Source organism: Shewanella sp. NKUCC05_KAH, assembly GCF_019345585.1.
Taxonomy (GTDB): domain Bacteria; phylum Pseudomonadota; class Gammaproteobacteria; order Enterobacterales; family Shewanellaceae; genus Shewanella; species Shewanella oncorhynchi.
In genome coordinates this window covers 1-57671 of record NZ_JAHKQZ010000008.1, presented here as the reverse complement: position 1 = coordinate 57671, position 57671 = coordinate 1, and the positions used below count along the sequence as shown (strand labels likewise).

General features: G+C 45.3%; 41 protein-coding genes, 1 rRNA gene and 1 pseudogene (1 of these 43 running past the window's edge). 25 read left to right on the top strand and 18 right to left on the bottom strand.

Features of this window, described 5'->3' with window-relative positions:
• Together KO533_RS09175 and sohB are read left to right on the top strand one after the other, a co-directional pair.
• Nucleotides 1-368, top strand: partial view of a VolA/Pla-1 family phospholipase gene (locus KO533_RS09175; protein ID WP_219253793.1) — the 3' end only. 2116 nt of this gene lie to the left of the window's left edge; the window shows 368 of its 2484 coding nt (coding positions 2117-2484); its start codon lies beyond the left edge, outside the window; the stop codon is at nucleotides 366-368.
• 111 nt (nucleotides 369-479) lie between these two features.
• Nucleotides 480-1496 carry a protease SohB gene (gene sohB / locus KO533_RS09170; protein ID WP_219253791.1) on the top strand — a complete coding sequence of 339 codons (1017 nt, stop codon included), beginning with the start codon at nucleotides 480-482 and terminating at the stop codon, nucleotides 1494-1496.
• 87 nt (nucleotides 1497-1583) lie between these two features.
• Here the strand turns inward: sohB and KO533_RS09165 are convergent, their stop codons facing one another.
• Together KO533_RS09165 and KO533_RS09160 are read right to left on the bottom strand one after the other, a co-directional pair.
• A complete protein-coding gene (locus KO533_RS09165; RefSeq protein WP_028760986.1) occupies nucleotides 1584-2651 on the bottom strand; it encodes a DUF3083 family protein in 1068 nt (355 codons plus the stop codon).
• Between the two features lie 145 nt (nucleotides 2652-2796).
• Nucleotides 2797-3396, bottom strand: coding sequence for an arylesterase (locus KO533_RS09160; RefSeq protein ID WP_028760985.1), 600 nt, complete (start codon nucleotides 3394-3396; stop codon nucleotides 2797-2799).
• Between the two features lie 52 nt (nucleotides 3397-3448).
• Here KO533_RS09160 and KO533_RS09155 point away from each other — a divergent pair, with 52 nt between their 5' ends.
• The 3 genes from KO533_RS09155 (at nucleotide 3449) to lepB (ending at nucleotide 7601) form a co-directional block, all read left to right on the top strand.
• Nucleotides 3449-4177, top strand: a complete 729-nt coding sequence (locus KO533_RS09155) for an ABC transporter ATP-binding protein (protein ID WP_028760984.1) — start codon at nucleotides 3449-3451, stop codon at nucleotides 4175-4177.
• Nucleotides 4178-4179: 2 nt separating this feature from the next.
• Nucleotides 4180-6675, top strand: a complete 2496-nt coding sequence (locus tag KO533_RS09150) for an FtsX-like permease family protein (protein WP_219253789.1) — start codon at nucleotides 4180-4182, stop codon at nucleotides 6673-6675.
• A gap of 266 nt (nucleotides 6676-6941) precedes the next feature.
• A complete protein-coding gene (gene lepB / locus KO533_RS09145) occupies nucleotides 6942-7601 on the top strand; it encodes a signal peptidase I (protein WP_219253787.1) in 660 nt (219 codons plus the stop codon).
• A gap of 75 nt (nucleotides 7602-7676) precedes the next feature.
• Here the strand turns inward: lepB and gltS are convergent, their stop codons facing one another.
• The 3 genes from gltS to folX all read right to left on the bottom strand — a co-directional run bounded on the left by gltS (nucleotide 7677) and on the right by folX (nucleotide 10776).
• Nucleotides 7677-8900 (bottom strand): sodium/glutamate symporter, encoded by a 1224-nt coding sequence (gltS, locus tag KO533_RS09140; protein WP_219253785.1) that lies wholly within the window; start codon nucleotides 8898-8900, stop codon nucleotides 7677-7679.
• Between the two features lie 532 nt (nucleotides 8901-9432).
• Nucleotides 9433-10326 carry a TIGR01777 family oxidoreductase gene (locus KO533_RS09135; RefSeq protein WP_219253783.1) on the bottom strand — a complete coding sequence of 298 codons (894 nt, stop codon included), beginning with the start codon at nucleotides 10324-10326 and terminating at the stop codon, nucleotides 9433-9435.
• Between the two features lie 87 nt (nucleotides 10327-10413).
• Nucleotides 10414-10776, bottom strand: coding sequence for a dihydroneopterin triphosphate 2'-epimerase (gene folX, locus KO533_RS09130; protein WP_105252131.1), 363 nt, complete (start codon nucleotides 10774-10776; stop codon nucleotides 10414-10416).
• Between the two features lie 98 nt (nucleotides 10777-10874).
• Between folX and KO533_RS09125 the strand changes: the two genes are divergently transcribed.
• Both KO533_RS09125 and KO533_RS09120 read left to right on the top strand, forming a co-directional pair.
• Complete coding sequence (locus KO533_RS09125; RefSeq protein WP_028760979.1) at nucleotides 10875-11984, top strand: AI-2E family transporter; 1110 nt, start codon at nucleotides 10875-10877, stop codon at nucleotides 11982-11984.
• Nucleotides 11985-11990: 6 nt separating this feature from the next.
• On the top strand, nucleotides 11991-12908 hold the full coding sequence (locus KO533_RS09120; RefSeq protein ID WP_219253781.1) for a class I SAM-dependent methyltransferase: 918 nt from the start codon (nucleotides 11991-11993) through the stop codon (nucleotides 12906-12908).
• A gap of 818 nt (nucleotides 12909-13726) precedes the next feature.
• On the opposite strand, the gene KO533_RS09115 is transcribed toward KO533_RS09120, so the two are convergent.
• The 3 genes from KO533_RS09115 to ackA all read right to left on the bottom strand — a co-directional run bounded on the left by KO533_RS09115 (nucleotide 13727) and on the right by ackA (nucleotide 18104).
• Complete coding sequence (locus KO533_RS09115; protein WP_219253779.1) at nucleotides 13727-14161, bottom strand: hypothetical protein; 435 nt, start codon at nucleotides 14159-14161, stop codon at nucleotides 13727-13729.
• Between the two features lie 478 nt (nucleotides 14162-14639).
• Nucleotides 14640-16793, bottom strand: a complete 2154-nt coding sequence (gene pta / locus KO533_RS09110; protein WP_219253778.1) for a phosphate acetyltransferase — start codon at nucleotides 16791-16793, stop codon at nucleotides 14640-14642.
• 111 nt (nucleotides 16794-16904) lie between these two features.
• Nucleotides 16905-18104, bottom strand: coding sequence for an acetate kinase (gene ackA / locus KO533_RS09105; RefSeq protein WP_105252134.1), 1200 nt, complete (start codon nucleotides 18102-18104; stop codon nucleotides 16905-16907).
• A gap of 141 nt (nucleotides 18105-18245) precedes the next feature.
• Between ackA and yfbV the strand changes: the two genes are divergently transcribed.
• The gene (gene yfbV, locus KO533_RS09100; protein ID WP_081729091.1) at nucleotides 18246-18689 is read left to right on the top strand and encodes a terminus macrodomain insulation protein YfbV; all 444 of its coding nucleotides are present in this window, start codon (nucleotides 18246-18248) and stop codon (nucleotides 18687-18689) included.
• Nucleotides 18690-18733: 44 nt separating this feature from the next.
• On the opposite strand, the gene pflA is transcribed toward yfbV, so the two are convergent.
• Nucleotides 18734-19474, bottom strand: a complete 741-nt coding sequence (gene pflA, locus KO533_RS09095; RefSeq protein WP_105252135.1) for a pyruvate formate lyase 1-activating protein — start codon at nucleotides 19472-19474, stop codon at nucleotides 18734-18736.
• A 63-nt stretch (nucleotides 19475-19537) separates the two neighbouring features.
• Nucleotides 19538-21820: a formate C-acetyltransferase gene (pflB, locus tag KO533_RS09090; protein ID WP_028760972.1), complete on the bottom strand. Its 2283-nt coding sequence runs from the start codon at nucleotides 21818-21820 to the stop codon at nucleotides 19538-19540.
• Between the two features lie 1206 nt (nucleotides 21821-23026).
• Between pflB and focA the strand changes: the two genes are divergently transcribed.
• The gene (focA, locus tag KO533_RS09085; RefSeq protein WP_219253777.1) at nucleotides 23027-24022 is read left to right on the top strand and encodes a formate transporter FocA; all 996 of its coding nucleotides are present in this window, start codon (nucleotides 23027-23029) and stop codon (nucleotides 24020-24022) included.
• A 154-nt stretch (nucleotides 24023-24176) separates the two neighbouring features.
• Here the strand turns inward: focA and KO533_RS09080 are convergent, their stop codons facing one another.
• The 4 genes from KO533_RS09080 to cysK all read right to left on the bottom strand — a co-directional run bounded on the left by KO533_RS09080 (nucleotide 24177) and on the right by cysK (nucleotide 30980).
• A complete protein-coding gene (locus tag KO533_RS09080) occupies nucleotides 24177-26891 on the bottom strand; it encodes a TonB-dependent receptor (protein WP_173244149.1) in 2715 nt (904 codons plus the stop codon).
• A 693-nt stretch (nucleotides 26892-27584) separates the two neighbouring features.
• Nucleotides 27585-28583 carry a TDT family transporter gene (locus KO533_RS09075; RefSeq protein WP_168824158.1) on the bottom strand — a complete coding sequence of 333 codons (999 nt, stop codon included), beginning with the start codon at nucleotides 28581-28583 and terminating at the stop codon, nucleotides 27585-27587.
• Between the two features lie 152 nt (nucleotides 28584-28735).
• Nucleotides 28736-29809 carry a methyltransferase gene (locus KO533_RS09070; RefSeq protein ID WP_219253776.1) on the bottom strand — a complete coding sequence of 358 codons (1074 nt, stop codon included), beginning with the start codon at nucleotides 29807-29809 and terminating at the stop codon, nucleotides 28736-28738.
• A 202-nt stretch (nucleotides 29810-30011) separates the two neighbouring features.
• A complete protein-coding gene (gene cysK / locus KO533_RS09065) occupies nucleotides 30012-30980 on the bottom strand; it encodes a cysteine synthase A (RefSeq protein WP_113940761.1) in 969 nt (322 codons plus the stop codon).
• 250 nt (nucleotides 30981-31230) lie between these two features.
• On the opposite strand from cysK, the gene KO533_RS09060 reads away from it, so the two are divergent.
• Together KO533_RS09060 and KO533_RS09055 are read left to right on the top strand one after the other, a co-directional pair.
• Nucleotides 31231-32433, top strand: a complete 1203-nt coding sequence (locus KO533_RS09060) for an RDD family protein (protein WP_219253775.1) — start codon at nucleotides 31231-31233, stop codon at nucleotides 32431-32433.
• Nucleotides 32430-33551, top strand: coding sequence for a beta-ketoacyl-ACP synthase III (locus KO533_RS09055; RefSeq protein ID WP_219253774.1), 1122 nt, complete (start codon nucleotides 32430-32432; stop codon nucleotides 33549-33551). Before KO533_RS09060 ends, KO533_RS09055 begins: the two co-directional genes overlap by 4 nt.
• 100 nt (nucleotides 33552-33651) lie before the next feature.
• Here KO533_RS09055 and KO533_RS09050 read toward each other — a convergent pair whose 3' ends face one another.
• Both KO533_RS09050 and cysZ read right to left on the bottom strand, forming a co-directional pair.
• Nucleotides 33652-36060 (bottom strand): DUF5916 domain-containing protein, encoded by a 2409-nt coding sequence (locus KO533_RS09050; RefSeq protein WP_251073400.1) that lies wholly within the window; start codon nucleotides 36058-36060, stop codon nucleotides 33652-33654.
• A gap of 176 nt (nucleotides 36061-36236) precedes the next feature.
• Entirely contained in the window at nucleotides 36237-37016 is a 780-nt protein-coding gene (cysZ, locus tag KO533_RS09045; protein WP_131523549.1) for a sulfate transporter CysZ, read from the bottom strand.
• A gap of 197 nt (nucleotides 37017-37213) precedes the next feature.
• Between cysZ and KO533_RS09040 the strand changes: the two genes are divergently transcribed.
• The 12 genes and pseudogenes from KO533_RS09040 (at nucleotide 37214) to KO533_RS08985 (ending at nucleotide 53880) form a co-directional block, all read left to right on the top strand.
• Complete coding sequence (locus KO533_RS09040) at nucleotides 37214-40630, top strand: chromosome segregation protein SMC (protein ID WP_219253770.1); 3417 nt, start codon at nucleotides 37214-37216, stop codon at nucleotides 40628-40630.
• Nucleotides 40631-40653: 23 nt separating this feature from the next.
• Nucleotides 40654-41727 carry a cell division protein ZipA gene (gene zipA, locus KO533_RS09035; protein WP_105252151.1) on the top strand — a complete coding sequence of 358 codons (1074 nt, stop codon included), beginning with the start codon at nucleotides 40654-40656 and terminating at the stop codon, nucleotides 41725-41727.
• Between the two features lie 103 nt (nucleotides 41728-41830).
• Nucleotides 41831-43888 (top strand): NAD-dependent DNA ligase LigA, encoded by a 2058-nt coding sequence (gene ligA, locus KO533_RS09030; protein WP_105252152.1) that lies wholly within the window; start codon nucleotides 41831-41833, stop codon nucleotides 43886-43888.
• 246 nt (nucleotides 43889-44134) lie between these two features.
• Entirely contained in the window at nucleotides 44135-44620 is a 486-nt protein-coding gene (locus tag KO533_RS09025) for a DUF2919 domain-containing protein (protein ID WP_131523553.1), read from the top strand.
• Between the two features lie 222 nt (nucleotides 44621-44842).
• Entirely contained in the window at nucleotides 44843-46048 is a 1206-nt protein-coding gene (locus KO533_RS09020) for an HD-GYP domain-containing protein (protein WP_219253769.1), read from the top strand.
• 56 nt (nucleotides 46049-46104) lie between these two features.
• On the top strand, nucleotides 46105-46968 hold the full coding sequence (locus KO533_RS09015) for an NAD(P)-binding domain-containing protein (protein WP_198572821.1): 864 nt from the start codon (nucleotides 46105-46107) through the stop codon (nucleotides 46966-46968).
• Between the two features lie 121 nt (nucleotides 46969-47089).
• Nucleotides 47090-47710: a thiol:disulfide interchange protein DsbA/DsbL gene (locus KO533_RS09010; protein ID WP_219253767.1), complete on the top strand. Its 621-nt coding sequence runs from the start codon at nucleotides 47090-47092 to the stop codon at nucleotides 47708-47710.
• 632 nt (nucleotides 47711-48342) lie between these two features.
• The gene (locus KO533_RS09005; protein ID WP_006082142.1) at nucleotides 48343-48609 is read left to right on the top strand and encodes a DUF4212 domain-containing protein; all 267 of its coding nucleotides are present in this window, start codon (nucleotides 48343-48345) and stop codon (nucleotides 48607-48609) included.
• A gap of 11 nt (nucleotides 48610-48620) precedes the next feature.
• Entirely contained in the window at nucleotides 48621-50357 is a 1737-nt protein-coding gene (locus KO533_RS09000) for a sodium:solute symporter family protein (protein ID WP_105252157.1), read from the top strand.
• 200 nt (nucleotides 50358-50557) lie between these two features.
• Complete coding sequence (locus KO533_RS08995; RefSeq protein ID WP_168824135.1) at nucleotides 50558-52405, top strand: DUF294 nucleotidyltransferase-like domain-containing protein; 1848 nt, start codon at nucleotides 50558-50560, stop codon at nucleotides 52403-52405.
• 1 nt (nucleotide 52406) lies between these two features.
• Complete coding sequence (locus KO533_RS08990; protein WP_219253765.1) at nucleotides 52407-53093, top strand: exonuclease domain-containing protein; 687 nt, start codon at nucleotides 52407-52409, stop codon at nucleotides 53091-53093.
• A gap of 203 nt (nucleotides 53094-53296) precedes the next feature.
• Nucleotides 53297-53880 (top strand): annotated as a pseudogene (locus KO533_RS08985) (lecithin retinol acyltransferase family protein).
• Nucleotides 53881-53967: 87 nt separating this feature from the next.
• Here KO533_RS08985 and KO533_RS08980 read toward each other — a convergent pair.
• The gene (locus KO533_RS08980; protein ID WP_028760951.1) at nucleotides 53968-55035 is read right to left on the bottom strand and encodes a ketoacyl-ACP synthase III; all 1068 of its coding nucleotides are present in this window, start codon (nucleotides 55033-55035) and stop codon (nucleotides 53968-53970) included.
• A gap of 91 nt (nucleotides 55036-55126) precedes the next feature.
• The gene (locus tag KO533_RS08975; protein ID WP_028760950.1) at nucleotides 55127-55798 is read right to left on the bottom strand and encodes a GntR family transcriptional regulator; all 672 of its coding nucleotides are present in this window, start codon (nucleotides 55796-55798) and stop codon (nucleotides 55127-55129) included.
• 469 nt (nucleotides 55799-56267) lie between these two features.
• Here KO533_RS08975 and gmhB point away from each other — a divergent pair, with 469 nt between their 5' ends.
• Both gmhB and KO533_RS08965 read left to right on the top strand, forming a co-directional pair.
• Nucleotides 56268-56816, top strand: coding sequence for a D-glycero-beta-D-manno-heptose 1,7-bisphosphate 7-phosphatase (gene gmhB / locus KO533_RS08970; RefSeq protein ID WP_219253763.1), 549 nt, complete (start codon nucleotides 56268-56270; stop codon nucleotides 56814-56816).
• Between the two features lie 655 nt (nucleotides 56817-57471).
• Nucleotides 57472-57671, top strand: a 16S ribosomal RNA gene (locus tag KO533_RS08965); the annotation flags it as partial.

The window sequence follows — 57671 nt, the reverse complement described above, 5'->3', positions numbered from 1 at the left end:
TGTTAAAAGCGACTGGCTTACCTGTGCACTTAATTGAAGTGGCGGGTGATGGTAACGGTAACTTAGCAGACCAAGTGCTGCCTAATCGCGTCGATAACTTCCTATTATCGGGCACTGAGCCGCTGATCGCTGCCATCGGGCTACCTTGTGCCGATAGCACGAGCAAAGGTCATGGCGTTGTACGCTTCGCTAAAGGTCACCACAGTTCGATTGTTGATCCTAAAGAAAAGGAATCAACGGATGGTATGGCCGCGGCTGCCACGGTTGAAATGCAGACTCAAGTGGCAACCTATGCAGCTACTGCAGGTAAGGGCGATGCGACGATTTTAGTGACAAACAGTGAGGTCATTGCAACTTGTCCTAACTAATCTTGCCTTAATCGGAAAAACCCAGCCTTTGCTGGGTTTTTTTATGGGCCTTTAGGCTGTTAGAATAGCGCGCAATTGACTGAATGATGTAACGCCCTAACGGAGAACACTTTGGAATTTTTATACGAGTATGGAATGTTTTTGGCGAAAGCCGTCACAATAGTGGTCGCAATCGTTGCCGTTGTTATTGTGGTGTTGGCTTCCACTGTAAAACACAAGTCAGATAAGGGCGAGCTGAGGATCACTAACTTGTCTGAAGAGTTAGAAGAACTTAAGCATGGCTTAAAAGAAGAACTTCTGTCAAAGAAACAATTCAAAGCCTATGAAAAGCAATTAAAAGCTGACGAAAAGGCAAAAGACAAGGCCGCAGATGAAGCCTGCACGGGCAAAGTGTTCGTGATTGATTTTAAGGGCAGTATCGATGCCGCTGAGGTCGCATCACTGCGTGAAGAAATCAGTGCAATTATCGCTATCGCAGAAAAAGGCGATGAAGTGGTTGTCAATGTAGAGAGTGGCGGTGGTATGGTGCATGGTTATGGTTTAGCCTCCAGCCAGTTAGATCGCTTACGTCAAGCAGATATTCCATTGACTGTCTGTGTTGATAAAGTCGCCGCCAGTGGTGGCTATATGATGGCTTGTGTAGCGAATAAAATTTATGCTGCACCTTTTGCCATTGTCGGTTCTATTGGTGTTGTTGCTCAACTGCCTAACTTTAATCGCCTGCTGAAAAAGCATGAAATTGATTATGAGCAACATACGGCCGGTAATTTTAAGCGCACCTTGACAGTATTTGGTGAAAACTCCGATGAGGGAAGACAGAAGTTTCAAGAAGAACTCGAAGAAACCCACGTCTTATTTAAAGCGTTTGTTGGTAAGTATCGCCCTGAGTTGGATTTAGTGAAAGTCGCTACTGGCGAGCATTGGTACGGTCAGCAAGCTATTGAATTAGGTTTAGTTGATGCGATTTCGACCAGCGATGATGTGATAATGTCACTCGCCACAGAGCGTACTGTGTACAAGATACGTTATCAGGTGAGAAAGAAACTTGCCGATAAAATTGCCCACGGTGCTTCTTTGTCTGTGAACGCTATTTTCAATCGCCTCATAGAAAAAAATCGTCCTATGTAATTCTGTCTATTGGTGAATAAAAGTAAAAACGCCTGCATTTGCAGGCGTTTTCATTTGCTTAGCTTTCGCGGCTAATACCGAAGTGGGTTAGATTTGATAGCTGATATGTTGATGGAAGCGTACGATGAGATCTTCACGCTCCGGATCGACACCTATGTCCGCAGCAAAGGCCTTCAGGGCTGTTTCAACATTGTTCATAAAGCGACCGAAACCCGAATCGTCACAGTCCTTAGTACCTGCCACTATGGTAAAGTGCGCGGCTTCGACTAAGTTATCGGCATCCCAGCGACGGATAACTTGTTGCTCAGTCGCATTAGGATCGAACCCTATCATTTGTACTTCGGCTTTGCTGTCGAGCTTTTCAAACTTACTGTTACGCACAAGCGGTGTTAAGCCGTTCGCTATCATAGCAAGGCGTGTCAGCTGTCTATTAGCTGCCGCTTTGAGGAAGCAGTCTTCAAGATGCTGATATAAAGGCGTAAAGTCAGTGGCTGAGTCAGGTAATAAACCCTGTTTGAGTTTGCGACTCAGCGGCAAGCTCACCGTCACATAGGTAAGAGAGCTAACGTTTTCTGGTAACTCACATTTTCTGGCTTTATATCTTGGGCCGATGGCGCGCAGTTTATAACCATAGGTTTCTTTATAGCCCTTAGCTTTTGCGAACAGATCATAGGATAAATGCTGATGGTCGCGGACCTTAACCTTAAGATCGCTTATTGGCATTAAGGGCATTAATTCAGTGAGCAACTCACGCACCTTGATATGGAAACTGGCGGAATTACTGCGAATATCGTCACCTGTGGCGAGAAACACAATGCGCAGTTTGCGGGCGCGATAGTTTTCTTGCGAGAATAAGTTTTGGGCTTCGTGGTAGGCTGGATTATAAAAAAATAGAATTTGTTCAGTGGTTTGGAAGCAATATGCTTCGGTATGGTAACGCACTACTGGCAGTTTATCGTTAGTGATCACGTGAACATTACGGAGATCGTGTTGTTCTGCCAAATTAAATATCAAACGGCTTAACGTTTGATAACAGCTTTGATAATCGGGATATTGATTGAGTAGCTCATCCGTCACCTTGATTTCGGCTGTGATGTATTGATTTGTACGGGCTTCCTTGGGTATGTACACTTTTTGCTGATGGCTAAGGGACATATTGACTCCTTGTTTGAGTTAACCATTTGCTAACACGAATTTTACTGTTTATCTATAGGGTTAATCTTGCGTTAGAACACGTTTTTATCCGTTGAGTATGAGTTTAGCTAAGTAAGCGGTTCGTTAGCTTAAAATAGCAGCTATTTTATTGGGTTAACGCATTTTCTATCCATGGTTGCATCCAAGCCGCAATCTGAGCTTGTGCCTTTTCGTTGGGATGAATGCCATCCCTTTGCATTAATTCTGGATGGGGCGCGATATCCTGCATAAAGAAGGGGATCAACACTATATCCTGGGTTTTAGATATGTCTTGATACACTTGGGTGAACTTTTGGGTATAGCGAGGGCCATAGTTAGGCGGTACCATGATCTCGGTCAGCAGCACTTTTGCGCCGCTATCTTTGGCTAGGGTAATGATTTGGATTAGATTATTTTCGAGTTGCGTTGGGGGGAATCCACGTAAACCATCATTACCTCCTAGCTCAACGACCACAAGATCGGGAGCAACAGAATCGAGCAAGGCGGGTAATCGGCGTAGGCCGCCCGCTGTGGTTTCGCCGCTCACTGAGCCATTGGTAAACTGATGTTCGGGCAGATTTTTTTGCAGTAGTGCTACCCAGCCTGACTGTTCTGCCATGCCGTAGCTAGCGCCTAAGCTATCGCCGAGGATCAGTATCTTTGCCGCGTGAGCGGGCGTGACCATGAGTACACTCAGTAGGATGAATGCCCCTAGGGTCTTCGCCATTGATTTTAATCTTAGCGATTGATACCAGAACGATTTATATAAGAAGGATCCTATGTCTAACGTCATCTTAAAAAACAGTGCCATTAATGTTGTTAACCTCGAAAAATCAGTGATTACTCAGGAAGGAACGCTCACTATCCTCAAGGGCATTAACTTAGATGTCAAGCAAGGTGAGAGTGTGGCTATTCTCGGCCCATCAGGTTCAGGCAAATCCACCTTATTGGGATTGCTTGCGGCGCTTGATACGCCTACGTCGGGGGAGATTTGGCTCGATGGTGTGGCATTATCACCACTGAATGAAGAGCAAAAAGCTGCACTGCGTAAACAGAAGGTCAGCTTTATTTTTCAATCCTTTATGTTAGTAGATACCTTAACTGCGCTTGAGAACGTCATGTTACCCGCCGAGCTTGCTGGCGTGAGCAATGCCAAGGAAAAAGCGCAGGCCATGTTGGTGCGGGTTGGTTTATCCCATCGCTTGACCCATTTACCCAAACAGCTTTCGGGTGGTGAACAGCAAAGGGTGGCGATTGCCCGCGCTTTTATCTGTGAGCCTACAGTTTTGTTTGCCGATGAACCAACTGGCAATTTAGACAGCGTCAACGGCCATAAGATTGCCGATATGTTGTTTGAGCTTAATCAAGAAAGCCATACAACCTTAGTCCTTGTTACCCATGATCTGCTGCTGGCCAAGCGGTGTGAGCGTCAACTGGTGATGGATAACGGCCATTTACAGGAAGATATCACTCAAACAGAACTGCTAGCTGATGTTAAGGAGGCTTAATAATGGAGTTAAGTCTGGCATGGCGCCTGTTTAAACGCGAGTTACAGCAGGGACAATTGTTACTGATTATCCTCGCTATTACGCTCGCGGTTTTGTCTGTGAGTGGCTTGGCGCGGGTGAGTGAACGTCTGCAAGTGGCAATTAGTGGTCAAGCGTCACAGTTTATTGCTGCCGACCGTATTATCGATTCGCCGGTTAAAATTGATGCGGCGATTTTATCCAAAGCCGAAGCGCTTGGGCTTAAGCATGTGACTAACATGCAATTTAATTCCATGGTCTATTCGGGAGATAAGTTTCAGTTAGTCACAGTACGCGCCGTAGAGTCGGGTTACCCGCTTAAGGGCGATATTGAACTCACCAGTGGTAAAACCAAGGCGTTACCTCAAGCGGGCGAAATCTGGTTTGAGACTCGCTTAGGCGGACTTTTGGGTTATCCCAAATCCATCGAACTAGGTAACAGTGAATTTGTGCTCAGCAATGAGATCAGTCGCTTGCCCGACGCGGGCTTTAATCCTTTTGCTTCATCGCCCGTGGTATTGATGCGCATGGAAGATGTCGCCAAAACGGGAGTGATTCAACCGGGCAGCCGCGTGACTTATCTGTATCAATTTGCTGGCGATGAAGCTTCGCTTACGGCCTTTGAGCAAAGTGTTAAACCGCTTTTGAATAGCACCCAGCGTTGGGTCGATGTGCAATCCGGTGACTCGCCGATAGCGGGAGCGGTTAAGCGAGCGGAGCGCTTCTTACTGCTGGCAAGTTTGATGGGCATTGCATTGGCCTGCGCGGCGATAGGTATTGCCGCCCAGCGTTATTGTCAGCGCCATTACGATGTGGTGGCCATGCTGAAAACCTTTGGCGCCTCGGCAAAGCAAATTCGTCTGTTGTTTGGTACTCATTTATTGTTGGTAACGCTACTGGGAATTGGTCTAGGTCTTATTGGGGGAGGGTTACTCGATTTTGGGATCAGTTATCTATTGCCACCCGAAATTGCGGCCTATTCACCGCCACTCACACGGCCATTACTACTCGGCATCAGCACAGGGCTTATCAGCGCCTTTATGTTTTCGGCTTATCCATTGATGCGTTTACTGGCTATTCCGCCACTGCGGGTGTTGCAGCGCCAGTTAGAAGGCTTACAGCTTGGTATGTGGCTGCATTTGCTACTGAGTCTAGGGGCTATGGCGCTATTGGGCTATTTGTATTCCCAAAGTTGGACTTTGACTCTGACTGTGGTCGCGGCTGTGCTATTGCTGGCTGCGCTATTAAGTCTGCTTGGATTTGTGATGATACGAGCAGGACACAGTGTTGGTATGAAGACTACCAATCCTTTGCAATTAGCGCTGGCGGGGCTAAGGCGTCGTGCGCGGCAAAATGCGGTGCAATTGGTTGGCTTTAGCGCTGCACTGGTACTGTTATTGACTATTTTGGCGTTAAGACAAGATTTACTTAACGAATGGCAAAAACAGTTGCCCGAAAATGCGCCTAATTATTTCCTTGTCAATATTGCGCCTGATGATGCAAAGCCCTTGAATGATTTCATGACGGCGAAGGGGATAGTGGCGACAGACATTTATCCGGTGATCCGTGGCCGATTAACTCAAATTAACGGTGAAGCGCTGATTTCGAATGAACAGTCAGAAGCGGGTGAAAAGGGAAGAGTGGGCATTTCGCGCGAGTTAAACCTAACGTGGCGCAATACACTGCCTGCTAACAACGAACTGTTAGAGGGGCATTTTAATCAAGCCGCCGATGAAGTGTCGGTGGAGTCCGGCGTGGCGGAGCGTCTGGGTATTGGTCTTGGCGATAAGCTGACTTACGTGATTGATAATCAAGAGCTCACAGTTAAAGTTGCCAGTATTCGTGCCGTGCATTGGGAAACACTGCAACCGAACTTCTTTATGATTTTCACCCAAGAAGCGCTCGCGCCTTTTGCGTATACCTCGATGGCGAGTTTTTATCTGAATGATCAGGCGACTAACGATAAGACTATTAATGCTGATGGTACGCCTAAGGATGCAGTGATCCTTGCGCTTATTCAGCAATTTCCGACGATATCTATCATAGATGTTGGCGCTATGGTGGGGCAGTTGCGGCAGATAATTGAGCAAGTGTCGCTGTCGTTGTCTTTAGTGCTGGCCTTAGTGTTATTAGCCAGTGCCTTAGTCTTGATTGCACAGACTGAGGCTGGCATGGCAACTCGGCAACGTGAACTGGCGGTGTTACGTACCTTTGGTGCTTCAGGATGGTTATTGCGCAGTGCAACGGGTTTAGAGTTCGCCTTACTTGGCGGTATTGCGGGTGTGTTAGCCGTAATTGTGGCCGAATTTGCGTTATATCTACTTAAGACGCAAGTATTTGAACTTAATGTATACATGCACTGGCCTTGGTGGGGTATTGCCCCTGTTTCTGGAGCCTTAATCGTCGCCTTACTAGGGGTTTGGCGTTGTCGACAATTGCTCAGCCAATCTTGCTCTGAGCTATTAAAGGCTGGGAGCTAGGGCGGTTTGTGAACTCTGTTGATGGGCTAAAACATAAAGCTTATTAAGACAACAAGCTGAGCCAACATTAAAAGCACTGATGCGACATAAGCTCAGTGCTTTTTTGTTATGGGGTTGATTCTGCTGCACTTGAATTGAATATGCTTTTTACATCGGCTTACAAATTGATCTGTGCTTAAGCAGGTAGCAACAGAACTTAGTGCAACGCAATGGGTCTATCTAACTGAGAACAGCGACTAGCTTATATATGCCATAGAGGGAATATTATGTTCAAAGGAATAACAAAACTGCTTAAGGATAATCGCTCCTTTTTTCTGTTTATCAGTTTAATGCTAGTGTTCAGGAGCGCGGTAGCCGATTGGAATACTGTGCCATCGGGTTCTATGCTGCCGACTATCGTCGAGGGTGATCGCATTCTTGTTAATAAGATGGCTTATGATCTTAGGGTGCCATTTACGCATATCGCATTAGTTAAACTGGCAGATCCTGTTCGCGGCGATATCGTGGTATTTGACTCGAAAAAGGCCGATAAAAAACTGATTAAGCGGGTAATAGCTGTGCCAGGCGATACTGTGATGATGCAGGATAATCGCTTGTATTTAAACGGTGAACTGCTCAGCTACACATCCCAAGCATTGAGTGCTTATGCTCCCGCTGATGTGACAGAAATGCAGGAAAATTTACTTGGTATGGTCCACAGTATTCGCCTTAACCCTGTACCCTCAAGGCTTGCCAATTTTGGACCTGTCACAGTGCCAGATGCGCATTATTTAGCCCTGGGTGATAATCGTGATAACAGCGCTGACTCTCGGGTTATTGGCTTCGTGCCCCGTGATGAGATTGTTGGCCGTTCAAGTTCAGTCGTTTTCTCCCTTGATTATGATTATTACCTGCCTCGGCCTGAACGCTTAATGCGTGAATTCTAGTCTTAACTATTTTGAACCATGAAATAGGGCGCCAAAGTCGGCGCCCTATTTTTTAAGTGATTGAGTTATAAACAACTACTTCATAAAGCTCAGATAGCCCTGTAAGACAATTAAGTTAACTATGTCGATAAAGAAGGCTCCGACGATAGGTACTACCATAAAGGCTTGGGGTGATGGCCCTGTGCGTGAGACGAGCGCGCCCATATTCATTACTGCTGTTGGGGTTGCACCCATACCAAAGCCGCAGTGGCCACCGGTGATCACCGCAGCATCGTAATTACTGCCCATGACTTTGAACGTCACGAAATAGGCAAAAATGGCCAATACTGCGGTTTGTACCAGTAAAATCACCAGTAGCGGGATCGCTAAATCAAAAATTTCCCATAACTTTAAAGTCATTAAGGCCATTGAGAGGAAGAGTGACAGCGCGACAGTCCCTATCACATCGATACTTTCGGTATGGGGTTTGTAACCGCGGGTGAGTTCTGTGAGATTAGCGATGAGCACGCCAAGAAAAAGAGCATATACAAAGTCGGGCATCTTTAGCCATGCAATACCCGATTGGCTGATCCACAGCGTGAGCAATTTTGATCCTGCAACACACAACAACAGCACAAACAGAGTTTCTAATATGGTTTTGGCGGTGACTTGGTCTTCTTCTAAGTGATCATAAGTGACTAAATGCGGATGTTCACTGTGATGCTTGCGGCCAACCCCATAGCGAGAAACGAGATTATATTTACCGATTAATCGCTGCGCGACGGGGCCACCGATGATCCCACCCATGATCAAACCAAAGGTTGCCGCGGCCATAGCAAACTCTAAGGTGTTGATACCGTAGCGCTCAGCAAAGGTTTGTGACCAAGCGACGCCGGTACCATGGCCGCCCGACAGGGTAATTGATCCTGCGATAAGTCCCATGATGGGATCGAGCCCCAATAGGCTGGCTAAACTGACGCCGACGGCATTTTGAATCACAATATACACTGAGGCCACACCTAAAAAGATGAAGACTTTTTTACCACCGCTGAGCAATAGCTTGTAGTTTGCCGAGAGACCAATGGTGCTAAAAAACATCAGCATTAAGGTATTTTGCAGTGATAGGCTGAAGTCGAGACTGATATTTTGAAAGTGAAGAAATGTGACTCCCGCGGCGACAACAAGGCCACCCACTATGGGTTCGGGGATATTATATTGCCTGAAGACACGTACATGGCGATTGATAGAGTGGCCGATAAACAGCACGAAAATGGCAATTAAAAATGATTCTAGCTCGCCAATCATATAGGTCATGTGCATGAAAATTCCTTACAAACTGTCTTAGTGCGGGCGTTTCATTGGGCACAATGTCCAATGAGAAGTAACCCATCTTGTTATTAAGTACCTGCTAATGCTGGATGTTAAGCGCTTGATGTCGAGGACAGATCAGTGTCAATCCGATAAAAAATTTAAAGGACGAGTAGGCGCGAGTGTGTATCGTTTTATGGTATACAGACCAAGAACAGCAGATTAAATAGCCTGTTCCTGAGCATAAATAACTGTCTATTTATGAGGTGTTGCTGAGTCTATCTGTGGTCAAGGCTGAGGCGGTTAATGCGTGCCTCCTATGACCGAATGGAGGCGAGTTTAGCAGAAAATGGACGGATTGTCGCTAAATCATAATATAAATCATGATGTTACATTCTTGTTTTTCTAGTGTTGCTAAAATAATGGCAAGATTGACGTTACAATATACCTAGCTGTTGAGCGGATTTGAGTACTAAGATCCGCCTGCATCAGCCACTGATTTTATCAGCATATTAAAGCTGAGTTTAGGCTCTAGCGTGCTAGCCTATTTGGCTAACACGTTTGTTAAGGCGTTATCGAGATCACTGAATTGAAACTGAAAACCCGCTTCGAGGGCACGTTTGGGGTAAACAAATTGCCCTTCCGTCAGCAGCTCCGACATTTCGCCCATCGCTAAGCGTAATGCAAGCGGTGGGGTCGTGATTAACGCTGGGCGATTAAGTGCTTTTCCGAGCGCTTTGGTAAACACGGCGTTACTCACTGGATTGGGTGCTGTGGCATTAAATATGCCTTTACAGTGTTGTTGAGTGAGTAAAAAATCAATAAGGGAAATGAGATCCTGCACATGGATCCAGCTCATACCTTGGCGTCCATGGCCAATTGGGCCACCTAGTCCGAGTTTAAATGGCGGTAACATTTTCTCTAAGGCACCACCTTTACCTAGCACGATACCAATACGGATAATGCAGACTCGTGTGTACTCTGAGGTTGCATTTAGCGCCTCTTGCTCCCATTTTCGACAGATGTCATGGCTAAACTCAACATGGGCACCACTAGACTCATCGAGTAATTTATCATCGTGCCGCCCGTAATAACCGACTGCCGAACCACTCACCATGATCTGAGGAGGAGTGCTACTCTGCTGTATTAGCTGAGTTAATCTTGCCGTAATATCCCAGCGACTATCACAAATGCGTTGCTTCTGGTTTTTACTCCAACGTTTAGCGACTATGGGTTCACCCGCAAGATTTACAATGGCATCAATGTGATTTAAGTTGCTTAGCGCATCGAGACTCTCGAGGTAATGGTGCTGATTGCCGAGCACTTTTTGTGTTTGTTGCACTGAGCGAGTTAATAACGTCAGTTGATGATATGGCGCCAGTCGTTCGACTAATTGGCGGCCAATAAAGCCGCTTGCGCCGGTGATCAGTATATTCATGGAACCTCTCTTAATTGGTTAAGCTCTGCGGATATATACCAAAATGCGGTGTGCAACGATCACTTAGTCGGGGTATTTTTAGCCAGATTATTTTTGATAACATAACTCCATTGAGACTGAATCGGCAAAGCGTAGTGCATGGGGTTTGTCGATTTCGACACTGGCAAATTCAACCCAAGGATGCTCACTGGCGATGGCCAGCGTTTGGCTGGTGAGATTTTCGAGTAATGAGAAACGGTTATTCTCAATCAGTTCAATGATCTTTTTAGTGATAGTGCGGTAATTGAGCGCATCCTCGACATTGTCACTGTTGCGGGCACGTTCGGCACAATAATGGATCACGACATTAATGATCACGTCTTGGCGATTTTGGATTTCATCGTCTTTAATGCCAATAAAAGTACGAAGTCTTAAGTTTTTAATGCGTATAATCGCGGTTTCTGGTTTCATAATGACAAATGGCTATCTTAAGCTAAAGTTTCTGAGGTTAAGTGGTTTCAAGGGTTAGCCTAACAATTTTATCTAAGATCAAGAAGGATTTTTAATAAATGACTCGACCTAATGCGCCCTCTGCTGCTTATCGTGGCTTTGCGGTTATGGCCTTTGTAGTGATTATTTTGGCAGGGATTAAGGCGGCGAGCCCGATTGTGGTGCCGTTTGTGCTGTCCAGTTTTCTTGCGGTGATTTGTAATCCTGCAATCGGTTTGATGACAAAGTTCCGTGTGCCTAAATGGCTGGCAGTGATCCTCTTGATGGGTTTTATTGTTTTGATGGGCCTATGGTTAGCCTCGGTCGTCGGCAGTTCTGTCAATGAGTTTTCTAAACAATTGCCCCAATATCGCGATCAGCTGGTGGAGCAGTTTTCGTGGATTATCCATAAATTACAGGCATTAAATATTCAGATTTCGAAGGATCAGGTATTAGCCTATTTTGACCCTGGCATGGCCTTGTCCATGACCACAAATATGCTATCGGGTGTCGGCAATGTGATGGCGAATTTATTTCTGATCATCCTCACTATCGTCTTTATGCTGTTTGAAGCTCAGTCGCTGCCAAAGAAATTGCATCTGGCATTGGACGATCCTGATATGCGCTTAAAGCAGATTGACCGCTTTTTACAATCTGTGAATCAGTACATGGTGATCAAGACTTTAGTGAGTTTGGCTACTGGGATCATCGTCGGTGTGGGATTGACCTTCATTGGCGTGGATTACGCCATGTTATGGGCGGTGATTGCTTTCCTGTTTAATTACATTCCCAATATTGGTTCTATCATTGCCGCCATTCCAGCGGTGTTGTTGGCCTTTATTCAGCTTGGCCCTGCGGCTGCGGGGGGGACTGCACTTTTGTACGTGGGTGCCAACATGGTGATGGGCAATATCATTGAGCCTAAATTTATGGGGCGCGGCCTGGGGTTATCGACCTTAGTGGTATTTTTATCATTAATTTTCTGGGGCTGGTTATTAGGTTCTGTGGGCATGTTGCTGTCAGTGCCATTGACTATGGTGGTTAAAATTGCCCTCGAATCGAGTAAGAGTGGTAATTGGTTAGCCATTTTATTATCGGACGATATTGAAGATAAGTTCTTGGCCAGTAACACGGAAAATTCAATTCCCAATGGCGATGAAGCCAATACAAGTGCAACTGAGAGTAAGTAGTAGAAGATGCAAAGTTTTATACAAGCGCTAGCGACAATTGAGTTAGGTGATGATGCGGTGCGGTTATTCCACGGCCGCGGTGGGCATTACGTGGGTTGTGAGCACCTATGTTTAGATTGGTTTGCACCCGTACTATTGCTGACCAGCTTTACTCCCTTGGAGGATACGGATTTAACCCTCTGCCAACAGGCGATTGCAGCGCGCTGGCAAGCTATTAGGCCAGATAGCCAATTGAATTTAGTCTACCAATACCGTAGTGCGGGGGAGACGTTTACCCAATTATTGCAAGGTGAAGTGCCTGAGCCGCATATCGTTAGCGAAAATGGCGCACGGTTTCAGGTGCACCTAATGCGCGGACAAAACCACGGACTCTTCCTCGATATGGCTAATGGTCGCGAGTGGGTTAGAGCAAACGCCCGTTATAAAAAGGTGCTTAATTTGTTCGCTTATACCTGTGGTTTCTCGGTCGCGGCATTACAAGGGGGCGCCGATGAAGTTGTGAATATGGACATGAGCAAAGGCGCATTAGGCATAGGTAAGCAGAACCATTTGCTGAATGGCTTTAGCGCGGGAGCCCGTTTTTTAGGCCATGATATTTTTAAATCTTGGGGCAAACTGAAAAAGCTCGGTCCCTACGACATTGTTGTTGCCGATCCACCGAGCAATCAAAAGGGCAGTTTTGTCGCGACTAAGGATTATGTGCGTTTAATTAGGCGTTTACCTGAGTTGCTTGCCGAGAATGGCGAAGTATTACTGTGTCTAAATGCACCTGAACTCGATACCGCTTTCCTGCGTCAACAGGTAGCGGAAGCAGCACCTGCACTCGAATACATAGAGCGCTTAGCCAATCCGCTAGCCTTTATGGATGTGTCGGAAGAGAAGTCACTTAAGGTGCTTCGCTACCGCTTATCGGCTCAAGCCTAGGCCTGATTTAGCTTAACTGGCCAGTATTAACTGGCCTTTTTTGTCGGCTTAGGTTGAGTGTTTAGCTTTCTACACTGTCGCTTATTACTCAGCACTTATTATTCAGTAGCTTAATCGCTCAGATAGCAGTAGCTTAATCGCTCTGATAGCTGCGATCGCCCATAGGCTTCAATCACTTTACTGACTTGATGTTGGTCTAAGTGTTTGAGGGCGAAATTTCACCATAAAGCCTGCCCTGAACATCTAATGGCATTCCCTAGATTCATTTTATGTAAGCGATTTCTGTTAATCGCTTTTGTGTATAAAGCGAATGATGAAATGGCGTCAGCATGGCCTCAACACCCTCGTAGAAAGTGAAAGTCTTTCATGCCGAATCACTGATTGTGAGCTATTTAAATGATAACTAGCCTTAAATGCCATGTTTGGCGATACAAAACTGAAAGTTTTCTGTAATTGTGGCTTTTGCTTTGTTATACTCCCGCCCACGGAATGTATCCCTTTCCTCATAGGCAAAATGTCAGCATAGAATGGCAAGCCTCTGCGACCTTACCCAATCAAGCAGGAGTTGTTATGGAAGTTCATGAATACGAAAATGCTTATTATCAAGTGAAAGATGATGTACTAACGTCTTTACCTGCTGAAAGCGAAGAAGAAGTGATCCAGGCTTAATCGATAACGATTAAACTGACGGTACTTATGAGTCGGAAATAACAGAACAAGCACAAAAAATAGCAACCTTAGGGTTGCTATTTTTTTGGCTGAAAGTAATCAGGATGATTGTATGACAAGGTATGCGCGGTGAAGGCAAGAAAGGGGGGTTAACCGTTAACTTTGCGCTTTTCTGGCAGAAGTTCGACGATAATCCATTGGCTACCAATTTTGTGTAGGCGTATGGTCCTGTCATCAATCCATGGTTGCCCACCTTTAAGACCTTTCATTTTGACCACAACAATGACGTCTTTGGTAAATTTGCGGAAGAAGTCGATATCGATATCATCAATTTCCATTTCAACATTGGTCATAGATAGGCCGAGCATATTACGCTGTACGGCTGCGGCAATGTGGTAATGGGTGAGCACTTGTTTAATGGGATCGTCGACGTATTGCTTGGCTTGTTCAACATTACGATCAACATAAATCGCTTGAAAAAAGCCTAAGCTCACTTCTTCCGGTGATAACTGGCGCTGCTCTTGCGTTGAGGGCTCGCCACAACCGAAGAGAAACAGGAGGGAGAAAAAAAATAGAGTTCGCATAAGTTTTAGTTATTGGAATTTGTTCCGAGTATCGCGATTTTAGCTGTAATGTACAAGTCTTGTCGTGATTCGCTGTCTATTGTGAAAAGCATTGACTCAAACCTCATGTGTGTGGCATATAGTTAGGAGTCATATAAAAAGGTTATCCACAGAAACTGTGGAAAACTATGTTGAAGACTTCAGTGATACTTTGTAAGTCACTGATATTGTCTTGCTTTATTTGCTGGTTAAAAAGTGACGCTTTTCTGCTTTCCATTATGTTCCACTTCTACTTGTGGATATTTTTCGCAATTTGCCGAGCTTATTCACACTGCATAATTTGATATTTCTCGTTTTTTCTTCATCTTTTGCAATTTCGACTTATCCATTAAGCGATTCTTGCGATCAACGGTATGGTTTACGCTAAATTTGAGCATAAAAAAAGCACCGGTAATAACCAGTGCTTTTTTGTGCGTAACGCTATGCAGATTTAATGCTGTTAGCCTTTAGCTGCGTCGTTCTGTGCGGCTTGAATTGCCGTTAGTGCGATAGTGTAGACGATGTCATCGACTAACGCGCCGCGAGACAAGTCGTTCACAGGTTTGCGCATACCTTGCAGCATAGGACCAATACTGATCAGATCGGCGCTTCGCTGTACGGCCTTGTAAGTCGTGTTGCCTGTATTAAGGTCTGGGAACACGAAAACAGTAGCTTGACCAGCGACAGGGCTATTAGGTGCCTTAGAGCGTGCAACGTTTGGCATAACCGCCGCATCGTATTGCAATGGACCATCAATAATCAGATCTGGGCGTTTTTCTTTGGCAATACGGGTTGCTTCACGCACTTTATCCACATCTGAACCTGTACCTGAGTTGCCAGTTGAGTAGCTGATCATTGCCACTCTTGGCTCGATACCGAAGGCTTTTGCTGATTCTGCCGATTGGATGGCGATATCAGCTAACTGCTCAGCATTAGGATCTGGGTTAATCGCACAATCACCGTAAACAAGCACTTGATCCGGCATCAGCATAAAGAAGATGGATGAAACTAAGCTTGAGCCCGGTGCCGTTTTGATCAATTGCAGTGGTGGGCGAATGGTATTGGCTGTGGTGTTAACCGCACCAGAAACGATACCGTCGACTTCGTTTTGCGCCAACATCATAGTGCCGAGCACCATGTTGTCTTCTAACTGTTCACGGGCAACGACTTCAGTTAAGCCTTTGCTGCGACGCAGTTCCAACATAGGTTCTACGTAACGGTCGCGCACCTCTTCTGGATCGATAATGATCACGCCTTCGCCAAGCACCACATCTTGCTGTGCGGCGATACGCAGGATTTCATCTTTTTTGCCTAAAAGTACACAGCGAGCAATACCGCGTTCGGCACAAATGGCCGCCGCTTTAATGGTACGCGGCTCATCACCTTCTGGCAGCACCACAGTCTTGTGGGCGGCACGCGCCAATTCCGTGAGTTTGTAACGGAAAGCCGGTGGTGACAGGCGATGCTCACGGGGTGAGTTTTTAGTCACGCTTTCAATCCACGTTTGATCGATGTGGCTGGCCACATAATCCTGCACCAGATCGATACGAACCGCGTCATCGACGGGTACTTCATGGTCGAAACGTTGAATGTTGAGCGAGGTTTGCCAAGTGTTACTGTCGATCAAGAACACAGGTAAACCAGTTTCAAAGGCCTGTTCACACAGCTTAAGGATTTCCGGCTCTGGCTCGTAGCTACCAGTTAATAACAGGGCACCAATTTTCACGCCGTTCATGGCCGCAAGACAGGCTGATACGATCACATCTGAGCGGTCGCCTGAGGTTACAAGCAAGGAGTCAGTCTTGATATGAGTGACCATGTTCGGGATACTGCGGGCACAAAAGGTTACTTTACGCAGGCGGCGGGTATGCATTTCACCAGCATTCAGAATGCGTGCACTTAAATGTTTTGCTAAATCCGAAGCACGAGGAGCGACAAGATCAAGATTGTAGGGCACGCTGCCTAAGATACGCAGTGGGCTCTTACCCGGCAGTTGGAACATGCTGGCCGCATCTGAGCGTTGAACATCTTGGTGATCAAAGACTTCAGATAGATCAGGGCGCGCGCGACCTTCGTCGTCAACGGGGGCACCAATCTTGTTGATCACAGCACCAATCAGGCGTTTGTTCTTTTTTCCGCCCCAAGAGTTATAGGCGATTTCGAGGCGATTCATTAGCCCTGTGGCCGTATCACTGCCTGGTGTGGCAATAAAAATCACGTCGGCATCCATAGCTTTAGCGATGGCATAGTTCACATCATCGGCGAAGGGATGATTACGCGTTGGCACTAGACCTTCGACAATTAAGGTCTCTGTGTTGCTAGCGCAATCGGCCGCACGGGCAATGATTTGCTCCATTAAGACGTCGATTTGATCGGCGCGAATTAAGGCTTCGGCATGGGCCATGTCGAAGGGCTCTAAGGGATTTACTGTTGGCGATTTGCTCAGAATAGTGGTTGAGCGTTCTGGGCCATTATCGTTTGGACGAAGCTGAGAAATAGGCTTAAAGAACTGAACCTTAACCCCGTGGCGCTCCAGTGCGCGCACCATCCCAAGGCTTAAGGAGGTCAGGCCGACTCCGGTACCTATGGGGATTAACATAATATTACGAGACATAAAAACCTCTAGTTTCGATGGTTTTTGGCAGAATAGTTTCTGCAAATTTGCTTGTGAGTACGGCTACGTAAGGTATAAAGCCGTTTGGGTGAGCAAACGGCTTAGGTCTTTTTATTTGTTGATAAGTTTAATGGAATCTTCGGCGATAACCCATTCTTCGTTCGTTGGGATCACCATGGCAATCGTGCCTTTATCTTGGGTGATGATACCTTTCTTACCGAAACGCGCCGCTTTGTTGCGCTCACTATCGACATGGAAATTGAATATTTCCAGCATGTTGAGCACTTTTTCACGGATTAAATCTGAGTTTTCACCAATACCACCGGTGAAGACGACTGCATCTAAACGGCCCAGTGGCACAGTGTAAGAGGCGATGTACTTGGCTAAGCGGTAGCAGAAGATTTCTAAGGCTAAGGTCGCGCCTTTATGGCCCTCGGCGTAACCTTCTTCGATGCCACGGCAATCGTTGGTCAGCTCGGAAATACCCAGCAGACCACTTTGCTTGTTCATCAGGTTATTCACTTCTTCTAAGGTGTAACCCAGTTGATGAACTAAGTGGTAGATGATTGAAGGGTCAATGTCGCCACAACGTGTGCCCATGACCAAACCTTCTAATGGGGTTAAGCCCATAGAAGTGTCGACACTTTTGCCGCCTTTGATGGCGGTGACTGACGCGCCGTTGCCTAAGTGAGCACAGATAACATTCGTTTCTTCGATGGGCTTGTTGAGCATTTTTGCCGCTTCACGGCTAACGAATAAATGACTCGTGCCATGCATACCATAACGACGAATACCGTGTTCACGGTATAACTTGTAAGGCAGGGCGTAGACATAAGCTCTGTCTGGCATGCTTTGGTGGAAAGCGGTATCAAATACAGCAACCTGTGGCAATTTAGGGAAAGAGGCCATTGCCGCGCGGATGCCGATAAGGTGAGCAGGATTGTGCAGTGGGGCTAATGAAGCACAGTCTTCGATGCCTTTGATCACGCTCTCATCGATGATCACTGAGCGAGTGAATTTCTCACCACCGTGAACGATACGATGGCCAACGGCTTGAATTTTTGCTGCTAATTCAGGTTGTTCCGCAAGAATTTTATTAACAATGTATTCAACTGCTTCACGGTGAGCCGTAAATGCACCTAAGGCTGCTTCATGTTTTTCGCCGTTGATTTTCCATTTAATGCGAGAGTCTTCTAAACCAAAACATTCGGCTAAGCCAGAAATTTGGTCGTCACCTGTTTGCGCGTCAATGACGGCAAATTTGAGAGAAGAGCTACCGCAATTGAGAACTAAAACCAGTTTATTTGACATGTGTAAACCCTTTGCCATTGTGTTTAATATAACGATTCAAAATAATGAGGAACTGCGGTGTTTTTACCATATCAGTCTTGGGGCGATTCGCCAGATTGTGCTATGGTAAGAGCAGTATTCCATTGTAGTTGGTGTCTAAGATTGAGCATTAAGATCCTCAAAACCTTAGGTGATGGTCATCAGTATATGAAGACTTGGCCTATGGTTAGACAACTGGGTTTTTATTTTCCTGAGTATCGGGTCGTCCGAGCAACTCAGCTCGCCATACTGGTGATGCCAGTGCTGGCGATTTTTGTGAGTATGAGCCAGCTGTATATTCACGGTTGGGCATTTCTGCCCCAAGCTGTCACGCTCGGTTTATTTTTCATCAGCTTACCGTTACAGGGGCTGCTGTGGTTAGGCTGGCGAGCTCGCCATCCATTACCGTTAACGCTGTTCGACTGGATTAACCAGTTGAGTGCGAAGTTGTCATCCATGGGTATCAATTGCCACACGTTAGGCGCTAAGGCCTGTTACCTCGATATGGCACTGATTTTAAAAATAGCCTTTGAGCGTCTAGATGCCAGTTATTGGGAAGAACTTTAGGCCGTTGCCGCGGTTATCCCTTTTGGCTCTTTTGTTACTGTGGATTAATAAATCGCGTTAATCCCTTGCTGGACAAATACCGCTTTGATCTTTTCCATGGTTTCTCGACTCGGGGGGGATATCCCATCGAGTTGATAGCTTTCGCCCATGGCTTCCCACTTATGTTTACCTAATTCGTGATAGGGTAGTAACTCTACCTTTTCAATGTTTTTCATGGGCTTGATAAACTCGGCCAGTTGTAATGCCGATGCTTCATCGTCGGTAAATCCGCCCACTACGACATAACGTATCCACGTCGCTTGATTACGCTCTGCCAAATACTGCGCAAACTGTAATGTTCTATGGTTGCTGACTTTAGTTAACTCAATATGTTTTTCATCGTCCATGTGCTTGATGTCGAGCAGGACCAAGTCAGTGTGGTCGAGCAACTCATCAATCACTGGCGTGTACTTACGTACAAAACCATTGGTATCTAAACAGGTATGAATACCTTCTTGCTGACAAGCCGTGAATAATTCGGCGACAAATTCGGCCTGTAAAATGGCTTCACCACCACTGGCCGTAACACCACCATTGCTGGCATCGAGAAAAGGCCGATAGCTGATGATTTGACTCATTAACTCATCGACCAGAACTTCTTTTCCACCATCAAGATCCCAAGTGTCACGGTTGTGGCAATATTGGCAGCGCATTAAACAGCCCTGCATAAAGGTGATAAACCGTATGCCGGGACCATCTACTGTGCCAAAGGATTCCACCGAGTGGATCCGACCGATAACTGCCATTGTGACTCCTGTTAAAATAAGTGAGGCTGTAGCACAGTGTACTACAGCCTTGACTAATTTAGCTTACAGACCTTTTGTGAATGTACGCGTGATCACATCTTGTTGCTGCTCTGGCGTCAGTGAGTTGAAGCGCACTGCATAGCCAGAAACACGGATGGTCAGCTGTGGATACTTGTCTGGATGCTTAACGGCATCTTCGAGCATCTCGCGGTTCATCACGTTGACGTTCAAGTGTTGGCCACCTTCTTTTTTGTCATTGTGGTCGAAGTATCCGTCCATCAATGCTGCTAAGTTGGTACGGCGAGCATCATCATCTTTACCCAGCGCATTTGGCACGATTGAGAAGGTATAAGAGATACCGTCTTGAGCGTGGGCAAATGGGAGTTTTGCCACTGAGGTTAAAGAAGCGATTGCGCCTTTTTCATCACGGCCATGCATAGGGTTTGCACCCGGTGCAAATGGCGCACCTGAACGACGACCATCGGGGGTGTTACCGGTTTTCTTACCATAAACCACGTTTGAGGTGATAGTCAGAATTGACTGCGTTGGGATCGCATTGCGATACATTTTACGGTCGCGAATTTTCGCCATAAAACGTTCAACTAAGTCACAGGCAATATCATCTACACGTGGGTCGTTGTTACCAAATTTTGGATAGTCACCGCTGATATCGAAATCAACTGCTATGCCGTTTTCATCACGCACTGGTTTTACTGTGGCGTATTTGATGGCAGACAGTGAGTCGGCTGCGATAGATAAACCCGCAATACCACATGCCATAGTGCGACGTACGTCTCTGTCGTGCAGCGCCATAAGCGCGGCTTCGTAAGAGTACTTATCGTGCATGTAGTGGATTGAGTTCAGTGCAGTGACATATTGAGTCGCTAACCAATCCATTAAACCGTCTAAGCGATTCATCACATCATCAAAGTTGAGCACTTCGTCTGTGATCATGTCTGCTTTAGGGGCAATTTGGATTTTCAGTTTTTCGTCTACGCCGCCGTTAATCGCATACAGCATGGTTTTCGCTAAGTTAGCGCGAGCACCGAAGAACTGCATGTGTTTACCCACAACCATAGGGCTCACACAACAGGCGATTGCATAGTCGTCTGATTGGAAATCTGGACGCATTAAGTCATCGTTTTCGTATTGGATTGAGCTAGTGTCGATAGACACTTTGGCGCAATATTTTTTGAAACCGATTGGCAGTTTATCTGACCATAATACTGTGATGTTTGGCTCTGGACTTGGACCCATAGTGTAAAGGGTGTTCAAGAAACGGAAGCTTGATTTCGTCACTAACGTACGGCCATCTAAGCCCATACCGCCGATTGACTCCGTTGCCCAAATTGGGTCGCCTGAGAACAATTCGTCGTATTCAGGGGTACGTAGGAAACGCACCATACGCAATTTCATCACGAAATGGTCAACCATTTCCTGAGCTTGTTGCTCAGTTAAGGTGCCATTTTTCAGATCACGTTCAATATAGATGTCGAGGAATGAAGAGGTACGACCTAATGACATGGCAGCGCCATTTTGGCTCTTCACTGCAGCTAAATAGCCGAAGTAAGTCCATTGGATCGCTTCTTGTGCATTGGTCGCTGGACGAGAAATATCGAAGCCATACTTGGCAGCCATTTTCTTCATTTGGCCTAATGCACGGTGTTGCTCGGCAATTTCTTCACGTAATTGGATAACGTTAGATAACTCTTCACCCGCTTCGAACTGCGCTTGCAGTGAGCTAAATTGGGCAAACTTATCTTTCATCAGGTAATCGATACCGTAAAGTGCCACACGGCGATAGTCACCAATGATACGGCCACGGCCATAAGCATCGGGTAAGCCCGTTAAAATACCTGATTTACGACAGGCCATTATTTCGGGGGTGTAAACATCGAACACACCTTGGTTATGGGTTTTGCGCAGTTCTGAATAAACGTATTTAACATCTTCATCCAGTACACGATCGTAGGCGGCGCATGAGCTTTCCACCATACGAATACCACCGTTAGGCAACATAGCGCGTTTTAGCGGCGCGTCTGTTTGTAAGCCAACGATAGTTTCTAATTCTTTGTTGATGTAGCCAGCGTCGTGGGAAGTGATGGTTGAAACCATCTTAGTGTCGAAATCAACAGGCGCGTGGGTACGGTTTTCCTGTTTGATGCCTTCCATGACTTTATCCCACAATTTTGTGGTCGCTTCGGTGGCACCGGCGAGGAAGGACTCGTCGCCTTCAAAAGGCGCGTAGTTTTGTTGGATAAAGTCACGTACATTGACTTCAGATTTCCAATCGCCAGGAGTAAAGCCTTCCCATGCGTTGGCAAACAGTTCAGTTTTGTCGGTCATCGTACTAATACCTTCTGGTTGAGATAAAAGGTTATTGGCGATCAGCGTTAAGCAATGCTGAGTATAAGCCAATAGCTAATTCCTGAAATAAAGCTCCCTTCATGATGACGCCCTATGATGGGAACTGGATTTTGAAGCGCTCGTCACTCCAAAAGTCTGTCTATTGATACCCGATAAGATGACAAATATTCGCTTACTTTGATTATCGGCTACTGATAAATCTTTATAATTGGTAAGACCAATTGTCCATAAGCATATTAACATAGGTCTGTCGCTATCGCATCTTAAACGGCTTGGTTTATGCTCTGTTAATCCCAAATTTGCTAGCTAGGTAGCATTTTTTTACCACAATAGGGAATACGGCACGCTTTTTAACTTGGTGTGACATCTGAACCCCATTATCTCTTAAATCAGCCTGCCTATATTGTTCCCATTTACTGTCCACCTTTAGCGAGGATAAATCTATCCTCGTATAGGCTGATTTTGATTGGTGGGAGTCACGGCTCGATAATGGGAGCTGTCACAGTAGGCGCAGTGGTTATGATATTAAAAATAAGTTTGATGTTAGCTATTTGTATTAATTTATTTTTCTTTGCTAACTTAGTGTCGATTTAGGAGACGGCATGTCATAACGCCATCAAATAAAGCATGCAATGCTTAAATCATTCAGGAAGGGTTAAAGAGTGGTTAAATACAGTCGTTTGCTATGATGCAGGCAACTTGTTACTTGCTGTTGGACTAAACTGTAAATGCTAAAGTATCGGTTCAATTTAATGAATACCGAGATACACGCATCAAGCTATTGGTCATTTAATGTGTCATTGCTGAGGTTTGCTTGAATCTATAGCGCATTAATTTAAGCGTTAGTTCGCTAAATATGAGATGGAAACGTGCAGGATATGCATTGTATACCATCTTAATTAAGCCACATTCTCGCGATGAAAATCGGGTTGACATGGTAAGACCAATTAACCTTTTGTGTTTTTGGCTTCAAAGTTTTCACATTTTGGGTGTGAATAGCATCACGCTTTAGCAATATCTGCTTCACAGCATAAGCGCGTTGTATGATACAAAGCGAGACTTTAGTGAATCATCATTTAAGCAAATCATTATCTCGGTTTTGATTCGTGTTATCTGCGCAATGGCGCTGCTGGAGATACCTATGCTACGCGTTCAAGTTTGTTTATCTGAAGTTGGAGTTATGCAATGAAAAGCCCAAATCCATCGTCATCAGTTCCAACTGTGACAAACAGCGCACATGAAGCGCCACAGGTTTCAGCTCATTTTAGTTGTTACAATCAGGCTGAAATTTACGGGACAAGCAAAGTGGTTAAAGCACCTTGGCAGTCCTTTGGTTTAGCCGTGTTTGCTGGCGCATTTATCGCTTTAGCCTTTGTTTTTTATTTAACCGTAACTACTGGCGCAGGCGATGCGTCTTGGGGTTTAGTTCGTTTCGTTGGCGGAATAGCCTTTAGTTTAGGTTTAATTTTAGTGGTTGTTTGCGGTGGAGAACTGTTCACCAGTTCTGTGCTCAGTACCGTCGCCTGGGCACAAAAACAGGTCACTGGCGCTGAATTACTCAAATGTTGGTGCCGCGTATATGCCGGCAATTTTGTCGGCGCTATGTTGATGGTTTGCTTGATCACTGCCGCAGGTATGTATGATCTCGATGGTGGTAACTGGGGATTAAATGCCCTTAAAGTGGCACAGCACAAACTGCACCATACTTGGTTCCAAGCCTTTAGTTTAGGCATTTTATGTAACATGTTGGTGTGTTTAGGTGTGTGGATGACCTTTGCTAGTCGTGATGTACTGACGAAATCGTTACTGTTAATTTTACCTGTGGCTATGTTCGTCAGTAGTGGCTTTGAACACAGTATCGCTAACCTGTTTATGGTGCCTATGGGCATGATGATCCAATCAATCGCCAGCCCAGAGTTCTTCGTGTCTTTAGGGGTTACTCAAGCACAATTTGCCGATTTAACCGTGGCAAACTTTATATTCAATAATTTAATACCTGTAACCTTAGGCAATATTGTCGGTGGCGGTGTGATTGTTGGTTTAGGTTATTGGTGGATAGAGCAGGGTAAAGTCACCTTGGCTGAATCACACAAAGCTCATCATGAACACTTTTCTGCACCACATTCACATACTGAAAAACCTCAGCATCAGAGTGAGATTAAGCTGACTAAACATTCTTAAAACGTCTTTAATTATCAGTCTGAAGGGTAAGTGCCCAGCAGGTAGCTGGGCATTTTTTTATGTCGGTTTTCTATGATGTGTAAATGATGAAGTAAATAAAAACGGCATCCGAAGATGCCGTTTTTTGATTAGGTTCTAACTAATCAACACCATATTAGAATTTAACTTCGCCTTCGATAAACCATTCACGACCACGCGCATCATATGATGAGCGGTTATAGTGTGGCCAAGCTGTATCTGTTGGATCAAAGTTTGGTCCAGCATTAAATAAGTTCATTACACCGCCAGTCACTTTAATTGCGTCTGTGATGTTATAAGCCGATGTTAAGTTCCACTTCGTTTGTGATGCAATTTCGTTTGCACTTTCATTGAATGCCAAACCTTTATCTAATGCAGCTTTTTTAAACGATTTATATCCAACACCATGCATTCTTGCTGTGTGGTAAGCACCTAAAGTTGTTTCAAAATCGTTTATATACCAACCTAAAATGATATTGGCTTTATATTGCGGTAAACCACCATCATCGATGTCATCATCAATTGCTGCTGTAGGATCTGTTTGTACTTCAGAAAGAAGAATATAAGTACCATTAAAGTTTAGTTTTAACTCACCAAAGTCAGCGACATCCCATCCATAACCAGTGGTTAAGTCAATACCACGAACTTTCTGATAAGCAAGGTTTTGTGCGACGGTATTAATGTGAGTAATGGTACCTAATGCGTCACGGGTGATCATGTTTGCATAAGTTTCATATTCACGAGCAGCTTTGCTTGCAGAGATGTCACTTACCATGTCATCCAGTTTCCACTCCCAAATATCGAGTGAAGCATTTAAGCTATCGCCACCATAAACAGCACCTATGTTGGCTGTATAGCCTGTTTCAGCGCTAAGATCTTTGTTAGCACCAGTAGTGATATCAATATTGAGTTCATTACAGATTTTGTTCAGTGTTGGATCTGGATTTTTCTGAGATGGAGTTCCACCTAGAGCTTGGCACTGTTTAAAATCAATGATATTGCTATATGCTTGAGTTGCATCTCCATATACGCGATGCATATCTGGTGCGCGGAACACTTTACTGATAGAGCCACGAACTAATAATTCATCAAGTGGACGATACTCTACGGTTAATTGAGGCGACAAATTTCCACCGAAATCATCATATCGGTCATAACGTAAGGCCGCATCAAGTGTTAAGTCCTCAAGAACTGGAAGCTTTAATTCCATATAGGTTGCCCAGTATGAACGCTCACCAGCACCTGATGAACCACCACGGCTTAGAATATTGCCTTTAACAGATTCTGAGTCAGATTCTGATGAGTAGTCTTGAGTGGTATATTCCGCCCCAAAAGCAAAGTCTGCTGAACCTGCTGGCAGTTCAAATGCTGGACCTGTGATATTTGCTTGAATATTTTTTTGAGTTGATTGAGCTTTTTCAAACGGAGTGTACGCTATACCGCTGACATCATTTGTGCTGATAGGCGCAAGCAGTGATTTACCGTCAGTACCTTGAGCTAGATAATTAAATAATCCACCAACAGTCGCAAAGCCACTATTGAATACATCCACATTAGTACGGCCGTAATTTACGGATGTATCCCAACTATAATCATCAGCGATCACGCCTTCCAAGCCCGCGGTGAAGAAATAGTTACGGGTACTTGTTTCTCCTGCGCGGTTGCCGAATTCGTGCAAACGACGAATATAGTTGTAGTCACCATTTTCGGCATTTTTAAAATCTCCACCAAGACCTGTATTCTTGTCGAACGTCTTTGTCAGTGAATCATCTAAATCAACGCCTAAAGTTACTTTGTCTCCTGCAACATTGACTGTGTAGTTATCGATACCCATAGGTTCGATACGTGTTGTTGATTTTGCTTCTGCAAAATCAAGACGTCCTACAAAGTTCAAATTATCTGCAAGTTCATAGTTAAAGTTCGTTGAACTGATAAAACGGGTGCTTTCTGGTGATAGATCGCGCCACTTTGAGCGATCAAAGCCACATGCGCTACCTGTCCAAAGAAAACCGCCCGCTTCGCATTCACTCGCAGTGAGGACACGTTGGCCTTTTGGTGTCGTTCCACCAGCAGGTTTTTTACCTGTAATGCCAGCCCCATATGAGCTGTATTGTGAATATTTACTATAAGGTACTTTGTCTGTATCTAATCCAAAAACAGCTCTATCAGTTGCATTCAAACGCTCAGTATCAGTAAATTCGATGAAGGTTGAGACGTTACCACGTTCGGAAGATGAACCCAGAGATAGCGCAATTCGATCGCTTCCACCACCGCCTTCAGTAGTATCACCATGTCGATATTTTAATGCGACGCCATCAAAATCTCTTTTTAAAATAATGTTTACTACGCCACCAACAGCATCTGCACCATAAATTGCTGAACCACCAGATTGTAATATCTCAATACGAGCAACAGCTTCCATTGGTAAGTTTGCGGTATCAACAAAGTTGTCTGTACCACCTGCTGGTTTAGGATATTGGTTGAGACGTTTACCGTTAATCAATGTTAGCGTTCTGCTTGCACCCGCATTACGTAAACTGATTGATGACGCAGCTGGTGTAAAACCATGTACTGATTGAGTTGTCATTGCTCCTGTTGTTGAAGTCAGGCTCTGCAATGCATCTTGTACGTTAGTAAAACCTTGTTTTGCCATATCATCAGCACTTAGTACTGTAACTGGGGTTGCGGTTTCCATATCGGTACGCTTAATACGTGAACCTGTTACTTCAATACGTTCAACTTTGGCGCCATCTTCAGCTGCATATACTATCGAAGTGGTTAACGCGGCAGTAGCTGCTCCGCTTATTAATGCAAAGCGAACGGCTTTGGCTAATGTAGAATTTGCACGCATTTTATTCTCCCTTAACACATGTTGTATGTTTATTTTTTATTTTTCTTAAATGGTTACTTATGTAAAGAATTAAGCTCTCATTTAATTGAGTTCAGGATATAACCACAAGAAAATAACAAGTGCAACATTGGTCATGCTGGAATTTTGTTTAAAATTTGTTACTTACTCTCTTTTTAAAATGCAGATATAAGTAGGGTGTGTGTGTAATCGGTGGCAGATAAGGTTTTAATCTGAGGGTTTTGTTTTTTATTTGGCTTTTTGTTTTTATTGTTGGTTCTTTGTGTTTTTTTATTGTTGCTAATGTTTTGTTTTATTGTGTTTTAATTTTGTTGTTTTCAATAATAGTTTGAAACTATTTTATGTGAAAAAGTAAAAATTAATAACGATATGGTTTGTCATTCCATATATTTTAGATTGGATGATTGAGGAGTGTTATCAATAAGGGGTTTCATGCGGTTTAATTTTGTATGGTGATATTTTTACACCGCGTCAGTAAGCTAGAAGTAAAATTATGGAATGAAATGTTGTAAAGAATAAAAACTAATCAAATGCTATTTCTGATTATTTAATTTTGACTGTTTAAATATAAAAGCGAAGTGAATATCTATTCGCTTCGCTTTCGGTTTATTGTTTAGTTTTTTGAGTGAACAATTCATTTGTATGGTTAATTATTTTTACAAAAAGCTGTTCTGTTTATTTGCTATTTAGAACTGATTTGTGCTCTACCACGTTAAATTGCAGTGGAAAGTAGTGTCCTAAATAACGTAGGGCGACATAGGCAACCACTAAGGTGGCGATTACCAGTTCGAATTCTGCTAAGTATTTTATCCATATCGCTAACTCACCCATGTTATTGAACTGCGTTAACCAAGCAGCGGTTTTAAAGAGGGCGGTTGCACCGATCACCATAGGGAAGGTAAAGGCTGCGTAGCCTGGGCTAAAGGGCAGTTTTAGTAGGTGAAAGAAGGCCAAGTAGATGATGCTGGTCATCAGAATGGCGATGCTCAGTAGTAAGGCGACTAAGGGAATCGACGCCTGCTCGCAAACGGTCAGATAACCTGCAAGTGATAAACTGGCGGGCGCCGCGAGAATGGCAATGGTTGGTTTAGCGGCATCGGGTATCGCCTGACAGAAAATGAGGCGATAGAGCATCAAAGGCAGCATGATTAAGTAGGCTAACATCCCAAAAACCAAAATGGCATTTGCTAACCATTGGTAGTCAGACACAGGGAAAGACACTGCCGCGACGATAATGCCAATCGGTGGTACGAACCAGCTCGGAACCATGTGCTCGAGTTTAAAATCAATGGCGCGATAATAGATAAACGCGCTTAGGAAGATCACATGGATACCAATGGCGACTAGCCACAGAGTTAAGCCTGCATGGGGGAAATAATCGCCGAGTGATTTAGACACCACCATCAAGCCCATGGCGAAGGTGGGGATCACACTACCAATCACAGGGTGACTTAGCTCGTCCTTTAAAATATTAGGATGAAGCATGAATTTACCCATGAGCAATAACAGTAACACAGAGGCTATGATGGCACCTGTGAGTTGTCCTGCGCCATTAAGTGAAGGTGTCATGTTCTCCCATGTCCAACCTAAGCTGGCAATTGCCAGTGCCAACCCAGCCATAGGGCTGGGAAGTTTAGCTGCGTGGGATGTCCAGCGTTTGCGTTTTGAAGTCATTTTGAATACCTCTCAATACTGACAATGCTTAACATCGCTTTTTTGGGGCGCTGTTTTGATGTATTTAGTGTACTGCGGGTATCAATGATAAATAAATTTGATTAATTTTATTCATTGCATAAGTTTTGTTTACTTTTATGTTGCTATTAAACTTAAGGTTTGAGTTTACAACGCAGTAGCGTGTGCCCTAGGCCAAGATTGTCTGTGTCTTCATCCACATACAGTCCCGCTTGGTGAAGCAGGGCCAATAAATCCTTAGAGTGATACATGCGGCTATTGCCATTGGCCATGGCGCTGAAATAGAGGCTAGTGGCATTTACGCAATAGGCGGAGGCGGCCGATGGCTGTCTATCCCAAAAGGTTTCGACGATAAAGAGTTGGCTGCTTGATGTCATTGCCTTTGCCGTGCGTTGTAAAATGTTCAGGATTTGGCTTTTTGAGAAGCAATCCAGAAATTGACTCATCCAGTAAGTATCGGCGCCTTCGACAAAGGGTTGGGAGTCGTCCAGCAGATCGGTGGCAAAGGTATGCACTCGTGCTGCAAAACCTCGTGCGAGTGCATTTTGTGTGGCTACCTCAAGTTGCCCCGGAAAATCCATAATCGTGACTTCAACGTTCGCGTCATAATCACAGCAGCTCAGTGCCCATTTGCCCGTATTGCCGCCTATATCCACTAAATGGATTGGCTTATGGGCGAACACTAATGGCAGAAGCTGTGGAAAGGCATGATCCGAATAGTAATGATCGAAGGCAAACCAGCTCTGTTTCGCTTTGGGTGGTAGATCTTTTAAGGCGGGGTAGATAGTATTCCAGTCACCGAACACCTTAAGTCCTGCGGCCTTGCCTTCGAGTAGCGCGGTATCAAGGTTAAAAAGGCCTTGATAGCAAACATCCTGCACAAAGTTAAGATTGATGGCTGCCATGTCGTCATGGAGTAAAAAGTGCCCCGTTTTATCGAGCACATAGCCATTTTCATTTTGCCAAACTAAACCCATACTGAGTCCCATATCCAGCAATACCCCCAAGGCATATTCACTCAGTGGGGTGGATTGGCTTAACTCGGCTGCAGTGATCCCATGCTCGGCCGCTTTATCTATTTGCGTTAGCACATCGAATTTGAGTAGGCAGTGGGCGACTTGAAAGCTGATGGGGCCAAAGGCAATTTTTTGAGCTTCAAACTTTGCATTGAAGGCGCTGATATTACTTGGTGTTCGGTAAAAAGACATAAAAAGGAATGAATTGGCGAGCGGGTCCGTTCTTTATAACCAAGTTAGCCGTGAAAGTCAGTTGAGATACAAAGAACTATGAGCTGTATCCAAACTTGAGCAGTAACTTGTTTATGCTCTGTAATCGAGATCTAAATAATGGAATGCCATAAATAAAAATACCCAGCCAAAGCTGGGTATTTTAAGGACGATAAAACGTCGTTTATTGAACGTTTTCTTCGTCGCCGAATTGGCCTTGGAACAAGACTGAAGATAGGTAACGCTCGGCTGCCGATGGCAAAATCACCACAATGGTTTTGCCTGCAAACTCTGGCAACTCAGCGATGCGGTTTGCGGCGACAACGGCGGCACCCGATGAAATACCCACTAAAATGCCTTCTTCTTGCATTAAGCGGCGGGCCATGTCGATGGCTTCATCGTTAGTTACAGCCTCAACACGGTCAATCAATTCTAAATCTAAGTTACCAGGGATAAAGCCTGCACCAATACCTTGAATTTTATGCGGCCCTGGTTGCACTGGTAAACCCGCTAAGGTTTGAGCTATAACAGGAGAATCTGCTGGCTCAACCGCAACTGAGGTGATGGTTTTACCGGCCACTTTTTTCAAGTAACGGCTTACACCAGTAATTGTACCGCCAGTACCTACACCGGCAACAAACACATCCACTTCACCATCGGTATCATTCCAGATTTCTGGACCTGTGGTTTTTTCATGGATTTCTGGGTTAGCAGGGTTATTAAACTGCTGCAATAAAATGTATTTTTCAGGAGCCGATTGGCGAATTTCTTCCGCTTTATCAATCGCACCTTTCATGCCTTTCGCGCCTTCAGTCAGCACGAGAGTTGCGCCTAGGGCTTTGAGTAGCTTACGACGCTCTAAACTCATGGTATTTGGCATGGTCAGGGTCAGTTTATAGCCACGGGCCGCGGCAACATACGCTAATGCAATACCTGTGTTGCCTGATGTCGGCTCAATCAGCTCGTGATTTTTTGTTAATAGACCTTTCTTCTCGGCATCCCAAATCATATTGGCACCGATACGGCATTTAACACTGAAACTTGGGTTACGGGCTTCGACTTTGGCCAGCACTTTACCTTGGCTAACACGGTTTAAACGTACTAGCGGTGTATTACCAATAGTATATGAATTATCTTCGAAAATTTTGCTCATGGATTGCTTGCTCCTATGTTGGCACTACTGAATCATAATCTGCTGTGGCGCTTTTAGAAGTGATTGTTTGTTCTTCTTTATTCGATTTGGTTATTAAAAGGTGTGCTGTTATTCGCAAACCCTGATTGGCAGCCAGTTTAACTGTGTTAACCTCTTGCTAACATAAAAAAGATTGTGGCATTAACAGGGATAACTTCTTGATGTCTCAATCGTAAAACTAGCCTATCACTCGTATCGGACAAGCGCAAAGATGAAGCAGCAACAAATGGATCTGGGTAAAGATCCAAAAACGATGGTAACACCAAAGGCATTTACCATTGCAGCATCCGTGTTATACATCCCATTGGCGACACCGTTGAAGCGGATGTTAGCCATACTGATTGATGGTTTGCTGATCACTGTGTTAGCTGAGCAGATGGATTGGATGTTTGTCTTGCTGGTGGTCAGTATTATCTGGATTGAAAAGCGCAGTCGTAAGTTTGGTCGTTTACTCAAGTGGGGACTTTATGCCTTGATGTTGGTTTTTATGTTGCTGACAACCGCTAATAATCTGTTTGATTTTAATGGAACAGACGTTAAAAGCAGTGAGGGAGTAGAGCAACAATTGGCATTAGGTGAACAAATCATTACGTCACTACCAGCATTGATGTCGTTGAGCCAGTGCAATAATTATGCTTGTGGTAAAACTCAAGTTCAGTCCCTACATGAAGCGATAAAAAATGCTTCAGGATCAAAGGGCATGACAGAAAATGATCAACGTGAAATAGTGCTAGCAACCATAGCCAACAGTAGTTTGCCTGCCATAGACAGTGAAAAGTTACAGGCGGAAGTGCTTAATGGCAGCCTATGGCCTGTTATTACGCTTCCTGTTGAGTTGGCGACAACGGATTATCCGCCTGAGCCACTTCAGCCTATTCAAGCTATTTCGCCGGATGTACAGCCGCAAAGTGCGGTGGCTGATGCAGTGAATGTGAGCCCTTCGCAATATTCTCGCCTCAGAACCGTTGATGAAGCTACAAGCCATAGTGTTGTCGCTTGGGTGAAAGGCTTTCTGAGTGATATGGGGCTGGGTTTTGGTTGGGCAGCGTTTTACTTTACCGTCTTTACTGCACGATTTGATGGTCAAACCTTAGGTAAGAAGATGTTGGGCATTCGGGTGATCCAGCTCGATGGTGCCAACATCAGTTTATGGGCCGCGTTTGGCCGTTATGGTGGCTATGCCGCAGGCTTTACCACAGGCTTACTTGGTTTTATGCAAATATTTTGGGATGCCAATCGGCAGGGGATCCAAGATAAAATATCTTCAACAGTCGTGATAGACTTAGTGCAAATGCATAAAAAGCAACGATTAGAGCAACAAGCGCAGGGGCAAAATGAGTTAGCACCTGTGCTTACGAGTGATGATGCATCCTCTGCTCACCTTACAACCAGTACCCGTTTGGAGCATTTATGAAACAGGTCGTCATTTCGGGGAGTGGCCTATTTACGCCGCCCCACAGTATTTCCAATGAAGCCTTAGTTGAGAGCTTCAATGCTTATGTGGATATTTTCAATCTTGAAAATGCAGGCTTAATTGAGCAAGGCCATGTTGCGGCTTTGTCCTATTCATCGAGCGAGTTTATTGAAAAAGCCTCCGGCATCAAGCACAGATATGTGATGGTGAAAGAGGGCATTCTGGATCCCGAAGTCATGATGCCGTTGATTCCTGAGCGCAGCAGTGACGAATTATCTATGCAGGCTGAGATTGGCCTTGAAGCTGCCTTGATGGCACTAAAGAATGCTAATCTCAAGGCTGAACAAATTGACTTAGTGATTGTTGCCTGTGCTTATACTCAGCGTGCGTATCCTGCTATGGCGATTGAAATTCAACGTGCACTAGGTACGCGGGGTTATGGTTACGACATGCAGGTAGCGTGTTCATCGGCGACGTTTGCAATTGTCGCCGCGGCTAATGCCATTGCTACGGGTTCTGCCTCAAGAGTGTTAGTGATCAACCCTGAGATTTGCTCGGCACAGGTGAATTATCGCGACCGTGACAGCCATTTTATCTTCGGTGATGTGGCGACGGCTCTGGTACTGGAAGAACAAAGCTTAGCCCCGTCTGACCATGTGTTTAAGATCCTCTCGAGCCGCTGTTTTACTGATTACTCGAACAATATTCGCAGTAATTTCGGTTTCTTGAACCGCTGCGATCCGAGTGCGGCCCATCAAGCCGATAAGTTATTCCACCAACAAGGGCGCAAGGTATTTAAAGAGCTGTTGCCGATGATTTACCAACATTTGGATGAACATCTGGCCGAACAAGCGTTAACGCCACAGTCCTTCAAACGTTTGTGGTTACATCAAGCGAACATCAACATGAATCAGTTTGTGGTGAGAAAGTTGCTTGGGGATGATGTGTCAGCGGAACAAGCGCCCGTGGTACTAGATGAATACGCCAATACGGCTTCCGCGGGTTCTGTGATTGCATTTCATAAGTTTTCCGGTGACTTTAAGACTGGCGATTTAGGTTTATTGAGTTCGTTTGGCGCAGGATATTCTATTGGTAGTGTTATTCTGCAGAAGGTCTAAGATTCTCACCGTCATAATAAAAAGCCCACATCGAGGAAGATGTGGGCTTTTTTATGTCAGTTGTTTGCCTAAGTTGCTTTCTGTTTAAGGCAATGATTGTTTATAGCAGCCATGCGTAACTTAACTTCATAAAGTAGGTTTTCTCGTCCCGCGTCAGGCGGCTTAACTCATCATTAGCCTGCAAACTATCAGAGTATCCGAGGTAGAACACACTCTGCGGATTGAGTTTATAACCGTAGAGGAGTTCATTGCCTAAATGCGCTTCCTCACTCTGAGGCGCCGAATATAAATACTGCGCCACATTGCGATTTATCCGGGTGTAAATGCTAGAAAGGCGAATAAAACTGTGTAGACTGAATTGCCAGTTGAGGCGTACATCGCTCAGATTAGCGGTAAAAAGCGCACCTTGTTCCACATCCATTTGCTGATAAAGATGGGAGATATCGATAGAAAGTCCATTAGCAATTTTCCAATTGATATTCGGGTTCATTTGCGTTTTAGTGCCCAGCCTATCATTGATAAAATCAATTTCATCGCCGTAGTACATTTCAAGCTCCATACTCAGGGGCGATAACGGGGTTACTGCGCCATAAAACCACACTTGGGTTTCATCATATAGTTGACTATTTCCGGCGATAGTGAGCTGTGAAGCATCGCGGCGAGGGCCCACACGTTCACGGGTTTCTACACCAAAGGTGATTTCGCTTTGTAATGCGCCGAGGATTTCGATGTAGGCTTCATACTCTTCTTCAAGTCGTTCGCCTGCTTGGTTATGAGTGATATCCCAATCTCCCGCTAATTCCACCTTGTTAAAGGTGCCCGTAGGATACCAAATCAAACCCGCACCAGCCTCAAAGGTGCGGTAATCGATTTTTTCGACAAAGCCTAAATCGGCACGAAAATCGGGATCAACTGCGTTGTATTCACTGTAAGCAAACCAATTTCGCTCTTCGTGTTTAAAGGTTAACTGATATAAATTGCCGCCAAAGCGGCTATCAGATTGGCTACGTAATACTTGTTCGTTGAGTTGGCAGTGACCGAGTTCGCAATCAAGCTGAGATTGGCCACAGGGCAACCCATTACTAGGGTCATTTTCAGTATCAGTACAAAATTGACGATAGACTCCCGTGGGGTACTGAGTATCCGATTGGGCCACTTGCGCAGTGAAACTGTCCTGTGGTGTTGGTTGATATTTCGCATCTAGACTAATCACATAGTTGTGGTAATCGGGTTGGCTGTTGATCTCATAGTGCGGGTTATTTGCTGTACCATTGTGAGTGTTGTCACTGCTTGTTTTCGCGGTAAGTAATCCGCCGATGGAGAAGGTTTTGCTCATGTCGAAACGATAACGTCCCGCAAGGTTCAAACTTTCTTGATCAAGCGAGGCAACCTCTGAGCTTAAATTTCCCGGTACCAAAAACGTGGTTTGGCTATCGTTACTCGCTAGCAGAGCTAAAGTATGATCATCGCTTTTACTTGTCAGTTTGATACCATAGTCTGGTGCAACAATATTGCGGGTGTGCAGCAGATTAACCTGTGTGTCGAAATAGTCTTTATTATCCAAAAAGAACGGCCGTTTCTCATCATAGAACAAGGAGAAAGTGCTGTTCACATCGAGCTGGCCTGCATCGGATTCCACTTGGGAAAAATCGGGATTAATGGTGGCATTGAGTAAGGTGCTGGAATTAATGCCCCAGCGCAAGTCTACACCTGGCTCGAGATTGTTATCAGCTTCCCAGCCATCCGCCTGTTTATGTTCGTTACGGTTGGCGATAAAAGTCGGGGTGATTTGTACATCCTGTCCTTGTTCTGCCCCCGCCAAGCCAGAAGCCACACCTAACTGACAAAGTTGACAACTCGTATTACGGTCAATCTTATGGGTCGATAGGCGATGTTTTTCATTGCGTGGATAATAACGAATTAGCTCAAAGCCCCATTCTTGCAAGCTTTTCTTGTCGTCAAAGTTAAACAGTCTCAGTGGTAATTCGACTTCGACCTGATAGCCATCGGCGGTGATCTTGCCTGCGGATTTCCAAATACCATCCCATGCTTCGCTTTCTTCACCCGTTAGTTCGTTTTCAATTGAGTCTAATTGCACGCCAAGGGGATTAATAAAAAATTGGTACGCTAAACGGGCATTATTAAAAGTATCGAGTTTAATTCCGACTAAATCATCACTCCACAGCTTGTCTCTGTCCTTAAGTGTTGCTCGAATGAGTTTGGGATTAATGTCTTTGGCAGTAAATGCCACAAAAAGACTGGTTTTAGTCGCATAGACTCGCGCCTCGGTTTTCACTAATGCGGCAATGTTTTCCCCTGGTTGGGTTTCGTATTTGAGCTCTGTGACTGCGGCTTGTTGCCAAATGGCATCGTCCAACTCACCGTCGATATTGGCAGCACTGTTAAGTGTTGGAATGGCTAACTGAAATTGGCTGGCATAGCCAGCAATACAAGTTACAGGTAGAAAAGTAAGACTAGATAAGATTATGGCTAAGATTGATTTCAACAAAAAAGACTCAAATAACACATTCGTGGCGCGCATTTTGCCAGAAAACGTGAAGTTAACAATAGCGAGTAATTGTTACAAGGTTTGCGTTGATTTTAACGAGGCGAAACATGATTGGATTATTGGGTCTAAAAAATTGGGGAGCAGTGCTGAGCCATGACTCAGCACTGCTGGTGTTACTACTCGGGTGCTATGGCATGGTTGCGATACGCTTCACGATACTTATCGACCCACATGGCCGTCGCGCCACAAATCGCCACTGGCATGACGATAAAGTTGACTATGGGGATCATCGAAAATAGCGTCACAGTTGCGCCAAAGCTAAAACTGGTGCCACGGGTTTGATTCAAGGCAAAGCGCATATCTTTAAAACTGACCTTGTGGTTATCGAAGGGATAATCGCAGTACTGAATCGCCATCATCCAAGCGCTGAACAGAAACCATAAAATCGGCGCCAGCGTCTGGCCTACCATAGGCACTAAAAACAATAACAAAAATACCAGTGCGCGGGGCAGATAGTATTTGAGTTTGATCCACTCACGCCCAAGGATACGCGGTAAGTCTTTGATTAAATCAATACCAGAACCGGTATTCAGCTGCTTACCAGTTAACAACTGCTCGACTTTTTCAGCCAACAGACCATTAAAGGGGGCGGCGAGCCAGTTCATGACGGAGCTAAATACAAAAGCAAGCATCACCAGCATAGTGGTGACGGCGAGTGGCCAAAGCAAAAAGTTTAACCAGCTTAAGTACTCAGGGAGCTGGGCATTCATCCAAGTGAATAGCGTATCTAACTGGCCTATGGCTACATAAATGACGCCAGCAAACAGCAGAAGGTTAATCATTAGCGGAATAAATACGAAAGTGCGCAGGCCTTTACGTGTGATTAAACCAAAGCCATCGAGAAAATAATTAACGCCACTTTTGGCTGGGAAGGGCAAGGTTTTTTTCTGTGTCATATCGTTTTTCCAAAAAGTTAAGCGACAGCTATATGCGATTGTGATCAACTCATGGACAGATGACAAGCTAAAAGCCGCATGAATTCAATAAAAAGCGTTACAAAATGCTGCCTGCTTTGTTAAAGTTGCCAGCAGAATGCATTTGCACCGCTTGGCTCATTTTCGGGCCAGACTTCAGAGACGCGCTAACTGGCACCATGAGATTAAAACAGATAAAACTTGCCGGCTTTAAGTCGTTTGTCGATCCCACGAAAATTCCTTTTTTACAGGCATTAACCGCCATTATTGGCCCAAATGGCTGCGGTAAATCGAACGTGATCGATGCCGTGCGTTGGGTGCTCGGTGAAAGCTCGGCGAAGCACCTACGCGGTGATTCTATGGCCGATGTGATATTTAACGGTTCAAGCGCGCGAAAACCTGTGTCTGTAGCGGGTGTTGAACTTATTTTTGAAAACAAAGAGGGTCGCCTCGCTGGTCAGTATGCCAGTTATGAAGAAATCGCCGTTAAGCGTCAGGTGAGCCGCGACGGTGAGTCTTGGTATTTTCTCAATGGTCAAAAGTGTCGTCGTAAAGACATTACCGACTTGTTTATGGGCACAGGTCTTGGCCCGCGCAGTTATGCCATTATCGAGCAAGGCACTATTTCCCGCCTGATTGAATCTAAACCCCAAGACTTGCGTACCTTTATTGAGGAAGCCGCTGGGATTTCCCGATATAAAGAGCGTCGGCGCGAAACTGAAAACCGTATTCGCCATACCCGCGAAAACCTCGAGCGTTTGGGCGATATTCGCAGTGAACTCGGTAAGCAGTTAGATAAACTCGCGCAGCAGGCTAAAGCCGCTAAGCAATATCGTGAGCTTAAGCAGGCCGAGCGTAAGACCCATGCTGAACTCCTTGTGATGCGCTATCAAGAGTTGCAAGATCAGATGGCGAGCCTATCTGAGCAGATAAGTGCTATTGAAGTGCAGCAAGCGGCGGCGCAGTCACTCGCGCAAACTGATGAATTACAGACCACTGAATTGCAAGTGCAACTCGCGCAATTGGCGGAGCAAGAGCAGCGAGCGGTTGAAGCCTATTATCTGACTGGTACTGAAATCGCTAAGTTAGAGCAACAGCTACAGAATCAAAAGCAGCGCGACGCCCAGCTCGAAACCCAGTTGGCGCAAGTCAAAGAGCAGATCCAACAAAACACCGATAAGCTTAACGGCTATAAAGCGAGTCTTAGCGCGTTAGAGCTTGAGCTTGCCAAACTTGGGCCACAGCATGATGAGCAACAAGAGCTCATGGATGAGCTGCAATCCCAATGGGAAATGAGCATTGAACGCAGTCAGCAGCAGGCCGAAGTGGCGCGCCAACAGGCAGCGGATGTTTCTCAGCATAAGTTACAGCTTGAACTGCGTCGCAGCCAGTTAGCGCATCAGCAGCAATTACTGCAACACAAACAGCAGCAAAGTCGTGAGCAGCAGGCGCAACTTTCGGCGTTAATGGACGGTGATCTCGCATCGAGTATTACACCATTGCAGCAAGATATTGAGTCTTTGGATGATGCGCTCACACTGCAAAATGAAATTAATCATCAGCAAGAACAAAGTGTAAGTGCAAGTACGCAAGCCTTAGATGAAGCCCGCCATAGCGCTGAGCACATTCAGCAGCAATTAACTGCGACTAAAGCGCGCCATGAGCTGGTTGAACAGTGGTTGACTAAGCAAGAACAGCAGAGTGATAAACCGCAGTTATGGCAGAGTTTAACTGTTGAAAATGGTTGGGAAACCGCGGCCGAACTCGCCCTAAATGGCTTGTTGACCTTGCCCGTTGGCGTCACTGAAACTGAAATGGGGTTTCAAGCGTTAGCGTCACAATCAAGCCAAAGTGAATTTTTACAGGCTAAGGTGAATCTCGCCCCTTGGTTAGCGGGGCTTAAGTGGGCAAAGGATATCCATGCAGCGAAAGAACTGCTGCCACAGCTAACATCCGATGAACGGATTGTCACTGCCGACGGTTATCTACTGGGACAAGGTTTTTTAATCACTAAAACAGAGGGCGCCCAGTCACTGGTGCAACTCAGTAAAGAGCAAGCTCAGTTAGCGCAAAATATCCTCGATTTGCAACAATCCCTGCAGATTCGGCAAGACAAGATGACAGATCTTGCGGCTATTTTGCAGCAACAAAGACTGCAACTGACCGATGGCGCGCAAAAATTACATCAATTGCAGTTAGACAAAGCGACTAAGTCGATGCAGCTTAGTGGTTTAATCGAGCAAGTGAAGGCGCGCGTCGAACAGCAAAGTAAACTCGACGCGGCTTTAAGTACGAGTTTGATTGATATTGAACGCTTAAGCGAGCAATGCGAATTATTAGCAGAACAAGAAATGGAGCTCGATGAGACGCTGCAGGCTAGTGAAGATATTCAGCGGCAACTCATCCAAGACACACAGGCCGATAGTGTGCGCCATCAAGCATTAAAAGGGCGTATTACTGAGGTAGAACGTCAATTATCAGCCACTGCGACGGGTTTGCAAGCCGTGACTATGCGCATGGCCGTGAGCACGGAGCAAATTGAATTACAGCAAGTGCGTGTCAATGAACTCATCCACTCCCGCGAGTCTGTGTTAACAGAACTTGCCAAAGTTGCCCAATTGAGTGGGGTGCAAAATAGTGTGCAGTTGACTGAACAGTTAACGCAGTTACTAAAGCAACAACATGAGCAACAACAGGGCTTAAAAGAGGTTCGTCAGCAGCAAAGTGTGCTCACAGACACATTAAACCGTATAGGAATAAAGCAAAAACAAGAGCTTGGTAAGCTTGAGGACTTGACTCAAAGCCTGAGCACGTTAAAGTTACGTCGTGAAGGAATAAAAGGCCAAGCGAATAGTCAGCTGGAAGCCTTACAGGAACAGCAAATCATTCTGTCTGAAATCCTTGGAAACTTGCCCGCAGAGGGGATGCCAGACAAGTGGCAAAGTGATTTAGATCAAATACGGCAGAAAATTGTTCGTTTAGGTGCCATTAACCTTGCGGCGATCGAAGAATTTGAACAGCAAAGTGAGCGAAAATCTTATCTTGATCATCAAGATGACGATTTAAATAAAGGGCTTGCAACCTTAGAGGAAGCGATCCGTAAAATAGATAAGGAAACCCGAAGCCGCTTTAAGACGACATTTGACTCAGTCAACGAAGATCTCGGACGCTTATTTCCGAAAGTGTTCGGTGGCGGCCGAGCTTATTTAGCGTTAACTGACGACGATTTGCTAGAAACGGGCGTGACTATCATGGCCCAACCACCGGGGAAGAAGAACAGCACAATCCATCTTCTTTCGGGTGGTGAAAAAGCATTAACCGCTTTATCATTGGTATTCGCCATTTTTAGGCTGAATCCTGCTCCCTTCTGTATGTTAGATGAAGTGGATGCGCCATTAGACGATGCCAACGTAGAACGCTTCTGTCGATTGCTAAAAGAAATGTCACAGAGCGTACAGTTTATTTATATCAGCCATAACAAAATAACCATGGAAATGGCGGATCAACTTATTGGCGTGACTATGCACGAGCCCGGTGTGTCTCGTATAGTTGCGGTAGACATAGAGCAAGCGGTGGCGATGGCTGACGCTGGATAACTAGAAGAAAGACAGGGTAACCAATGGAAGATTTGCAACTAGTATTGTTCGTTTTAGGCGCCATAGCCATAGTTGCTGTGCTGGTGCATGGATTTTGGTCTATCAGAAGACAACAGCCTAAATCATTGAAAGATAGCCCAATGAGCAACTTTTATAAGAAACAGGCTGAGAAAGGTGAGCCGAGTCCGAAGCGGATCGATTCAGAAGGGTTCGATGCCGATGGTATTGGCGCCGTACGCGTGCGCAAAGCCGGTGAACTTGCATCTAACAACGAAACTCCTGCGGCCAATCCTTATTTGAAGCAGGAAGTAAAGCTAGAGCCAAAGCCTGAATTTAAACCACAAGAGTTTAAATCAGCAGAATTTAAACCAGAGTTGAAAGTTGGCCCTAAACACGAGCCTGTGACAGCTCAGCCTGATTTTAGCTTGCAGCCACCGGTGGTAAAAGAGCAACACCGTGGCCCGAAAGTCTCGCGTCAAGAGCCCGTTTTGAACACTCAAGCGAGCATGCAAACTCCGCCAATGGGCCAATCCCATGCGGCTATCGTCGCGCAAAAAGCAGCTGAACAGGAACATGCGTTACGTAGTGCAGCTCCGCAGCAAACGGCCTTGTTTGACGAAAATGAATATAAAGAAGATAGCTATCAAGAAGAGGTTGTTGAACAAGCCGCTGAAGATGAGTTAGGTGAACCACGCGACGTACTGGTATTACACGTGGTCGCTAAAGAGGGTCTACAGCTTAACGGCGCCGAATTGCTGCCTTGTTTCTTAACCTTGAATTTTAAATATGGCGATATGAATATTTTCCATCGCCATGTGGATAATGCTGGCAATGGTAAAGTATTGTTCTCGATAGCGAATATGCTAAAGCCTGGCGTGTTTGATCCTGATAATATGGAGCAGTTCAGTACCCAAGGCGTGGTGTTTTTCATGACTTTGCCTTGTTACGGTGACGCCCTAATGAACTTCTCGATTATGCTTAACTCAGCGCGTCAACTCGCGGATGATATCGATGCGGTCGTGCTTGACGGACAACGCCAACCTTGGGGTGAGTTCACTAAGCAAGATTATTTACACCGCATTCGCGCTAACGCTTAAGCCGACGCCGCAACTTGGCGGTTAATACATTGATGAGGCCGCGATTGCGGCCTCATTTTTTGTGATCTATTTTTTGTGATCTAAAGAATTCTGGATAAAGAATATGCAAGACATTCAACTCGATACACTTCTGTCTAAAGACGTCACCCCAGAAAACGCATCGCAGGTGATGCAGGCGCTCAGCCAATCGCTGAACGAGCACAACATTCGTTACTATGTGGACGATGCTCCGAGCATTACCGATTCTGAGTACGACAGGTTGATGCAGCGTTTACTCAAGTTAGAAGCCTTGTATCCCCATTTGATTGTCGCTGATTCACCGACTCAAAGGGTGGGCGGATTGGCACTGGCTAAGTTTGAGCAAATCACGCACCTTAAGCCTATGTTGAGCCTAGATAATGCCTTCGATGAGGCGGATTTCAGTGCTTTCCATAAGCGTGTCACTGATAAAGTGGGTGAGGTGAGTTTTTGTTGTGAGCCTAAACTTGATGGCCTTGCCGTGAGTATCTTGTATCGCCATGGTGTGCTTGAGCGTGCGGCGACGCGCGGCGATGGTTCAGTGGGTGAAGACATCACTGAAAATGTTAAAACCATTAAATCGATCCCGCTTAAATTACGTGGTCATGATTTTCCCGAGCTCGTTGAAGTGCGCGGCGAGGCTTTTATGCCAAAAGCTGCTTTTGAGGCTTTGAACGATAGAGCACGCGCCAAGGATGAAAAACTTTTTGTTAATCCGCGTAACGCAGCAGCCGGTAGCCTACGTCAACTCGACAGTAAAATTACCGCTGCCCGTTCATTGGCTTTTTATGCCTATGCGCTAGGGGTTGTTGAGCCCGATTCCCATCCGTTAGCTAAAACCCATTTTGAACAGTTGCAACAGCTTAAGTCGTGGGGTTTACCCGTAAGTAGTGAAATCAAAGTCTGCGCTGAACTAAGCCAAGTCTATGACTACTACAAAGACATTCTTACTCGTCGCGGCGATTTAGCCTTTGAAATTGATGGGGTAGTGATGAAAGTTAACGATATTGCCCAGCAGCAACGTTTAGGTTTTGTGGCTAAATCTCCCCGCTGGGCGATTGCCTATAAATTCCCTGCACAGGAAGAAATGACTCTGCTCGAAGGGGTTGATTTCCAAGTGGGCCGCACAGGTGCTGTGACGCCAGTCGCGCGCTTAAAGCCTGTGTTTGTTGGTGGCGTGACGGTATCGAATGCGACGCTGCACAATGCCGATGAAATTGCCCGTTTAGGCATTAAGGTCGGTGACACAGTGATCATCCGCCGCGCTGGCGATGTGATCCCACAAATTGTTGCCATAGTGCCCGAAAGACGCCCTGAAACAGCGACTGATATTGTATTCCCACACAATTGCCCTGTATGCGGCAGTTTAGTCGAGCGTCTCGAAGGTGAGGCGGTGGCGCGCTGTAGCGGTGGTTTATTCTGCGAAGCGCAGCGTAAAGAAGCGATTAAGCATTTTGCCTCCCGCAAGGCTTTAGATATCGATGGTATGGGCGACAAAGTCGTTGAGCAATTGATTGATAAAGAGTTAGTTCAAAGTCCTGCGGATCTGTTTAAGCTCACCGCTTCCATGATGACTATGCTTGACCGCATGGGGATGAAGTCGGCAACCAATTTAGCTGCCGCGATTGAAGCGGCCAAAACCACCACTCTTGCGCGTTTCTTATATGGCTTAGGTATTCGCGAAGTGGGCGAGGCGACGGCAGCAAACCTGGCGGCGCACTTTGCCAGTCTAGATGCGCTGCGGGTGGCAACTGTGGAGCAGTTAACCGAAGTGGAAGATGTTGGTGCTGTCGTTGCCCAGCATGTGGCCCATTTTTTTGCCCAGCCCCATAACCTTGAAGTTATTGATGCTTTAGTTGCTGCAGGTGTGCATTGGCCCGCCATTCAAGCACCTAGTGCAGATGCACAGCCGCTTAAAGGCCAAACTTGGGTATTGACTGGCACCTTAAATCAGCTCAATCGCAATGATGCTAAAGCGCAGTTGCAGGCGCTGGGGGCGAAAGTGGCAGGCAGTGTTTCCAAAAATACCGATTGTTTAGTGGCTGGTGAGGCGGCAGGTTCAAAACTGGCTAAAGCGCAGGAGCTTGGTGTTAAAGTGATGGATGAAGATGGGTTGTTAGCCCTTCTCGCGGCCAACGCTTGATTGGCGTCAGTTGAGAGAGCGTTGGCTTGATGTTGATTCAATGCTGGCTGTAGCGGCTGCAGCCTTGTATCGAGGAGTGAATACCGCCGAATAGCCGATATTAAATAGTGCCTGGCCCAAGGCGCTATTTTTTTGTCTGAAAATAATCACGGTGCGGAAAGATTATCTGCTTTGGCTATTGAATTAACTGCGATTGGCACCATCTCCTTGATATGCTGTTTTAGATTTTGCTGATTGGAAACCTATTTGAATTTTAGTCACATCACTTGGCTCGATGATAAAGGCCACATTAAACCGCCCATCTTTTTATATGCGCTTTTGGCTTATCTCGCGCGTGGTTGGTGTATTTTTATCGCCTCGCTGACTCAGATGGGTGATCGTTCTGAGTTAGTGCGGATTTTTTACCCTGAAAAGTCAGATTTTTTGTTAGCACTCGGGGCGGGACTTGGCGCGGTTTTAATTTATCTTGTGGTGATTGCTGAGCGTCGCCGTTCGCCCCAATGGTTAAGACCGATTTTTGTGCATTTAAAATGGGGGTTGTGGTTGCTGTTGATTATTGATGGCGTCTTGTTGGGTCAGCGGTTAATCCATGGCCAATTTCTGTTTCATTGGAGTCTTGCTTTAGACGCTTTAATGTTGTTTTGGTCGAGCATTTATCTTATTAAATCGAAGCGACTCAGTTATTACCTCCGTGATTGGCCAAAAGAAGAAGCTAAAGAACTTCAGCCTTAGTTTTTATCGTATTGTTATATAATAACTTTATTTAGTTCTGAGCGGTGGGGCACATGACGATGTGTTCTATCCCTCAGTTTGATAAGGATTTTTACCTTATTTCTCCATTGAATGCTTTGAATCATCTATAGTTATATGTACTTAGCTTAAATGTGCCCTGTTGGATACGCAGATGAGGCCATCTGTTTATATCCACATTACATTTGAAAGGAGTCATATTGCGTGGCAAAAGTACCTCAAAAAAAGTTGTTACTGTCAGAAATTCAACTTGGCATGAGAGTCAAGTTGCCTTTGTCATGGACGAACCACCCTTTTTTATTTAACCGTGTTGATATTAGCAGTGCCGCTCAAATCGAAATGATCCGTGGCTTAGGCGTTCCCTATGTTTTTTTGTTATCTGAATTGAATCCTGGATCGGAGACAGTTAGGGAAGATGAGGATGTTGAAGATGAAATTGAAATTCCACCTGAGCGAGATCTTAAGGCCGATACCCGTAAGGCGATACGTTTAAGCCAAAAGCGTTTCCTTGAGAACGTAAATAACTGCCGAAATGTATTTGGCAAGATAGCCAGTGATCCCGAAGGTGCCTATCGATTGTCGGCGTCATTGGTAGAAGACTTGCTCAGCCATCTACAGGAAGTTGAAAAACCTTTCCTCACTTTGGTTGGAATGGATGATAACGATGTCAGTGTGACCCAACACGGGGTGTCTGTCGCAGTGTTGGCAATGATGATGGGCCATGCGCTGGATTTAAGCCCAAGGGAATTGCGTGATATTGCTCTTGGTAGTTTGTTACATGATATTGGTAAACTTAAGGTACCTGATGTTATTCGCCGTAAGCGTGGAGCCTTAACACCTCATGAGTCAAATTATCTGCAAATGCACCCTAATTTCGCCTATGACATGCTCAATCGTTCCGGATTATTCCCTAAAGAAGTACTACACATTGTGCTACACCACCATGAGTTTATTGACGGTTCAGGTTTCCCTGATGGGTTAACTGACCATAAAATTCCTATCATTACGCAGATCGTAAGTTTGGCAAATGACTACGATCAACAGCTCAGTGGTCAACAAATATCCTCCCCTCAAGTCGCTTTAGGTTATTTGTTTAAGAATCGGGCCACTAAACATGCCGAATCTTTAATCGCTATTTTGGTTAAAATTCTCGGTATTTATCCACCAGGAACCATAGTGAAACTCTCCGATGGCTGTATCGCAAAAGTCATGATGACGACTAAAGATGTGAGTCAACCCCAAGTGTGGGCCTGCAAAGAGGATGGCAGTGAACCATCGCTGCGTTTTTTAAGTAATGAAGGCGTGACAGTACAAAAAGCCATCAAGGTGGAAGAGTTGTCCGAGGGGGCGATTCGTACCTTACAAGTCGATAAAGGGATTAGTTTTTATTTTAGTTCGCTACAAACTTGAATCTTATGCGCTAAGTTCCGTATTCTATCCGCTGATGTGATTCCCTTAGGGCTAATATGGCGAATGTAAAAGCAGAAAACAGCGCAGTAAAATCCAGTGTTGCTTTGGTCGGTTGTGGATGGTTTGGTTTTGCTTTGGCAAAGCAACTTGTCCATGAGGGCTATCGAGTCACTGGCTGTAAGCGCAGTGCCGAAGAATTATCGGTATTAACTGAAGTCGGGATTGAAGCCTATCCGCTGCAGTTGGGCCACGAAGCATCATCTGCCCCCGATGCTCAGGCGTTAAGCGGTTTATTTCAGACCGATTATTTAGTGGTCAATATTCCTCCCCGATTAAAGCGTGGTAATGCCGCTTATCTTGAAGAATTACAACAACTCATCGCATTAACTCAAGGCTGGCAATATCAGCGGATTGTGTTTATCAGCACTACGGGCGTATATCCGACCCAAGATAAATTGATGACAGAAGCCGATGCGATGGCAGAATCAAGCGATAGCCAAGTGCTGTTAGATGCTGAAGCTTTATTTCAAGCATTGCCCCATACCTGTATCGTTCGTTTTGCTGGACTCGTCGGTCCTAAACGTCATCCTGGGCGTTTTCTTGCTGGAAAAACCGATGTGAGTGGAGCGAATGTCGCGGTAAATTTAGTCCATCTTAGCGACTGTGTGCGCGCCGTTAGCGCAATTCTCGCTGCAACTCATTCTGGATTATCAGTGGCGCCGATTTATAATCTTTGCGCACCTTCACATCCGACTAAAGCTGAGTTTTATCAAGCTGCTGCCGAATCTCTAGGTTTAGTCGCGCCAGAATTTAATCAACAATCTATGCCGAGTAAAGTCATCCAAGCTGACGCGATTGTCACAGATTTAGGCTTTCGATATCAGTATGTTTCGCCGCTGGATATGCTAGCGGCATGTTGAGAAAGGTTCATTACTGTAAAAGGTAAAAGTCGAACTTTTAGGTTATCTTTGGGTCCCAAGTTTGCTTGAGCAAATGTGTAATCCTTATTTAAACAAACGACGAATAAAAAGAGACAATATAATGAGCGTGTTTAATCGAGTTCGACCTATAGCAGTATTTGCGTGCGGATTAATGCTGAGTGCCAGCTTTGCCCTGCAGGCTGCAAGTTTCGAAGAAGGCAAGGATTATGTCACTGTGGCGGGCATTACCGAAACGCAAAAGCCAGTGCTGCGGGAGTTTTTTTCTTATAACTGTACACATTGCTATAAGCAAGAACCGCTCATTGAGTCGACAGTAAAGCTGCTTGGCAAAGATGTGGCCTTTGAGCGTACCCCCGTTGGTGCAGGTCGTCCCGCTTGGGAATTGAGCCAGTTTGCCTATTATATGGAGCAAAAATTAAAGATGACTAAGCAAACCCATGGTGCCATTTTTAAGCAAATTCATGAGAAAGGTGAGCAATTTACCACCCTTGAGCAAGTAAAAGCCTTTTTCATTGCCCAAGGCGCTAGGGTGGATGATGTCGATGCCGCGATGAATTCCGTCGATGCTAAATTCACCCTAATGAATTATGACTCTCAAGCTGAGCTTGCTGGGATCAAGGGGGTACCGTCATTACTGGTTAATGGCCGTTATATGCTGACCTCAACCGCACATACCGCAGAAGAATTGGCGGCGTTAGTGAAGTTTTTAGCTGCGAAGTAACGGCATTTTATAGACGGACGGCGCGCGATGTATCATGCGATGAAAGTTGCTTGTTGCGAGTAACGCTTAGTCACGTTTCCTCAAGGTAGATTGAGTAACCCAGCATAGGCTGGGTTATTTTTTGTTGTAAACCTGCAAGGTGACTGTGAGTCAAACCCTAACATTTTGACGAAATAACATGATGAAATAAAACGGTAAGCAATTGGCCTGACCTAGGTTTGATGAGAGATTTAACGTCTCTAATTAATTGAGGAACTCATGATTAAAATTCTCAATAATCTAGGTTAAAAATCTTAAATCATCTGATTTTTAGCCAGTCTAGAGCTGTATTAAAGGTCATTTAAATTTCTAATTTCCCTAGTTCAGACAATAAGTTATTTCTATTTATTGGATGAAAATCCTCTTTCTCCATTCACATCCCACTCATCCATGTTCGACATTGGTCTAATCTGTTTAAAAAGTTAAAACCGCATCAAAATGTAATATCATTGTTAACTCTTTGAATTTGTTTCTGTTCGCTATTTTCGGACAGTGTTTTGAATCACGGGTTAGACGAAAGTCGTGATTGTGCTCACACCAGCTGTTGCTAGATTAAACATGACTTAAAATTAAAACAGCACAGGGGAGTCACTATGGGTTTTGAAAACAACGACAAGGCAAAGGGTTATTGGCGCGAGAATATTCGTCTCGTACTGAGCTTATTAGCCATTTGGGCGGCAGTTTCTTTTGGATGCGGCATTTTATTGGTTGATGTACTCAATGAAGTCCATTTCATGGGATTCAAATTAGGTTTCTGGTTTGCACAACAGGGATCTATGTATGTATTCGTTGCGCTTATCTTTGTCTACGCGGCAAAAGCCAACGCCTTAGATAAAAAATATAACGTACAAGAAGACTAAGGAGCTTTGAGATGGATGTTCAAACACTCACATATATTATCGTAGGGCTCTCATTTGCGCTCTACATTGGGATTGCAATCTGGACCCGTGCGGGTTCAACTAAAGAGTTCTATGTTGCTGGTGGCGGTGTTCACCCTGTGGTGAACGGTATGGCAACGGCGGCAGATTGGATGTCAGCGGCGTCATTTATTTCGTTAGCGGGTATTGTGTCTTTCGTCGGTTACGATGGTAGCGTGTACTTGATGGGCTGGACGGGCGGTTACGTATTACTTGCCCTTTGTATGGCACCGTATTTACGTAAATTTGGTAAGTTTACTGTGCCAGATTTCGTCGGTGAGCGTTATTACTCACAGGCGGCACGCACAGTCGCGGTTATCTGCGCTATCTTTATTTGCTTTACGTATATTGCAGGGCAAATGCGTGGCGTGGGTGTTGTGTTCTCGCGTTTCCTTGAAGTGGAGGTGGATACGGGCGTATATATTGGTATGGCGGTCGTGTTCTTCTACGCGGTACTCGGTGGTATGAAAGGGATTACCTACACTCAGGTTGCCCAATACTGCGTACTGATTTTCGCCTTTATGGTTCCGGCTATTTTCCTTTCAGTGATGATGACAGGCCACTTAGTTCCGCAAATTGGTTTTGGTGCTGAGTTACTGGATGCCGCTGGCAATAATAGCGGTGTGTATTTGTTAGAAAAACTCAATAACGTTTCGGTTGAGCTCGGCTTTGCACCTTACACCGACGGTTCTAAGAGCATGATAGATGTGTTCTGTATTACGGGTGCCTTGATGGTGGGGACTGCGGGTTTACCCCATGTTATCGTGCGTTTCTTCACTGTACCTAAGGTGAAAGATGCACGTATCACTGCCGGATGGTCGCTTGTTTTTATTGCGATTATGTACACCACAGTGCCTGCGTTAGCAGCGTTCTCCCGCGTGAACATGATTGAAACTATTAACGGTCCCGATTCTAAAGGTGTGGCTTATGAGTCTGCACCAGATTGGATTAAGAACTGGGAAAAAACCGGTTTGATTAAGTGGGATGACAAAAATGGTGACGGTAAAATTTACTATTCGTCAGGTAAGATTGAAGATCCCGCTAGCAAAAATGAAATGAAGATTGATAACGATATTATCGTACTTGCTACGCCAGAAATCGCTAATTTACCAGCTTGGGTTATCGCCCTCGTGGCGGCGGGTGGTTTAGCTGCTGCGTTATCAACATCTGCAGGCTTGCTATTGGTGATTTCAACGTCGGTTTCACACGACCTATTGAAAAAGAATTTAATGCCTAACCTTTCCGATAAAAAAGAGCTGCTATACGCTCGCTTGGCGGCAGGTATCGGCATTGTGATTGCGGGTTACTTTGGGGTGAACCCTCCTGGTTTCGTGGCGGCAGTGGTGGCATTCGCCTTCGGATTGGCGGCTTCCTCACTGTTCCCTGCCATTGTTATGGGTATTTTCTCTAAGACAATGAATAAAGAAGGTGCGATTGCCGGTATGTTAACGGGTCTACTGTTTACTGCTGGTTATATCATCTACTTCAAGTTTGTTGATCCAACGGCTAACGTAGCTGCTAACTGGTTCCTCGGTATTTCACCAGAAGGTATTGGTATGGTAGGCATGTTAGTGAACTTCGGTGTGGCAGCGATAGTGAGTCGAGTCACTGCGGCAACACCACTGCATGTTCAGGAGATGGTTGAATCGATTCGTTTCCCTAAAGGTTCGGGTGAAGCAAGCGGCCACTAACCTTACTGCGTAATGGTGAGTACCAACACAAGAGAGCGCTTCGGCGCTCTTTTTTTATTGCCTCTTTTGGCCTGCCTTTATCACTCTGTGGGGAGTCACTTTATTATGCTTGCGGCTGACTTTAGTCGAATGTAGCGTAGCGACAATGCAGGCTATAGTGATGACATCTCAGTAAAAATTCGCCTAAAAAGGTGTTGCCTATGAATGCCAGTGAGTTACAACCCGTAGTGCAATTTCTACAGGGACTTGTGCCCTTTGATGCTCTGCCTGAGGATGTCGTCGTGCGCTGCGCTAAGGCTGTTACTGTTGGGTATTACAGCAAAGCCTCTGGTTATGTTAATTTCGACGCGAATTCGCCTAAGTTGTATATGGTGCGTAGCGGCGCCTTTGAGGTGCGCGATCCTGACGGCGTGTTGGTGGATAGAGTGGGCGAGGGTGAGTTTTTTGGCTTTTCTACTTTGTTATCAGGGGAAAAAGTCGTTAATAAAGTCGCTATTCTTGAAGACGGTCTAGTTTATCATCTGCCCCAAGCCTTGTTTGATAGCCTTAGGAGTGAGAGTCGTCACTTCGATAAGTTTTTTACCCGCGCCTTCGCAAAGCGTTTACGCCATGAGGCCCGCTTTAAGGCAAAGGATCTGACGACCACAAGTCGGATCAGCACGTTAATGTCTTCCACTCCCATCGTTATTGATGCCCAAGCTAGCGTGACTCAGGCGGCACTCTTGATGCGAAATCGCCGAGTATCGTCCTTATTGGTGACGGATAATCATAAATTGGTTGGCATTTTAACCGATAAGGATTTGCGTAATCGCGTGTTAGCAGCAGGGCTTGATGGCAGCGTTGCTGTGCATCAAGCCATGACCGTTTCACCTATCTCGATTTCCTCCAATGCATTGATTTTTGAAGCTATGCTGCTGATGAGTGAGCATAACATTCATCACTTACCGATTATCGATCAAGATAAAGCTATCGGTATGGTGACCAGTACTGACATTTTGCGTGGGCAGGGCTCACAACCGCTACTGTTGATTGGTGAGATTGAACGGCAGCAGGATCTTGCCAGTTTAATTGGCGTCAGTAAGCAAATTCCCCTATTGCTGCAAAATCTTATTAGTGCCGATGCCAGAGCTGAAGAAATTGGCCGAGTGTTAACCTCTGTCACCGATGCACTGACGCGGCGATTAATCTTGCTCAATCAACAATTGCTTGGTGAACCGCCGATGGCCTTTTGCTGGTTGGCATTTGGCTCCCAGGGACGACAAGATCAGGCTGCGTGTTCAGATCAAGATAATGGCTTGTTAGTCGCAGAAGAGATGGATGATTTTGCTAAAGGTTATTTTGATGCCTTAACCCATGCCGTATGCGCAGGGCTTGACCAATGTGGTTATGAATTTTGTCCCGGCAATATTATGGCGCAAAATCCTCAATGGCGGATGTCACTCAAACAGTGGCAACAGGTATTTGAAAAATGGGTCATAACGCCTGAGCCTAAGGCGTTAATGCACGCCAGCATTTTCTTCGATATGCGATCGGTTTACGGTCCACAAACCCTGTTTGATGCCTTACAGGATAAAGTCTTGGCTCAAACCCGCGATAACGATATTTTCCTCGCGGGTATGACAGGCAATTCGTTGGTGGAGTCACCGCCGCTAGGATTTTTCCGCAAATTTGTACTCGAGCGGGATGGTAGTGAAGTTAAAGGCATAGATTTGAAGCATAAGGGCAATGCTTTGATCAACGATATTGCCCGTGTTTATGCCTTGTCTGCGGGCATTAAAGAAGTGAATACTGCAAAACGTATTCGTGCCTTGATGGATGCGAATATTCTCAATCGGCAAGATGCGCTCAATTTGGCTGATGCCCATGAGTTTATCGCCCATATGCGGTTATCGAACCAAGGTTATCAACATAATCAAGGGGTAGAGGTGAGTAATTATTTGCTGCCTGGGCATTTATCTTCGCTGGTTCGTCATCAGTTACGTGACGCTTTTAAAGTCGTACATGAGGCGCAGGCGGGGATGAAGATGAAATTTATGCGAAGCTTTTGATATGAATACATTGTTGCTGAAAACTCAGCTCAATTGGCGGGCGCTGCGTTGCCAACATCATTTATTTAAAGGCTATTATCAGTCGCTGTTGCCTCTACTGGCAATGCCGTTATCCGAAGCGCCGTTAACGGCGATGGATTTGGAGATGACAGGGCTCAATCCACAGCAAGATCAAATTCTCAGCATTGGATTGGTGCCGATTGAGCGCGGTGAGATCCCGTTGGCACGCGCCGAGCAAAAGTTAGTGCAAATTCGCGGTAGTGTAGGCCAAAGTGCGACGATCCACGGCATTCTTGATAATCATTTGGTACAAGCCGTCACCATTGAGGAAGCCATGGGCTGGTTTATCAATCAAACCTATGGACGCGTGCTGGTGGCACATCATGCCCCTTTAGATTGTCGTTTTTTACAGCAGGATTTATTGACGATTTATCATCAAGCCCTTGCTTTACCTGCAATTGATACTTTAATGGTTGAAAAGCACCGTTTACTACGGGAGCACTCAGTGATTAAAGAGGGGAGTTTGCGCCTTGGCGCTTGTCGCGAGCGTTATGGTTTACCTATTTATGCGGCCCATAGCGCGCTGACCGATGCCTTAGGTTGTGGGGAATTATTACTCGCGCAAATGGCCGCCATGGGCGGTGCAGCAAAGCTTACTGTGGCTGATTTACTGCAAAAATCGACTTAGTCAGTGTTAACAGAAATCACTCTTTGTGGTGAGTGAATCCATTTGAGATGGATTGATTTCACTTTGATTTCATCTTAGGTTAATCACTGACAAGCTAAACTCAGTTGACATTTAATCCTCTGTTCAAATTCAACCTGCCGTTAACTTGGCAATCCAACCAACTTGTACTTCACTCTACTAAGTTGAGTGTGTAGGAGAATATGATGCCGTTACCTTTACTTTGGGTGGGTGGTGCCGTAATCGGTGCGGTTTTGCTGGCCGATGAGCGCGAGCAGCGTCAGCAACTTGAGCGTGACAGATTACTCGGTAAGACCCCGTTGCCAATCGCGCTATGGTGGCACCGCCGAGTCAATGGCAAAAGGGATTAAAACAAGTTGCGCCAATCCCAGGCAGTATCGTCTGTTGTTATGTTTTTGGTGTGATTGAGCATACTGGTATTTGGCTTGGTGATGATTGCCTCGTAGAGTTACATGGCTCAGGGCTGGTGCGGGCTGTATCGGTAAAGCGTTTTTTAGCGGGACGGACCGGTAGCCAAATCTATCTTGCCTGTAATCACCAACATCAGCCTCTTATTGCCGAGTCTGTGTTGCCCCGTGCTGAACAGGCGATTTATCAGTATCTGGAATATGATTTATTCGACAATAATTGCCATCGATTTGTCTGGTCTTGTATTAGTGGCAGCGAAGGCGTGATTAAAGGCTTTAACGAGTTAAATCAAAAACTCGCCGAACATTTTAATCAAGCTATCTATTGGGATGAGATGATCATTAGCAAGCTGAATGAATAAGCTCTGTAGTCATATACTAAAAAAGCCATCGATTAAGATGGCTTTTTGTTTTAGTGAAACACTATGTAATCGTTTTGCAAAAACCGTTTACGGCTTACAAAAATAATCTACAGCGCGTTTGACTAACTCTATGCCTGTTTTATCGCAAGGCGGTAACTCGGCATCACTGATATTGATAGGTGTGACGCGATTTCCCCATTGCAGCAAGAGTGCAGCAGAGGTTAAGCCAGCGCCAAAGGCACAAGAGAGTATGGTTTGATTCGGCTTGATAATGCCTTGTTCTAACGCATCACAAATAGCAATTGGAATCGTCGCCGCCGAGGTATTGCCATAATTAGCGATGTTCACGAAGGCTTTTTCTTTCGGGATTTTCATTCGGCTAACTAAGGTATCAATAATACGTTCGTTGGCTTGATGCGGGATCACGAGATCCACTTCATCCTTATCAACACCACATTTTTCAAGCACTTTAGTGCTCAATTTATTCATTCCGTTAATCGCACGCTTGAAGATTTCTTGGCCATCGAATTCAATGAAAAAGTCCAATGAGTCGGCTGAGAATCTGTCCATCGCCGTGCCAAAGCCTGCTTTCAGAATATCACGACCTTCAGGATCGTTATTTAGCTCATAACCGAGCACGCCACCGGCAACATCTGTCGCTTCAACCACAACGGCACCCGCACCATCACCAAATAGCACTGCGGTTTCGCGGCGTGACCAATCTAAATAGAAAGATAAACGTTCAGCACCAATGACTAATACTTTCTTGCTCTGGCCACTCTTGATTTGTGAGCTGGCTAAACCTAATCCATATAAGAAGCCACTGCAGGCAGCATTGATATCGAATGCTGCACAACTGGCGCCAATATTAGCTTGTACAGTGGATGCAATATTTGGGATCAAAGTGTCTGGGCTGGCACTGGCCAGAATGATCATGTCGATTTCACTGCCATCAATACCCGCTGCTGCGAGCGCACGTTGTGCTGCAACTGAAGCAAGTTCAGAGGTATTTACATGACTGATATGGCGTTGGCTGATCCCTGTGCGAGATTTAATCCATTCGTCGGATGTCTCGATAAAGGTAGCAAGATCATCGTTGGTCAGCGTGGCTGGTGGAACACATTTGCCCCAACCTGTGATAGTGGCGTACTGCATGGTGGTTTCTCTCAAATAAAAAAGGCAGAACCTAAGCGCTGCCTTGAATCGACAACAAAGCTTATCGGCAACTCTAATGGCCGTCCGTGATCTAGACCACCTGTTTGGCGACGAGATCTCGAATTGTCATTGCGGCATGCAGAATATGATGACGCAGTAGCGCCGTCGCTTTTTCTGTTTCTCTCAGTTTGCAGTGGTTGAGCAAAGCCCTGTGCTCATGCTCTGCGGCAGGAATTCCCCCCGCGAGCAATAACTGCAAACGAATGTATCTATCACAATTAGTATTGAGGCCGTGAACAACCTCAAGGGTGTGTGGACGATTAGCCGCTTGATATAAGCAAGTGTGAAATTGCGTATTCAACTCGCTCCAACTGGCGACGGCATCTTCATGTTTGAAGGCCGACTCCAATTGCTCGAGTACACGTTCTGCTTTTTCTAAATCAGCCTCTTGAAGTCGTGGGATCGCTTTCGCAAGCAGATCGGTTTCGATCATTGCACGTAATTCAAAGAGTTCGGTGACTTGTTCGACGGATAAAACTGTCGCAGTCGCACCTTTATGGGGCTCAAACTTAACGAGTCCTTCAGCTTCGAGTTGCAATAACGCTTCTCTCACCGGAATACGGCTGACATTTAACGCTTCAGCCAAGGCACTTTGTCTGAGGGGTTCTCCTGCGGCTATGTCACCTGAAAGAATTCTCTCTCTGAGCACTTCCACAACTAACTGGGTGCGGGTTTTGTGGACGATAGGCGTAGTTCGACTCATTATTTCCGTCTATTTCGGGTATTTTCTCGTTATTTGCCCAAGATTACCGTTAAAAACACCACAAATAAAGGGAAATGCTTGATTGAGTGCAGCATCTCAGAGACTAACAATGCCCAAAAGACGGTTTTTTTTGTAGTTTTCTCTTACGATTTGAAGCGCATTCCTTGCGAGCGGCTTCGATGGCAACGGTGGCAATTATTTGTAAAAACGCTGTTCAGCTTCTTCGATTGAGTATTTTGATTAAAACAGTGTAATTACACATTTCACTGCTGGATTTTTTTGGACTCTAATTTGGTGGAACAATTGCTATCTCGCATAGACACAAGCTGTGCATAGAGATTTGCCTGTACAGCCACGAAATATCACTAACGCGCAATTTAGCGCTAAAAAGCATAACTTCGCGGTGCAATTTCTGATAATGAATGGAATAATAGCGCGATAACGCCTTAGGCGATTTGGGAGTATTACAGTGAGTCGAGCAGTATTTTTAGACCGTGATGGTGTGATTAACAAAGACCATGGTTATGTCTACTTAGTGGATGACTTCGAATATATTGACGGTGTGTTTGAATCTTGCCTCTCTTTAAAAGAAATGGGCTACAAGTTAGTTGTCGTCACTAATCAATCCGGTATTGCCCGTGGGATGTACACTGAAGACCAATTCCACAGCTTAACGGAGTGGATGGATTGGAACTTTGCCGACAAAGGGGTCGAGCTCGATGGTATTTACTATTGCCCGCACCATGCCGAAAAAGGTATAGGGGAATATAAGGTCGATTGTGATTGCCGCAAACCTAAGCCGGGTATGCTTAATGATGCGGCGCAATTCTTAAAAATCGACTTAGCGCACTCAGTCATGGTTGGCGACAAAGCCGAAGATATGCAGGCAGCGAAAGCGGCGGGCGTGACCACACGCATATTAGTGCGCAGTGGTAAGGTTATTGCTGATGACAGTGATGCCACAGTGGTACTCGACAGTATTGCCGATGTGCCGTCTTACTTAAAAAGCCTAGGCTAGTCGCTACGCTATTACTTATAAGCAGATAAACATTTGCTTATAAGTTCATCTCAAGTAGCTACTATCACAGTAGCCAGTAGCGTGGGTTGTTGCTCTTGTTGAATGGAAGCTTGCGTTAAAAGCGATCTAACATGGCATAAAGAGCTAACCAATAGGTTGGCTCTTGTCATTTCTAGCGCTGGATTAATCTCATCTTTGCCCTTAATTCAGCATAGATTCGATAATATTGGCGTTAAAACACACTTTTAGTTTAAAAAGTGTGCGCTTGAATCGTTTTTCGTAATTATTCGCGCCAAAGGGGTTGCGGTAAAATCTGACATCCCTATAATGCGCATCCACTGACCCAGCGGGGTCAAGGGTTAAACGCTGAATAAGCTGATAACCATGCTCTTTAACAATTTATCAAGCAAATCTGTGTGGACACTCACAGGTGTTGAGTTAATCGAAACTGCTTAACCTTCGGGTTGGCAGTCAAAAATTTAAATCAATGTTTTCAAGTCATTCTCCTTAATGGGAAGCATGATTGAGTGTTCATAGTAATATGTACATACAGTAATGTATGAATTGAAACGCGATGCTTCTTAGTGAGCAAAGCGAATCAAAACAGTAGAATTCATTGAGCCGCTGAAGTCGCAAGACGGAAGCAACAAAACTTTAATTGAAGAGTTTGATCATGGCTCAGATTGAACGCTGGCGGCAGGCCTAACACATGCAAGTCGAGCGGCAGCACAAGGGAGTTTACTTCTGAGGTGGCGAGCGGCGGACGGGTGAGTAATGCCTAGGGATCTGCCCAGTCGAGGGGGATAACAGTTGGAAACGACTGCTAATACCGCATACGCCCTACGGGGGAAAGGA

Excerpts from the sequence above, each read along its gene's own strand:
- gltS (WP_219253785.1), bottom strand. The coding sequence starts at position 8,900 with ATGCACATGACCTATATGATTGGCGAGCTAGAATCATTTTTAATTGCC.
- ackA (WP_105252134.1), bottom strand. The coding sequence starts at position 18,104 with ATGTCAAATAAACTGGTTTTAGTTCTCAATTGCGGTAGCTCTTCTCTC.
- KO533_RS08980 (WP_028760951.1), bottom strand. The coding sequence starts at position 55,035 with ATGCAGTACGCCACTATCACAGGTTGGGGCAAATGTGTTCCACCAGCC.
- KO533_RS09015 (WP_198572821.1), top strand. The coding sequence starts at position 46,105 with ATGGCGAATGTAAAAGCAGAAAACAGCGCAGTAAAATCCAGTGTTGCT.
- focA (WP_219253777.1), top strand. The coding sequence starts at position 23,027 with ATGAAAAGCCCAAATCCATCGTCATCAGTTCCAACTGTGACAAACAGC.
- KO533_RS08990 (WP_219253765.1), top strand. The coding sequence starts at position 52,407 with ATGAATACATTGTTGCTGAAAACTCAGCTCAATTGGCGGGCGCTGCGT.
- folX (WP_105252131.1), bottom strand. The coding sequence starts at position 10,776 with ATGAAACCAGAAACCGCGATTATACGCATTAAAAACTTAAGACTTCGT.
- zipA (WP_105252151.1), top strand. The coding sequence starts at position 40,654 with ATGGAAGATTTGCAACTAGTATTGTTCGTTTTAGGCGCCATAGCCATA.
- KO533_RS09135 (WP_219253783.1), bottom strand. The coding sequence starts at position 10,326 with ATGAATATACTGATCACCGGCGCAAGCGGCTTTATTGGCCGCCAATTA.
- KO533_RS08995 (WP_168824135.1), top strand. The coding sequence starts at position 50,558 with ATGAATGCCAGTGAGTTACAACCCGTAGTGCAATTTCTACAGGGACTT.
- pta (WP_219253778.1), bottom strand. The coding sequence starts at position 16,793 with ATGTCTCGTAATATTATGTTAATCCCCATAGGTACCGGAGTCGGCCTG.
- KO533_RS09125 (WP_028760979.1), top strand. The coding sequence starts at position 10,875 with ATGACTCGACCTAATGCGCCCTCTGCTGCTTATCGTGGCTTTGCGGTT.
- KO533_RS09075 (WP_168824158.1), bottom strand. The coding sequence starts at position 28,583 with ATGACTTCAAAACGCAAACGCTGGACATCCCACGCAGCTAAACTTCCC.
- KO533_RS09115 (WP_219253779.1), bottom strand. The coding sequence starts at position 14,161 with ATGCGAACTCTATTTTTTTTCTCCCTCCTGTTTCTCTTCGGTTGTGGC.
- cysZ (WP_131523549.1), bottom strand. The coding sequence starts at position 37,016 with ATGACACAGAAAAAAACCTTGCCCTTCCCAGCCAAAAGTGGCGTTAAT.
- KO533_RS09005 (WP_006082142.1), top strand. The coding sequence starts at position 48,343 with ATGGGTTTTGAAAACAACGACAAGGCAAAGGGTTATTGGCGCGAGAAT.
- ligA (WP_105252152.1), top strand. The coding sequence starts at position 41,831 with ATGCAAGACATTCAACTCGATACACTTCTGTCTAAAGACGTCACCCCA.
- KO533_RS09060 (WP_219253775.1), top strand. The coding sequence starts at position 31,231 with ATGAAGCAGCAACAAATGGATCTGGGTAAAGATCCAAAAACGATGGTA.
- KO533_RS09155 (WP_028760984.1), top strand. The coding sequence starts at position 3,449 with ATGTCTAACGTCATCTTAAAAAACAGTGCCATTAATGTTGTTAACCTC.
- pflA (WP_105252135.1), bottom strand. The coding sequence starts at position 19,474 with ATGGCAGTTATCGGTCGGATCCACTCGGTGGAATCCTTTGGCACAGTA.
- KO533_RS09160 (WP_028760985.1), bottom strand. The coding sequence starts at position 3,396 with ATGGCGAAGACCCTAGGGGCATTCATCCTACTGAGTGTACTCATGGTC.
- KO533_RS09080 (WP_173244149.1), bottom strand. The coding sequence starts at position 26,891 with ATGCGTGCAAATTCTACATTAGCCAAAGCCGTTCGCTTTGCATTAATA.
- KO533_RS08975 (WP_028760950.1), bottom strand. The coding sequence starts at position 55,798 with ATGAGTCGAACTACGCCTATCGTCCACAAAACCCGCACCCAGTTAGTT.
- KO533_RS09055 (WP_219253774.1), top strand. The coding sequence starts at position 32,430 with ATGAAACAGGTCGTCATTTCGGGGAGTGGCCTATTTACGCCGCCCCAC.
- KO533_RS09120 (WP_219253781.1), top strand. The coding sequence starts at position 11,991 with ATGCAAAGTTTTATACAAGCGCTAGCGACAATTGAGTTAGGTGATGAT.
- KO533_RS09070 (WP_219253776.1), bottom strand. The coding sequence starts at position 29,809 with ATGTCTTTTTACCGAACACCAAGTAATATCAGCGCCTTCAATGCAAAG.
- KO533_RS09150 (WP_219253789.1), top strand. The coding sequence starts at position 4,180 with ATGGAGTTAAGTCTGGCATGGCGCCTGTTTAAACGCGAGTTACAGCAG.
- KO533_RS09010 (WP_219253767.1), top strand. The coding sequence starts at position 47,090 with ATGAGCGTGTTTAATCGAGTTCGACCTATAGCAGTATTTGCGTGCGGA.
- lepB (WP_219253787.1), top strand. The coding sequence starts at position 6,942 with ATGTTCAAAGGAATAACAAAACTGCTTAAGGATAATCGCTCCTTTTTT.
- pflB (WP_028760972.1), bottom strand. The coding sequence starts at position 21,820 with ATGACCGACAAAACTGAACTGTTTGCCAACGCATGGGAAGGCTTTACT.
- KO533_RS09040 (WP_219253770.1), top strand. The coding sequence starts at position 37,214 with ATGAGATTAAAACAGATAAAACTTGCCGGCTTTAAGTCGTTTGTCGAT.
- KO533_RS09000 (WP_105252157.1), top strand. The coding sequence starts at position 48,621 with ATGGATGTTCAAACACTCACATATATTATCGTAGGGCTCTCATTTGCG.
- cysK (WP_113940761.1), bottom strand. The coding sequence starts at position 30,980 with ATGAGCAAAATTTTCGAAGATAATTCATATACTATTGGTAATACACCG.
- KO533_RS09165 (WP_028760986.1), bottom strand. The coding sequence starts at position 2,651 with ATGTCCCTTAGCCATCAGCAAAAAGTGTACATACCCAAGGAAGCCCGT.